26 protein-coding genes and 2 pseudogenes (1 of these 28 only partly in view) are annotated in these 57,671 nt (G+C 70.2%); 15 read left to right on the forward strand and 13 right to left on the reverse strand.

Going from position 1 to position 57,671, the window contains the following annotated elements; genetic code table 11:
- The first annotated feature begins 10 nt into the window (after positions 1–10).
- Both WME98_RS11815 and WME98_RS11820 read left to right on the forward strand, forming a co-directional pair.
- Positions 11–2,065, forward strand: a complete 2,055-nt coding sequence (locus WME98_RS11815; RefSeq protein ID WP_437951424.1) for a M3 family metallopeptidase — start codon at positions 11–13, stop codon at positions 2,063–2,065.
- A gap of 495 nt (positions 2,066–2,560) precedes the next feature.
- Entirely contained in the window at positions 2,561–4,438 is a 1,878-nt protein-coding gene (locus tag WME98_RS11820) for a PEGA domain-containing protein (RefSeq protein ID WP_437951425.1), read from the forward strand.
- A gap of 110 nt (positions 4,439–4,548) precedes the next feature.
- Here WME98_RS11820 and WME98_RS11825 read toward each other — a convergent pair whose 3' ends face one another.
- Entirely contained in the window at positions 4,549–6,447 is a 1,899-nt protein-coding gene (locus WME98_RS11825) for a right-handed parallel beta-helix repeat-containing protein (protein WP_437951426.1), read from the reverse strand.
- A 1,156-nt stretch (positions 6,448–7,603) separates the two neighbouring features.
- Entirely contained in the window at positions 7,604–7,780 is a 177-nt protein-coding gene (locus WME98_RS11830) for a hypothetical protein (RefSeq protein ID WP_159397796.1), read from the reverse strand.
- Between the two features lie 155 nt (positions 7,781–7,935).
- On the opposite strand from WME98_RS11830, the gene WME98_RS11835 reads away from it, so the two are divergent.
- Positions 7,936–8,265, forward strand: a complete 330-nt coding sequence (locus WME98_RS11835; protein WP_020740063.1) for a PilZ domain-containing protein — start codon at positions 7,936–7,938, stop codon at positions 8,263–8,265.
- A 692-nt stretch (positions 8,266–8,957) separates the two neighbouring features.
- Here the strand turns inward: WME98_RS11835 and WME98_RS11840 are convergent.
- Together WME98_RS11840 and WME98_RS11845 are read right to left on the reverse strand one after the other, a co-directional pair.
- On the reverse strand, positions 8,958–11,513 hold the full coding sequence (locus WME98_RS11840) for a hypothetical protein (protein WP_437951427.1): 2,556 nt from the start codon (positions 11,511–11,513) through the stop codon (positions 8,958–8,960).
- A gap of 1 nt (position 11,514) precedes the next feature.
- Complete coding sequence (locus tag WME98_RS11845; RefSeq protein ID WP_437951428.1) at positions 11,515–12,120, reverse strand: 5-formyltetrahydrofolate cyclo-ligase; 606 nt, start codon at positions 12,118–12,120, stop codon at positions 11,515–11,517.
- A gap of 497 nt (positions 12,121–12,617) precedes the next feature.
- Between WME98_RS11845 and mscL the strand changes: the two genes are divergently transcribed.
- Positions 12,618–13,067, forward strand: coding sequence for a large conductance mechanosensitive channel protein MscL (gene mscL / locus WME98_RS11850; protein WP_437951429.1), 450 nt, complete (start codon positions 12,618–12,620; stop codon positions 13,065–13,067).
- A gap of 73 nt (positions 13,068–13,140) precedes the next feature.
- Here mscL and WME98_RS11855 read toward each other — a convergent pair whose 3' ends face one another.
- The 6 genes from WME98_RS11855 to WME98_RS11880 form a co-directional block, all read right to left on the reverse strand.
- Entirely contained in the window at positions 13,141–13,554 is a 414-nt protein-coding gene (locus tag WME98_RS11855; RefSeq protein ID WP_437951430.1) for a hypothetical protein, read from the reverse strand.
- Positions 13,555–14,245: 691 nt separating this feature from the next.
- Positions 14,246–14,833, reverse strand: a complete 588-nt coding sequence (locus tag WME98_RS11860) for a hypothetical protein (protein WP_437951431.1) — start codon at positions 14,831–14,833, stop codon at positions 14,246–14,248.
- On the reverse strand, positions 14,817–16,664 hold the full coding sequence (locus WME98_RS11865) for an RHS repeat domain-containing protein (protein WP_437951432.1): 1,848 nt from the start codon (positions 16,662–16,664) through the stop codon (positions 14,817–14,819). The genes WME98_RS11860 and WME98_RS11865 overlap by 17 nt, the downstream gene beginning before the upstream one ends.
- 63 nt (positions 16,665–16,727) lie before the next feature.
- Positions 16,728–17,186 carry an SUKH-3 domain-containing protein gene (locus tag WME98_RS11870; protein ID WP_437951433.1) on the reverse strand — a complete coding sequence of 153 codons (459 nt, stop codon included), beginning with the start codon at positions 17,184–17,186 and terminating at the stop codon, positions 16,728–16,730.
- 8 nt (positions 17,187–17,194) lie between these two features.
- Complete coding sequence (locus WME98_RS11875; RefSeq protein WP_437953972.1) at positions 17,195–26,245, reverse strand: SpvB/TcaC N-terminal domain-containing protein; 9,051 nt, start codon at positions 26,243–26,245, stop codon at positions 17,195–17,197.
- Positions 26,152–27,765: a hypothetical protein gene (locus WME98_RS11880; RefSeq protein WP_437951434.1), complete on the reverse strand. Its 1,614-nt coding sequence runs from the start codon at positions 27,763–27,765 to the stop codon at positions 26,152–26,154. Before WME98_RS11880 ends, WME98_RS11875 begins: the two co-directional genes overlap by 94 nt.
- Positions 27,766–28,153: 388 nt before the next feature.
- On the opposite strand from WME98_RS11880, the gene WME98_RS11885 reads away from it, so the two are divergent.
- The 9 genes and pseudogenes from WME98_RS11885 (at position 28,154) to WME98_RS11925 (ending at position 47,180) form a co-directional block, all read left to right on the forward strand.
- Positions 28,154–28,948 carry a hypothetical protein gene (locus WME98_RS11885; protein WP_437951435.1) on the forward strand — a complete coding sequence of 265 codons (795 nt, stop codon included), beginning with the start codon at positions 28,154–28,156 and terminating at the stop codon, positions 28,946–28,948.
- A 351-nt stretch (positions 28,949–29,299) separates the two neighbouring features.
- The gene (gene drmD / locus WME98_RS11890; RefSeq protein ID WP_437951436.1) at positions 29,300–32,581 is read left to right on the forward strand and encodes a DISARM system SNF2-like helicase DrmD; all 3,282 of its coding nucleotides are present in this window, start codon (positions 29,300–29,302) and stop codon (positions 32,579–32,581) included.
- The gene (locus tag WME98_RS11895; protein WP_437951437.1) at positions 32,581–36,588 is read left to right on the forward strand and encodes an Eco57I restriction-modification methylase domain-containing protein; all 4,008 of its coding nucleotides are present in this window, start codon (positions 32,581–32,583) and stop codon (positions 36,586–36,588) included. Before drmD ends, WME98_RS11895 begins: the two co-directional genes overlap by 1 nt.
- 56 nt (positions 36,589–36,644) lie before the next feature.
- The gene (locus WME98_RS11900) at positions 36,645–37,910 is read left to right on the forward strand and encodes an AAA family ATPase (RefSeq protein ID WP_437951438.1); all 1,266 of its coding nucleotides are present in this window, start codon (positions 36,645–36,647) and stop codon (positions 37,908–37,910) included.
- Between the two features lie 292 nt (positions 37,911–38,202).
- Positions 38,203–38,466 carry a hypothetical protein gene (locus tag WME98_RS11905; protein WP_437951439.1) on the forward strand — a complete coding sequence of 88 codons (264 nt, stop codon included), beginning with the start codon at positions 38,203–38,205 and terminating at the stop codon, positions 38,464–38,466.
- Positions 38,467–38,955: 489 nt separating this feature from the next.
- Positions 38,956–44,939 (forward strand): annotated as a pseudogene (locus WME98_RS11910) (RHS repeat-associated core domain-containing protein); the annotation flags it as partial.
- A gap of 359 nt (positions 44,940–45,298) precedes the next feature.
- Entirely contained in the window at positions 45,299–45,649 is a 351-nt protein-coding gene (locus WME98_RS11915; RefSeq protein ID WP_437953973.1) for an HNH endonuclease, read from the forward strand.
- A gap of 16 nt (positions 45,650–45,665) precedes the next feature.
- Complete coding sequence (locus WME98_RS11920; RefSeq protein ID WP_437951440.1) at positions 45,666–46,151, forward strand: SMI1/KNR4 family protein; 486 nt, start codon at positions 45,666–45,668, stop codon at positions 46,149–46,151.
- Positions 46,152–46,313: 162 nt separating this feature from the next.
- The gene (locus WME98_RS11925) at positions 46,314–47,180 is read left to right on the forward strand and encodes an RHS repeat domain-containing protein (protein WP_437951441.1); all 867 of its coding nucleotides are present in this window, start codon (positions 46,314–46,316) and stop codon (positions 47,178–47,180) included.
- A 142-nt stretch (positions 47,181–47,322) separates the two neighbouring features.
- Here WME98_RS11925 and WME98_RS11930 read toward each other — a convergent pair.
- The 3 genes and pseudogenes from WME98_RS11930 to WME98_RS11940 form a co-directional block, all read right to left on the reverse strand.
- Positions 47,323–48,010 (reverse strand): annotated as a pseudogene (locus WME98_RS11930) (IS66 family transposase); the annotation flags it as partial.
- Between the two features lie 293 nt (positions 48,011–48,303).
- Positions 48,304–49,146, reverse strand: coding sequence for a hypothetical protein (locus WME98_RS11935; RefSeq protein ID WP_437951442.1), 843 nt, complete (start codon positions 49,144–49,146; stop codon positions 48,304–48,306).
- Entirely contained in the window at positions 49,143–52,973 is a 3,831-nt protein-coding gene (locus tag WME98_RS11940) for an RHS repeat-associated core domain-containing protein (protein ID WP_437951443.1), read from the reverse strand. Before WME98_RS11940 ends, WME98_RS11935 begins: the two co-directional genes overlap by 4 nt.
- Before the next feature lie 548 nt (positions 52,974–53,521).
- On the opposite strand from WME98_RS11940, the gene drmA reads away from it, so the two are divergent.
- Together drmA and drmB are read left to right on the forward strand one after the other, a co-directional pair.
- A complete protein-coding gene (gene drmA, locus WME98_RS11945; protein ID WP_437951444.1) occupies positions 53,522–56,896 on the forward strand; it encodes a DISARM system helicase DrmA in 3,375 nt (1,124 codons plus the stop codon).
- On the forward strand, positions 56,896–57,671 hold the 5' end (the start) of the coding sequence (gene drmB / locus WME98_RS11950; protein ID WP_437951445.1) for a DrmB family protein. The gene runs 1,099 nt beyond the window's last position; only the first 776 of its 1,875 coding nucleotides appear in the window; it begins with the start codon at positions 56,896–56,898; the stop codon falls past the right edge of the window. Before drmA ends, drmB begins: the two co-directional genes overlap by 1 nt.

The raw sequence follows: 57,671 nt of genomic DNA on the forward strand, positions 1-57,671 counted from the left end.
AGGAACGATCATGACCGAAGCGACCGACAATCCCCTGCTCTCTCTCGGCTTCGAGATCCCGTTCGATCGCATCCGGAGCGAGCACGTCGAGCCCGCGGTGCGCGCGCTGCTCGCGGACGCCCGCGCCCGGCTCGAGGCGCTCATCGCGGCGCCCGGCCCCCGCACCTACGAGAGCACCCTCGCCGCGCTCGAGGCCGTCACCGAGCGGCTCGACCGCGCCATGAACGTCGTCTCGCACCTCGAGTCGACGTCCACCACGCCCGAGCTGCGCGCCGCCTACAACGCCGTCCAGCCGGAGGTCAGCGAGTTCCTCAGCGGCATCGCCCTCAACGAGGGCGTCTACGGCGCGCTCAAGGCGTTCGCGGCCACGCCCGAGGCCGAGGCGCTCACCGGCCCGCGGCGCCGCTTCTTCAAGAAGACCCTCGACGACTTCCGCCGGAGCGGCGCCGAGCTCGCCCCCCCCGGCAAGAAGCGCCTGTCCGAGATCGACGTCGAGCTCGCGACGCTCACCCTGCGCTTCTCGCAGAACGTGCTCGACGCCACGAACGCCTTCGAGTTCGTGGTCGAGGACCCGGCCCGCCTCGCCGGCCTGCCGCCCAGCGCGATCGAGGCCGCCCGCCAGAGCGCCCAGGACAAGGGCCTCAAGGGCTACCGCTTCACGCTTCAGGCGCCGAGCTACATCCCGGTGCTCACGCACCTCGACGACGCCTCGATCCGCGAGCGCTTCTACCGCGCCTACAACACGCGGGCGACCGAGGGCGATCACGACAACCGCCCGCTCATCCGCCGCATCCTCGAGCTCCGCCGCGAGAAGGCGAAGCTGCTCGGCTACGCGACCTTCGCCGACCTCGTGCTCGAGGACCGCATGGCCAAGACGGGCGCCGAAGCGCGCCGCTTCGTCGCGACGCTGCGGGAGCGCACCGAGCCGGTGTTCGCCCGCGAGAAGGACGAGCTCACCGCCTTCCGCCGCGAGATCGAGGGCCCGGGCGCGCCGCCGCTCGAGCCGTGGGACGTCTCCTATTACGCCGAGAAGCTGCGCCGCGCCCGCTACGACTTCGACGACGAGGCGCTCCGCCCGTACTTCCCGCTGGATCGCGTCGTCTCCGGCCTGTTCGAGATCGCCCACCGCCTCTACGGCGTGCGCATCGTGCCCTGGCAGGACGCGCCCACGTGGCACCCGAGCGTCCGCGCCTACCGGCTCCTCGAGGCGGACGGCGCCCAGAGCGCCGCGTTCTACCTCGACTTCGCCCCGCGCGAGCAGAAGCGCGACGGCGCCTGGATGCACGGGCTCGTCACGGGCGCGCCGAGCGACGGCGGGCGCGCGGCCGGCGAGGACGCGCGGCACCTCGAGGTCCTGGCCGGCAGCTTCACCCCGCCGGTCGGCGGCCGCCCCGCGCTGCTCAACCACCGCGAGGTCGAGACGCTGTTCCACGAGTTCGGGCACATGATGCACCACGCCTCCAGCCGGGTGCCGATCCGGAGCCTCGCCGGCACCAACGTCGCCTGGGACTTCGTCGAGCTCCCCTCGCAGATCATGGAGAACTGGTGCTGGGAGCGGGAGGCGCTCGATCTCTTCGCGCGCCACCACGAGACGGGCGCGCCCGTCCCCGACGACCTGCTCCAGCGGATGCGCGCCGCCCGCACCTTCCGCGCCGGCGCCGTGACGATGCGGCAGCTCGGCTTCGCCGAGATCGACCTCGCGCTCCACGTGGACTGGACTCCCGAGCGCGGCGACGTCGTCGAGTTCGCGCGCGAGGTCCTCGCCCGCTACTCGCCGGTCCCGCTGCCCGAGGGCTACGCGATGATCGCCGGCTTCTCCCACCTCTTCTCGAGCCCGGTGGGCTACGCCGCCGGCTACTACTCGTACAAGTGGGCCGAGGTGCTGGACGCCGACGCCTTCTCCCGCTTCCAGGAGGAGGGCCTGTTCAGCCGGAAGGTGGGCGACGCGTTCCGGAGCCAGATCCTCGCGCTCGGCGACACGCAGGATCCGATGGATCTCTACAAGAGCTTCCGCGGCCGCGAGCCCACCCTCGACGCCCTGCTCCAGCGCAGCGGCCTCGCCTGAGCTCCGGGGCGGCCCCTCGCGGGGGCCCGCCCGGCGCCGCGCCCTTCACGGCCTCCTCCCAGAGCACGCGCGCTCGCCTTCTCGACCCTTAACCGGTTCACCTCAGCTTCCGTCTGCAGGCGCGGGGCGAGCGGTGCCTGCGGCTGTCGTCCTGGCGCGTCCGAGGCGCGGGCGTGCGGCGGGATGGCAATCCTTGCCGTGCCTCTGCTTTTCAGCGCTGGCAAACTTTGCCAGGGCGGCAACGCTTGCCTCTGCAGGCTGGATCCGTGGGCGAGCTCGATTGGCGCGGCAGCCGCTCGTGCGCCGCGCTCTGCGCGTCTCGCCGCCCATTGTCGCAGGAAATGCCCCTCGCGCGGCGGGGCGGCACGCCGGTTGCGATAGCGCCCTGCCAGCCGCGCTGCCACGGGCGCGGCTCGCCTCACGGAGGCGGGCCGCGCCGGGCCGGCGCGAGGCGGAGCGGGACTAGCGCTCCGCCGATCCAAAGGAGATCATCGAATGCGACGTTTACGTTTCATGATGACGACCTCGTGCGCGCTCGCGCTCGCCGCCTGCGCACAGGGGACCAGCACGGACGAGCAGTTCGTTGATGAGGTGGGGCAGGCCCTCGTGAACCCGGCGTCGGTGCTCGGGTTCGAGAGCACCGCAGACTGGACGGCCTCCGGCGGCGTGAAGAGCGCGAGCGCCGATCACTCCGAGGGCACCTCCGCGCTCGCCCTGCGGAACTTCAACTTCGTCGAGCTCCAGTCCGTGCCGCTGACCACCGTGTCGGGCGCGACCTCGACGATCGCCTTCGACCTGAAGCCGCCGGCGTCGCCCGGCTTCGGCAACGCGCAGCTGGTCGTGAACATCCCGTCTCAAGGCGTGCACAGCGTGTGGTTGGGTCAGGTGAACCTCGCCGGGCTGCCCGCGGGCACGTACAGCCCGATCTCGTTCAGCGTGCCGGCGAACGTCGTCAGCGCCCTGAGCAACACCTACAGCGATCTGACGTTCAAGATCGTCCTGAATGTCCCGCAGACGACGACCGATTACGTGGTCGACAACCTCCGCTTCGTGGGCGGCGCGCCGGCCGGTCCTTCCAAGGTGGAGCTGCGTGTCTCGAGCGCGGACGACCGGCTCGTCCTTTACGTGAACGGCCTGCAACGGAGGATGTTCAACAGCGCCGATCCGAGCATCGGCCAGCGCATCGACGTGAGCGACTGGTTCGGGAGCGGCGACAACGATCTCCGGATCCAGGCCCTCAACACCGAAGGATCGACGAGCTACGGCGTCGAGGTCTGGGTCGACAACCAGCGCGTCGTGAACGCGACGTGCCCCGCGACCCTGTGCAACGGCCAGGCGGTGCGGCAGGGGATCGTGGCGGATCTGACGTACTCCGTGGACACCCCGAACCGGCCCGCGTACCAGCCTGTCACCGTGACGGCGGCGAGCGCGCAGCCCGGCAAGGTGTACGTGAACGACGTTTACACGGGGCGCTCGACGCCGACCACGCTCTCGCTGCCGCCGGGCAACTACACCATCGGCGTCGGGCTCGGCACCCAGTCGCCGCCCTACGACTACACGGGCTCGTATCGGGAGCAGAGCGTGACCGTCGGCGCGTCGCCCATGACCGTCGACGTCACCGCGAACCCGCCGCTCGGGATCCAGGAGGACACCCGCATCGGGATCCTGCCCATCCGGACGAGCATCAACTACAGCGCGTCGCTCGGCGGAGCGGACCCGTCGAACGTCGGCGTGCTCTCCGAGGACGACATCGAGACGCTCTTGACGCAGGCGAGGGCGACCAGCGCCAGGTGGCTCGAGCCGCTGTCGTACGGGCTCGCCAAGTGGACCGTCGATGTCCTGCCCCCGGTCGAGGACGTGCCGATCTACGAGCCGAACCACGACGGGTGGGACACCGGGCGCTTCCAGAGCGAGCACCCGACCGCGCACCTGCTCTCGGACTACGACATGATCGTGTTCTTCATCCCGCAGCACCGGGCCGACGGTTCGCCGGTGGATGACGTGAGCAACCTCGCGTGGGCCTGGGACGACCGGTATCTCGCGATCCCCACCACCTACACCGGCGAAGGGATCGGCGTCCCGAACGCCGGGCTCCTCCACGAGGTGATCCATAACTACGAGGGGTACAACCGCAACGTGCTGCGCTCGTACAACGGGATCCATGGGCTGCACGGCGCCTCGAACCACGGTTATTACGACGGTTCCAACGGCGAGCACGACTTCGTGTACTTCTATCGCCACTTCCTCCGCGGTCAGGTCGCCGAGTTCGAGGCCATGCGGCCCGATCAGGACTGGCCCGCCATCGGGGCGACCTCGGGGAGCCTCTACCTCGGCGTCTTCCCGGTCCTGCGCCACGGCTTCAACGTGCGGTGACGTAGCAGCACGGTCTCTCGGGTCGGGCCCCCGGGCAGGCATCTAAGCGAAGTGTAAGGAGGAGGAGGGGGCCCCGGCGCTCATTCCGCCGGCCGCCCCCTCCGAGGCGCTCACTTCATCGAGAAGTTGCACGCCGAGAGCGACGCCGACCCCACGGTCTGGGTGATCGCCCAGTTGTTGAGCGACCGGATCTGCGCCTGCTCGGTCCTGAAGGCGTACCGGTACGCGAGCTGCACCTCGGCGCCGCCCTTCGGCTGGATGTACACCGAGTACCGCCGCGACGCCGTCTCGACCACCATCCGGACCGTGTACGTCTTCCCGGCCACGTACGGGAACACCGTCGCCGCCTCGTACCTCGATCCGTTCCGGACCCGGACGTTGCCCTGCTCGTCGAAGATCACGATCGCCGCGAGCTCGGTCCACTGATCCGCCGCCCCGCTCGACAGCCCGACCACCCCGTCGATCTTCGCCGCGCTCGGCGTCACGTCCCACGTCGCCGTGAAGGTGCCCCACTGCGTCGTCAGCGGCTTGTTCACCCACTCGCCAGCGTCCACGGTCGGGCACGACGGCGCCGGATCGGGTGTCGTCGGCTCCGGCTGCGTCGGCTCGCTCGGCGTCGTCGGCTCGCTCGGCGCCGTCGTCGTCCCCGAGCCGAACTCGAAGGCGCCGATGTCCATCGCGCCCACGGCCGTCCGCTGCCGCGCGGTGCCGACGGCCTCGATCGCCCCCTTCGGCGGGTGGAAGAGCGGGCTCGCCAGCGGCTTCGGGAACGGGTACCCCGAGATCCCCGAGATCTGGCTGACGCCCTTGTTCAGGAGCGGGCTCGACGACTTCAGCGTCACGTCGCGCCTGTCCAGGCTCGTGAAGCCCGGGTCGTCCACGAACTGCGTATTCGCGAAGGTGGAAGGCACGGCCGTGCCCTTGGGCGCCGCGTTGTTGACGCCCTTGATCACCGGGCTGCCGGTCGCCCACTTCGCGTCGTCGCGGAAGATCTGGACGCTGCCGCCGCCGACGCGGTGGAAGATGTTGTTGTGGAGCTCGATGCTCTCGATGCCGTCGAACAGGTGGATCGCCGCGTTCGACCCCTGCATCAGCAGGAAGGTGTTGTTGACGAACCGGTACCGCCCCTTCGTGTCGCCCGTGCCGTCGCCGCCGACGCGCACCACGTACTGCGTGTGCGTCTTGCGGAAGACGTTGCCGACCACATCGGAGTCCTCCCGCGCGAGCCCCGGATCCTGCCCGTCCGGACCGATCAGCTCGAGGTCCTTGTAGAGCCCGCCTTCGATCCAGTTATAGTAAATCTCGTTCCGCTCCGCGCGGGACTTCACCGCGTTGCCGCCGTTTGTGTCGTGGACGTAGCTGTGCTGCATCCGGAACACGGCGCCGGGATACGCGCTCTCATCCGTGGCCATGTAGATCGAGTGCTTCTGCGTCCCGTTCCCGCATTTGTAGACCTCGACGTACTCCAGCGTCAGCGAGCCCGAGTCGCTGTCGGCGCCGAGGATGCCGTGCGCAGGACAGTCGTGGACCACCGTGTCGCGAATGGTCACTTCGTGACCATGGTGGAAAACGCACCGGGTCGTGCCGCCGGTCACATCGAACCCCTCGAGCACGACGTGGTTCGCGTTGAGCTCGATGGTGTTGGTGCCGCCCTTGAGGATGGGGCGCTTCCCGGAGACGCGCTTTCCGCGGATGGTGATCTTCGCGCTGGCCGTGCCCCCCCTCGTGATCCGGATATTGCCCGGGTACGTCACGTTGCCGTCGACCTCCACGATGTCGCCCGGCTTCAGCAGGCTCGCGACGTCGTTGAGGGTCTTGTAGGTGCGCGTAGGGCCGACAAGGAACGTCGTGCCGGCGGCCTGCTCCCCCGCGCCCCAATCCTCCGCGGTCACGTCCTCGTCGTCGAGCGGCGCGCAGCCGGAGCCGACGATCGACATCGCCATCAGCGCGGCGATGAACTTACCGGCAGCAAACGACCGCGACCCAAAGCCTTGAGAAATCGAATGCATGGCTTTTTCTCCCCCGGCGTCGTCGAACCCCTGCGGTGAACAGGACCGTAACGGCCGAAGGCTACAGGGGGCAGAAGCGAAGCCTCCCGCTGTAGACCCTCGCGCCGCGAACCATCGGTGCAGACCATTCAGCACCAGAGGGGCGGATACCGGCGCTCTCGTGAGACAACTTATTCCTGGATTGGAGCAAAGGGTCAAGACGAAATGCTTTCGCAAATCAAACGATCGGCCAATTAGGTCGCACACCTCAGCCGCTTTTCACATCAAGGTTGCAAAAATTCGATGCAAAACTGCAATGCGCAGCTCGTCCGCTGATGTGAGGAATGTGTAGCGATGTGGCCGCTCGCTCGCTCTTTCATGGTCAAAATCCCGCATAATTGTTGGACAAAACGCACCTACACCGGAAACTCCGTTCGTCCCAACGACCTCTGCCTACCTCTCCCCGCATCGGTCGAGCTCGCGGGCGACGTCCACGCCGCGCCGAGGCGGCGTTCTTCGCCGGAGCGCGCACCGATTCGTCGTCAGCGATGGGCGGAGCGGTGTCGCGCCGATCGCGCCGCGCCCGCATGGGAGCAGCGCCTTTCACGCTTCGAGCCGCTGCCGCGGCGCCTCGAGCGCGCGCGGCGGTGCCACGCGCGCCGGGCGCTCCTCCGCGGTGACGCGGCTTTGCCCAGCGCGCCTCGGCGCGCGTGCAGCGGAGTCATTCGCCCATCGGATCTCCGGGGAGAGCTTCCATTGCGGCGCTCGCGACCTCGAGTGGGCCTCGGCCATTGCGATTCGACGAGGCGCCGTGCGTTCGGCCGGCAGCCGCGCCCGTTCCCAGGGGACCCGAGCGCGCTCGCCGATGCGTTCTCGCCGGCGAGATCGGGGCGATCGGGCCGGAGATCGCCGAGAGGCACGAATGAGCGGCGTTCGACGGCGGGATCCGGCGCGCCCGCGCGATCGTCGCGCGCGTCGCGCCGTTCATCGCGCCGCCAGCCACGGGATAGTAAGCCGCCGGCCCCGCGGGAAAACTGAACGGGTTGTCAGGAATACGGAAAAGGATGAATCGGGCTCAGGAGGAGATCTCGTGGCCTTTCAGGAATTCCCGTCTTCCTGCTGGATTTGGGCTCCTGGATTCGGGGCGTCTGGCGGGCCGAGCGGGGCCGGGGCGGGCTCAGCGCCTGCCTTTGAAGCCCATCATCTGCTGCACCACGGCCTCGCTCTCCTCGGCGATCGCGCCTTCCTGGGCCGCGCGATCGGCGCAGTCCTCACAGACCTTCTTCTTCTTGCTTCCGACCTTGATCGTCTTGAGCTCGTCGACCTCGCTGTCGCACTCGCGGCACGTGGGCATCGCCGTCCTTCCTTTCGCCCCGCCAGCATATCGCACCCGCGCCGGGATCGCGCCGCCGCGCTGCGGGGCGCCGGCGGGGCTCGCCCGCCCGATGTTTGGCCCGGACGAGCCGCGCGACCTACGCTCGGCGCCTCACGAGGACCCAGGAGGAACGCATGGATCGCAGGCAGGGCGCGCGCGCACAGGTCGACTTCCCCGTCTCGGCGCTCGTCGATGGCCACAGGCACCGGTGCCGCGCGATCGATCTCTCCCCGACCGGCATGGTCGTCGAGCGCACGCCCGGGCTCGCGGGCCGGGCGCTGCCGGCGGTCACCCCGTTCGAGCTCGACCTCGGGGTCGGCCGCCCCATCCGGCTGCGCGCCCGCCCGGTCTGGGATCGCGACAACCTGCTCGCCGTCCGCTTCGTGGTCATGAGCGACGCCGACCGGCTCACGATCGCCGAGCACCTCGACGAGAGAGCGCGGCGCCGCGAGCCGCTGCACTAGAGCGGGTTTCGCTCGGGTCGCTGCGGGCGTCGTCCGCACGTCGTAGCTCGTCCCCCGTCTCTCGTCCCCCGTCTCTCGTCCCCCGTCTCTCGTCCCCCGTCTCTCGTCCCCCGTCTCTCGTCCCCCGTCTCTCGTCCCCCGTCTCTCGTCCCCGTGCGCGTGCGCGTGCGCGCTGACTTCGGGGAATCGCGCACGCGCACGCGCACGAAGGACGAGCACGGAAGACGGAAGACGGAAGACGGAAGACGGAAGACGGAGACGAGACATGGGGACGAGAGACGACGCACGGCGTCGCAGCTGAAAACCGCGCTAGCTCCGTGCGCCAGAACGGAACTAGCCGCCCCGCCCCCGACGCAATGCGCGCCTGCAAGGGTGAAATCGCAGGAGTGCAACGCGAGGGAATGCGCCCGGGACATCTATGCGATTTCGCAGCGATTTTTGAGCTTCTCGCCGTGGCATACGAGCTGCTAATTCATAGGTCAGCGTTGCTGGTGCGGCCTCTCCCCCCCCGGGCCCCGGCGACGCTTTTTCTTTTTGTCGCTCGCCGGATCGACGCGCCGCTCGGCGCTCGGTGACGCCTCCGCCCGGCGCCGAGCGCGACGCTGCGCGAGGGAGCGCGACGCTGCGCGAGGGAGCGCGACGCTGCGCGAGGGAGCGTAGGGGAGCGTCGCGCGACGTGGGGAGCGCACGCGCTACGTGCGCGGCTCCCTGCGCCGGCGCGCGGCGGAGATCGACGTCCGCGGCCACTTGGCGGCGGACCGGCGCAGCTCGTCGAGCGCTTGCTCGGGCAGGCGCGCCACGCGCGGCTCGGCGGCGCGCGGCTCGCCAGGGCGGGGCTCGACGGCGCCCGGCGCCGCGGCGCCCGGCTCGCCGGCGCGGGGCTCGGCGGCGGTCAGCGGCTCGGCGGGGGCGGTCGGACGGGCGCCCAGGTACGGCCAGAGGCTCTCGCGGATGGGCGCCGGCAGCACGTTCTCCAGGTACTCGAGCGCGGTCCCGCGGAGGTGCGCGTCGTCGGCGTGGAGCGCCCGGTAGGCGATCTCGAGCGGCTCGCGCTCGAGGCAGAGCGAGAGCACGCGGAAGACGTGCTCCAGGCTGCGGCTCGTCCGCTCGACGAGCAGGCGCGCGGACAGGGGCGCCTCGGCCGGCGGGGACGCGTTCGGGGGCTGGGCGTCCCACACCCGGCGGTCGATCTCGATCTCCCGCGTCGCCGCCGCGATCACGTCGTCGCGGCGCAGGTGGATCGGCGCGCGCTGCTGGAGCAGGCGCGCGAGCGCCACGCCGGACTGGTAGCGCACCTCGAAGCGCTCGTCGGCGAGGCCGAGCATCAGCCCGTCGGCGGCGCGCTGGGTGGGGCAGGCCTGGAGCACGCGCGGGATGCGGCGCCGGACGGCGAGGCTCACGGCCGGGTCGAGCAGCGCGTCGAGGAGCTGGCCGGTCGCGCGGGGGGCGACGGCGCGGAGCGCGCGGATCGCCTCCGAGATGAGCCCGTCGCGCTCGAGGAGCGGGAGGAGGTGCGGGACCAGCGCGGGGTCGGGCTCGCGGGCGAGCGCCGCGAGCGCCCTGCGGATGCGCTCGGGCTCGCCCGAGCGGAGGTCGGCGACCGCCGCGAGCACCGGGTCGGACGAGAGCGCGGCCGACGCGGAGCGCGCCGAGAGCGGCCCCTCGGCGGTCTTGCGCTCGCCCGCCGGGGCGCGCGGGCCGTCGCCGGGGGCGCCGGCGGAGACCGGCGGCCGGGCGGAGATCGGCGGGCCGGCGAAGGAGATGCGCTCGCCGTCGCCGTGGGCGCGGCCGGCGTCGGCCCGGGCGGCCGTCCCCCTCCGGAGGGCGGCGAGCTCGGCGAGCACCTTGTCGCGGCTGAGCGCGTCGACGGTGCCGCTCAGGGTGCGGCGGGTGGTCGCGTCGACGACGTTCGCCGGGTCGAGCGAGACGGCGCCGGAGCGCAGGCTGCCCTCGAGCGCGGCGACGTAGCCCCGGTGGAGCCGCGGCGTGAAGAGCAGGGTGACGCCCGCGGCCGCCGTGCCGAGGCCGATGAGGAGCGGCAGCGACGCGTCCGGCGCGAGCGCGAGCAGGACCATGGCGAGGCCGCTGCCGGCCGCGGTGCCGATGCGGTCGAAGCCCACGTCGATGAGGGTCTTGATCGACCGCTTCTGGTCCGGGGGCAGCGGCGTGTAGAGCAGCTCGTAGCCCGACCGGAAGAGGGAGTTCCGGAGCACCGCCTCGGTGGCGCGGACGATGGAGGCGGACCAGAGGCGCGGCGCGACGACGATGGAGAGCGAGCTCGTGAGGACGGCGGCCGGGAGGATGCCGATGGTGGCGGCGAGCCCGAGGCGGTCGAGCGAGAAGGTGGCGGCGAGCGACTGCACGAGGAACGAGAGCAGGCTGACCGAGAGGTGGAAGAGCGCGAAGAACGAGAGCAGCTCGTTGCGGTCGCGCATCGCGTGGGCGGCCTCGGCGCTGAGGGCCACGTCGAAGAGCGCGCCGCTCACGGCGCCGAGCCCGACGAGCAGGGCGAGGTCGCGCAGGTGGGGGCTCTCGCGCAGGGCGCGGAGGCCGGAGGGGCTGGCGGCGGCGGAGGCGGCGCTGGAGCCGGAGGCGGCGGCGCCGGCGTGGTGTTCGGCGTGGCCCTCGGCGCCGGCGGCGGTCGCGCCCGGGAGGCCGGCGCCGAGGAGGTAGGTCGCCAGGGCGGCCAGCCCGCTCAGGCCGGCGAGGGCGAGGAGCATGGTCGGGGCGTCCACGAGGTGGCCGGCGCGCCAGGCGAAGGCGCCGCCGATGACGCCGCCGAGCGTGCCGCCGCCGGCGATGCGGCCCATGGAGCGGCGGGCGGTGTGGGGGTCGAAGCGCTCGTTGACGAGCGACCAGAAGGCGGAGATGAGGGTCGCGCCGAAGACGGCGACGTGCAGGTAGAAGACCAGGGCGGCGGCGCCGGGCGCGCGCAGGGCGAGGGCCCACTCCAGGCCGAGGAGGACGGAGCTCGCGGCGCAGGTGGCGGGGACGACGCGCGCGGGCGAGAGCTGCAGGAGGGCGCGCGAGAGCAGGAGGACCGCGGCGAACGAGAGCACCGCGCCGGCGGCCATGACCTTGGGGACGTCGGCGGCGCCGAAGGCGGAGAGGAAGAGGGCGTCGCGGGTGGCGCGGCCGGCGACCTGCTGGGCGATCATCGCGCCGGACGCGAGGGCGGCGATGAGGACGGGCCTTGCGCTGTCGGTCTCCCCTTCCACCGGGTTCTTGGGCAGCGGTCCGCTGGGCATCCTAGGCGGGCTCGGCGTCGAGCACGCGGGCGTCGGTCACGATGGTCCCGAGCGGGACGTCGCCGTCGGTGGCGGGCACCTCGGCGATGAGCTGGAAGTCGAAGGCGACGCCGACGGCGTGCGCCGGGGGGCAGAAGCGCGGCAGGGTGCTGTCGTAGTAGCCGGCGCCGTAGCCGATGCGGTGGCCGCGGGCGTCGATCTGGAGGGCGGGGACGACGATGACGTCGAGCGCGGCGGCCTCCTCGTCGGCGGGGTCGGGCTCGCGGAAGCCGAGGCCGCGCTCCTGCATGGCCTCGGGGTCGGCGACGAAGCGGAAGGTCATGGCGCGCGACTCGGGGTCGATGGCGGGGTACGCGACCTGGACGCCGCGGGCGCGCAGGAGCGGGTCGAGCTCGCGGAGGTCGACCTCGTTGCGGTCCTCGATCGGGTAGAAGAGCGCGACGCGCCGGGCGGCGACGACGGCCGGGAGCTCGGCGAGGGCGCGGACGATGCGGCGGGAGCGCTCGAGGATGGCGTCGCGGGGGATGGAGTTGCGGACCGCCCGGGCGCGCTTCCGCAGCTCGGCTTTCGCGCGGTAGCGCAGGGCGGCTTCGGTGTCGGGGTCCATGGCGGGGGTGGGTCCTCCGGGGCGCATCCTAGAGAGGCGGGGCGGGATCGGGGAACCGGTGTGTGAGAAATCGGCGGGGGGTGGAGCTGGGGGGCGAGGGGTGTGGCGGATTTGCGGGGGGAGCACGGGGGCGGGGCGAGACGACGGGCGCTGGAGGGGGCTGAGGGCGGGCTGTGGAGGCGGGCGGCGGGCTCTGGGGCGGGCGGCGGGCGCGGGGAGCGGGCGAGGTCGGGGGTGGAGCGGGAGGGGCGCGGGCAAGAGCGCGAGCGGACGCGGGCAAGAGCGCGAGCGGGCGCACGAGGCGGACCGAGCCGGTAGCGACCGGCGGGCCGGGATGAGTTCACGGAGGAGCTCGGTGGCACCGTTTGTGCTGGCGGCGCCGGCCGCGTGGGCGGCGTGGACAGGGTGGCTGTTGGCAGCGCCGAAGTTGCGATAAAGCGATGACCGAGCCGGAGTCGCCTGCGCGAGCCGCGGCCCTCGGCGATGGGAGGAGAGCGATGTTCTGGGACGATTTCAAGAAGTTTGCGATTCGTGGCAACGTCGTCGACATGGCGGTCGGCGTCGTGATCGGCGCGGCGTTCGGCAACATCGTCAAGTCCCTCGTCGATCACCTGATCATGCCGCCGATCGGCCTGGTGACGGGCGGCATCGACTTCAGCCGGCACTACATCGTCCTGAAGGCGCCGAGCGGGCCCGGCCCCTACGCCAACGCCGACGAGATGGTGAAGGCGGGCGCGGTCCTCCTTCAATATGGCCAGGTCATCAACAACCTGGTGAGCTTCTTCATCATCGCCTTCTGCGTGTTCCTGCTGATGCAGCTCATGGGGAAGCTCCAGAGAAAGCACGAGGAGGCCGCGACGACCAAGGACTGCCCCGAGTGCGCGATGAGCATCCCCATCAAGGCGGTGCGCTGCGGGCACTGCACGGCGGCGCTGAAGGCGGCGTAGGGCGGCGCAGGGGCCGGCGGGGGGAGAGCGCCTGCGCCCAGCTCCCTTGTCGGGAAGTGCTCGTCCCGCTGCGTCAGCGTCTGCTCGTTGTTCGACGCGAAGCTCGTGTGCGGTGCAGGTGCACCCGCCGCTCGCCGTCGCCGCCGTAGAGCACGCGCGACAGCTCCTGCCCGTTCTGGCTCACCCGCGAGACGCGGTTCTCCTCGTTCCAGTCCGTCGTGCGCCGCGTCGCGTCCCGGTAGACCCAGCCGATCTGGTTGCCGCTGGCGTCGCAGCTCATCACCCGCGGCCACGGCAGCGATTCCGCCACGAGGTGCTCGTCGATGTGCCTAGGCGCGTGCGGCTGCGGACCCGTGTACTGGTACACCGACCGGTACGTCTGCTCCCGGATCGCGTGATCCTCGCGCCGTACGCCGCTGCCATCGGGCTCGAACCGGTAGCTTGCCTGGTCCTTCGTCAGGACGTTGCCAATCTCGTCTTGCTCCAACGATAGCATATACCGGTGCCACGAACCCACACAACCAGACCCTTGCAGCACCAATCTGCACAACCCAACGCAACATCCTACCCAAACCAGACAACAAGCCTTACTCCGTCATCACCAAACCTCTCCGCGAGACAAGCCATGAGCTTCATCAGAAGATCGAAATTGGTGCCATCGATCGCGTCGGCTCTACGCAAGACAGGCCTACGGAATACACGATGGCCGCTTCTCGTCTCCTGCTGCGATTCCAGAGCCTCGCGCACCCAGTCATGCCCGATCTTATTTATCCATTTAGTAACAAATATCTCGCTCCCGTCGTCATTAACAACACACTCGCTAATCCTATAGTCTCTCGACAGCGCGCGCTCTTCCCAGTTGACACAAAGCAGTTCACTGTACAAAACCCAGCTCGGCCAGCTTTCGTCCTCGGAGCAACTGGAGATCCGTTGCATTAGATTGGCGCTACAGTCCGTGGGCACTCCTCGGTTTGCGAACAGGGGCGCAAACTCAGCGTAATTGTCCACACCAAAGAGGCACCCATTTAGATCGTAGTGCTGCAGAAGCAAACTGCTGACATTGACAATGTCACACCATTCGCCCTCGACCTGAAACTCGACCGCACCGTACATTTGAGCCATCGATCATCGCCCCGGGCCCCGTCCATCGGAGTGCGATCGATGGGCCGACATCGAAGTCAATCAGAATGAACGAACTCTACATTCAGCTCCTCCATCCAGCTACGAATCAGTCTCTGTGTCCCCTCGAACGAGGCATTAACACGAACCCGCTCGAAGTACCACAATATCCTCTCTCGAAGACTATGATCGGCCCCACATGAGAGACCCAAAAGATCAACACAAAACGCGCATTCATCAGCATTTGCCGTATGCTCAATTATATCGACATAGATTGGCAATCCCCTGGCGATTTCTCGCAAGCATCGCTGAACAAGATCTGCCTCACCAAGCTCGATCTCGCACGCCGCCACCTCTCCGCTGCCGATTTGGACGAGGAGCTCTAGCACATGCCGACGAGCAGCATCGGTGCATCGCAGAAGAACACCTAACAGGCATGGCACCGCGGCAAGGGCTGCCTGGTAAACCTGTCCCTGTACGACAATCGTATTATCGATCTTCCAGTATGCAGCCAGCGCCTCCGGTTCCGTGGCGGCAGCCTGAAGCTCTCGGATGGCATGCGGGATCTGAGATGCACTGCCTTCAGCACGTAGCTTTGACCAATCATGACGCTCAATCTCCCATATCATGTCATTTCCCTTGATCACTCTTGAATTGGGTTCCCTCTGGAAACGCTCCGCGACCGTATCGAGATTCACATTTTGTGCACACTGGAACCTGCTTGTACGGAGGTCCGTCAGCTCGTGGGCGCACGGCTTCTGTGAATTTTACTTTGCATGGATCTCCTCCGAGTGCCTCGACAACACGCTGTTCGGCGCAGAGGCCGCCGCCTGAGCATCCTGTTTCGACTTTTCCCGTTTCTTTGTTGTACCCGCCGGTGACTGTCGCCGGCCGGGCAGGTGAGCGCAAGCCCCCAACCTCCGCAGCCTTCGCGTCGCGCGCAGCTCTTGCCCGATCCACAAGCTTCGCGCTGGAGGCTTGCCGAGATCCTGTCGAAGCGCTGGGACCAGCGGGTTTCGTCGGTTCCGGCGGCTTCGCCGGCTGTGCCGCCTGCGGGGGCTTCGCCGGCTGCGCTGCCTGCGCCGGCTGCGCCGCCGTCTGCTGCTGGCCGGCAGGCCGCGGCGGCGGCACCGGCTGCTGGTTCGCGCCGCCCATGCGCACCGTCCGAGGAGGAGCCGCCGCCGGGCTTGTGGGCATCTTGCCCTGCGCCCGCTGCTCCGCCATGCGCTGCATCTGCATCATCTGATGAAAGCGAGCGCCCTCGGGCCCGGTCCAGCAGCTCGGGCTCCGGCAGCCCCCCATCCCGACGCCGCCGGGCGGGAAGTTCCGGTGTCCACCAAACGCCTGCCGCCCATCGGGATCGACAAGATTGACCGGGTTGTTCAGCGTGTAGCTGTACAGCCCCAGGTTCCCCGGGTTGAACACCCCCGCGCCCGACCCTCCCGCCATGTACTCGTCCAGGATCGGGTCCGGGCTCAGCCACACGTTGATCCGCGGGTCGTAGTACCGCGCCCCGAAGTAGTAGAGCCCCGTCGCCTGGTCGAGCTCCTTGCCGGTGAACACGTACGCCCGCCGCAGCTCGTACCGCGAGTCCGACGCGTCGATCCACAGCTCCCCGGTCGGGAAGTACTCGTCCCGCTGCGTCAGCGTCTGCTCGTTGTTCGACGCGAAGCTCGTGCTGCCCAGGTGGTCCGGGTGGTAGTAGATCGTCGGCGGATCCCGGAACCAGTCCGGATCCATCTTGCTCGCGATGCGCGTCTGCCCCGCGTAGATGTGCTTGGTGATGAACCGCCCGTCCCGCAGCGTCAGGTGCTGATCGTGGTAGGCCGTCTCCTCCTCGCCGCTGATGCGGTGCAGGTGCACCCGCCGCTCGCCGTCGCCGTCGTAGAGCACGCGCGACAGCTCCTGCCCGTTCTGGCTCACCCGCGAGACGCGGTTCTCCTCGTTCCATTCCGTCGTGCGCCGCGTCGCGTCCCGGTAGACCCAGCCGGTCTGGTTGCCGCTGGCGTCGTAGCTCATCACCCGCGGCCACGGCATCGATTCCGCCACGAGGTGCTCGTCGATGTGCCTGGGCGCGTGCGGCTGCGGACCCGTGTACTGGTAGACCGACCGGTACGTCTGCTCACGGATCGCGTGATCCTCGCCGGCCTCGTCGTCCGGCTCCCGCTGCTCGATCACGCGCGAGAGCACGTCGTACTCGAACACCGTCGCGTTCTTCAGCGGCACGTCCACGAACACCGTCGCCTCGCCCGTATCGAACACCGGCTGCCCCTGCAGCGCGACGCGCCCCCGCTCGTCGAGCACCACCCGCCCGCTCACGGTCATGCCCACGATCGGATCCGCCCCCGGGCCCTGATCCTTCTCGAGGTCCTTCTTCGTCTGGATCACCCGGTCGAGCCCGTTGATGAACGTCACCGTGTCGATCGGATCGCCCGGGTGCTGCACGTCCTTGTGCCGCGTGCGCGCCCACGCCGGCACAGGCGGGCTCGCGAGCGGCCCCGCTGGAAGGTGCCCCCCGAGAGTGGCTGCGGATTCTTGTATTCAATCGACATTCATTGGCAAACGACCCATCAATATAGAATCCAGCGCGCCGCGAATGCTACTACCCATGAGTTGAACCCTGTCGCCTATGAGGTAGACACGACCAGTACTGTCAATCGCAAGGAAGGCTTGGCCGTCGAATGCTTCACCCAGAGGGAACAGGTCGCTCCCGACTTGAGCCCGGAAGCGGTCGAACCGCTCCTCTTCGCCGCTCGCTAACTCCGGGTCCAAGTCGAAGCTGCCTCTGGCGCACTCGAGACCGGGCCCTTGGCAGTCCACACGAAGACCGCCGAACTCTTCCAGAGCTCTCTCAGCCGCAAGGGACATCTGAAACCCGTTCGGCGTTTCCAAATTTTGCCGCCACTCTGCAACACGCTGCGCGTTTCGTCTCCCTTTGTACCATCCGGCAGCAACTAGCCGTGACTCGGTTTCTTCCGACCATTCTAGAGACATGAACATAACATCTCCTATCGCCCCGTTTTGATCCTAAACGCCTCCTGAAGCTTGGCGCAGCTCGAGCACGGCGGAATTGCGGTACCGTGGTTTACATTCCCGGGGGCTCGCACGCGAGCCGCCGTCATTGTACCCCCTGCCGGATCAACGCCAGCTTCAAGGGCTCTCGAAATGCACTGCGGCTCAGCACAACGACCATGAAAGGGCGATCGTTGGGATTGAGGAATGCCATCAAGCTCACTCTGAACCTTGGGGTGCAACGACTTTGGTGACCCACTCACTCCAGAGAATGTCCCCTTGCTCGTTTCTAGGGCAGCCGCTGTGGTGGGCCGTGGACGGGCCGCCTGGGCAGCATTCGCCGCCTCCCTCGCGGCGCCTACAGCTGCTGCCGGCGGCTTCCCAGCCGGATGCCCCGTCTGTGCCGGCTCCGGCGGCTTCGCCGGCTGTGCCGCCTGCGGGGGCTTCGCCGGCTGCGCTGCCTGTGCCGGCTGCGCCGCGGCCTGCTGCTGGCCCGCAGGCCGCGGCGGCGGCACCGGCTGCTGGTTCGCGCCGCCCATGCGCACCGTCCGTGGAGGAGCCGCCGCCGGGCTTGTGGGCATCTTGCCCTGCGCCCGCTGCTCCGCCATGCGCTGCATCTGCATCATCTGATGAAAGCGAGCGCCCTCGGGCCCGGTCCAGCAGCTCGGGCTCCGGCAGCCCCCCATCCCGACGCCGCCGGGCGGGAAGTTCCGGTGTCCACCAAACGCCTGCCGCCCATCGGGATCGAGCAGATTGACCGGGTTGTTCAGCGTGTAGCTGTACAGCCCCAGGTTCCCCGGGTTGAACACCCCCGCGCCCGGCCCTCCCGCCATGTACTCGTCCAGGATCGGATCCGGGCTCAGCCACACATTGATCCGTGGGTCGTAGTACCGCGCCCCGAAGTAGTAGAGCCCCGTCGCCTGGTCGAGCTCCTTGCCGGTGAACACGTACGCCCGCCGCAGCTCGTACCGCGAGTCCGACGCGTCGATCCACAGCTCCCCGGTCGGGAAGTACTCGTCCCGCTGCGTCAGCATCTGCTCGTTGTTCGACGCGAAGCTCGTGCTGCCCAGGTGGTCCGGGTGGTAGTAGATCGTCGGCGGATCCCGGAACCAGTCCGGATCCATCTTGCTCGCGATGCGCGTCTGCCCCGCGTAGATGTGCTTGGTGATGAACCGCCCGTCCCGCAGCGTCAGGTGCTGATCGTGGTAGGCCGTCTCCTCCTCGCCGCTGATGCGGTGCAGGTGCACCCGCCGCTCGCCGTCGCCGTCGTAGAGCACACGCGACAGCTCCTGCCCGTTCTGGCTCACCCGCGAGACGCGGTTCTCCTCGTTCCATTCCGTCGTGCGCCGCGTCGCGTCCCGGTAGACCCAGCCGGTCTGGTTGCCGCTGGCGTCGTAGCTCATCACCCGCGGCCACGGCATCGATTCCGCCACGAGGTGCTCGTCGATGTGCCTGGGCGCGTGCGGCTGCGGACCCGTGTACTGGTACACCGACCGGTACGTCTGCTCCCGGATCGCGTGATCCTCGCGCCATCCGCCGCTGCCATCCGGCACGAACCGGTAGCTCGCCTGGTCCTTGGTCAGGATGTTGCCGATCTCGTCGAAATCGAACGACAGCCGGTACCGGTACTGCCAATCCCTCCGGTCCTGGTACGTCCCGCTCGCCGAGATCAGCTGGTAGAGGTCGTCGTACCCGTAATCGTGCGTCGTCGGCCCGACCAGCACCGAGCCCGGCATCTCCTGGTCGTACGGCGCCTCGTTCCGCACCTGCTCCAGGTTGCCCGCCGCGTCGTACGCATACCGCATCCGCTGGAACGGCCTCGCCGGCAACCCTCGTTCCACGAGGAACCGGTCGCGGTGATCGGCGTTGATCTCCTGAAGCCGCCGCGACTTCTCGAAGTACCTGTACGACGTCGCGATCCCGTTGCCGTGCACCACGCGCACCCGCTGCTCGAACTCGTCGTAGCCGATGTGCAGCAGGTACTGCGTCGTCGCCGGCTCGTCCGGGTGCTGCGGGTTCGGCTGGGTGTTCGTCCCAACCGCCGACCGGACCAGGCCGCCTCGGTCGTAGCCGTACGTCACCACCTCCGCGCCGGAGCCGGGGAACTTCATCGACAGCAGCCGCCCGAATGCGTCGAACGCGTACTCCATCGTCGCCTGGTACGGCCCCCGGTGCGGCTCGCGGATCCGGGGGAACTCGGTCGTCAGCTGCGCGACGTTCCCGAGCCGGTCGTACGCAAACGTCCTCTTCCCCGCCTCGCTCTGCTCCTCGACGAGCCGCCCGGCCCGGTTGCCGTGCTCGTCGCCCGCCGCGTCCGGCGCGCCGTACACGTACGTCACGTCCGTCGAGTCCGGATAATCCACCCGCGCGAGCCGGTTGAACGCGTACTCATACCGGATCAGCTTGCTCGCACCTTCCGCCGCCAGCTTCGCCGTCTGCCGCGCGCCGACGTTGCCCGACAGGTCGTAACGCCACTCCGCACGGCCCATGTCCGGGCTGGTCAGCGCCACCATCCGCCCCACCGTGTCGTACTCCGCGGTCGTGACATTCCCGCGCGCATCGGTCACCCGCACGAGCTCGTCCACCGCGTTGTACCCGTACCGCGTCACCAGCGTGGTCCACGCCTCCGCTCCGTGCAGCCGATTGCGCTCCTCGACCGCCACGATCGCGTTGTCCACGTCCTGGTACGCCCTGCGCATCTTCCCGTTCGGGTCGATCTCCGTCGCCACGAACATCGCCACGCCATCGAGCTCCTCGATGTCGTAGCTCGTCGTGGTCACCGCCTCGCCGGCCTCGTCGTCCGGCTCCCGCTGCTCGATCACGCGCGAGAGCACGTCGTGCTCGAACACCGTCGCGTTCTTCAGCGGCACGTCCACGAACACCGTCGCCTCGCCGGTATCGAACACCGGCTGCCCCTGCAGCGCGACGCGCCCCCGCTCGTCGAGCACCACCCGCCCGCTCACGGTCATGCCCACGATCGGATCCGCCCCCGGGCCCTGATCCTTCTCGAGGTCCTTCTTCGTCTGGATCACCCGGTCGAGCCCGTCGATGAACGTCACCGTGTCGATCGGATCGCCCGGGTGCTGCACGTCCTTGTGCCGCGTGCGCGCCCACGCCGGAACCAGCGGGCTCGCCCCCGGCTGGAGCGCATACTCGAACGCGATCGTCGCCTCCGCCGCCGTGGGCGCGTCGTTCGGGCCGAACACCTCGGTCAGCCGGCCGAACGCGTCGTAATCGTAGTGCACCTCGTGGCCGTTGACGTCCTGGACCGCGCTGATCGCGCCGTAGCGGTAATCCGGTGCTCTCTCCGAGGAATACCCGAACGAATCGCTCACCCGAACGAGGTACGTCTCCGCGACATCGTCGTACTCATACGTGAGCGTGAAGCCCCGCGGGTCGATCGCCTCCTCGAGATTGCCGTACGTGTCGTGCGAGAATTCCCATGTTGGATTCGTCGACGCGTCGCCCGTGTACGGCGCCCCCGTCGCCGGCTCCTTGCCGCCGATCACCGTGCTCGAGATCGACGCCACCGCGCCGGTCGTCTCGTCGTACACGGCGGTGCGCTTGCGCAGCAGCGTGCCCGCGCTGTCGCGCGCCTCGACGCTGTCCGCCCGCACGATGTGCGGCCCGTCGTACGTCACGTAGTGGATCGTGGTCGTGACATCGTCGTCCAGCGTGCCTGGCTCGCCGTACGCCGTCAGCTGGATCAGGTTGCCGCGGTCGTCCCAGTCGCGCTCCTCACTCGCCTGCTTGCCAGGCGCGCTCGGGTCCGTGGTCTTCCCCTCGTACCAGGCCGTCGTCCGCAGCTCTTCCTCGGGGAAGAACGAGCCGGTCAGCGTCGGCAACGCCCCGGGCGCGCGGTACGCGACCTGCTGCCGGCTGAACAGCCGCCCCTCGGAGTCCTGCTCGATCACCTCCCTCACCAGCCCGCGGCGGTAATAGTCCTGGTTGTGGTACCGCGTGACGATCTGCGAGCCGTCCTCGCGCGTCGCGGTCACCTGCGCGAAGCCGAAGTCCTCGCGCTCCGCGCGGTCGTAGAACCCGCTCTGGTGGTAATCGAACGTGTGGACATATGCCGGCGTGCCCATGCCGTCGTCCACCTCGACCCGCGACAGCACCCACTTGCTGCCGGGCATGTCCACGCTCAGCTCGTCCGGGCTGCTCGCATACGCCACCCTGTTGCCCTCGCGGGCATAGTCCAGCTGGAAGCTGCCGCCAAGCGGCCGGACCACGCGCCGCAGCCGGTTGGTCTTGCCCGTCAGGTTCAGCCGCGCCCGCAGCGCACCGTCGCTCTCGCGCAGCATCCCGTCGCTCAGCTTCAGCACGTGATCGACCGTCCCGTCGCCGTCCAGGTCGTCCCATCCGAGCTCCGTCCGACCGTCGTTCAACCCGAGCTGCGCCGCGATCTCGACGATGATGCACACGTACGGCGTCGTGATCTTGAGCGGCACGCCGTAGCCCGCGTTGAACGCCGTCGTCTCGGAGAACGACAGCGCGTCGTTGCTGCCGTTGATCTCCTTCGTGAAGTCCTTCTCCAGCGCAACGCCCCACGGCAGGCTGCCGCTCACCGCCGGCGCGCTCCACTTCTCCTCCGGTCCAAAGCCGTCCCCGAGGTTCAGCCGCACCCGGTAGTAGTCCTGTCCAGGCTGCTTGCTCACCCGGTCCGGCAGCCCATCGCCGTTCAGATCCACGAAGTCGGCCAGCGTCCGGCTCACCGTGTGCGCGATGCCGCCGCCGATCCCCGCGTAGCCGACCTGAAGGCTGTTCGTCGTGTTGTCCTGCACCCGCACCGACGCGAGCTGCGCCGCGGACCAGACCCGGCTCAGCGCGGTGAGCGGATCCCCTTCGACCTCCGGCAAGGGCTCGAACGGATCCCCGCCCGGATCGAGCACCGCCCAGGCGCGCTCGTCCGCGAAGCGGTAGCCCAGGTTCAGGCGCGCGTAGAGCACGCCGCCCTCGCTCCTCACCTTGTCCGGGAGCCCGTCGCCGTTGACGTCCAGGAGGTCGCGCGTCGTCTGCGACGTGCCCCAGCTCTTGCCGAGAGAGGGCAGCACGCTGAGCACCGCCGAGGTCTTCCCGCTCGCCTCGATCTTGTCCGCGAGCGACGATGCCGCGGACCCGAAGCCGAACCCGAACCGCGCGCTCGCGTTCTCGAGCTCCCGGAAGTCGCCCGGACCCTCGAGCGTCAGGTCGCCGTACTCCCCCGGCTGCTGCCCGTCACACCGGCCGCCGCCGCACGTCTGCACGCGCACGCTGCCCTGCGTGACCGCGTCCGGCCGCCGGTCGCCGTTGACGTCGATCAGCTCCAGCTTCGACTCGGTCGTCCCGGTCGTCACCTGGAACGACCCGATGAGCGCGACATCCTGCGACGTCGAGCTGCTATGGCTCTTGCGCAACCCCGGCACATTGGCCACGTCTTCCGGCCTGACCCCGCCGACGCGCGACGGCTTGAGCTCTCCGGCCGTGATGTACATGTCCGCGCCCGAGCCGCGGAACACCGGGCCGCTGATGCTGCCGACGAGCGGGAAGCCGGCGTCCTCCGGCGACCAGCCCGCGTGATAGCCCTCCCAGTGCGGCTCGACGCGCGTGAAATAAGGCGGCTTGTTCTCCTCGGGCCGCTTGTTGATCTGGTTGTCGTCGAACGGATACTCCGTCGTCCACTCGCCGTAGCTGAAGCCCCGGAACCCGCCCACCATGCGGGCGTCCAGCTGCCCGTCCGGCGTCAGCCGCGCATTCACCGTCGGCACGTCGAGCACGGTGCCCGTCTCGTCGAACACGAGCTGCGGCAGCCATGACACCGGCGACCCGGGCTCCGGCAGGCCAGGGCCCAGGTCCTCTTCGAGCTCGAAGAACTTCGTGAACGCGAGCTCGTCGCCCGCCTGCACCGGGAACACCACCGGATCGCTCGGATCAGGCACGCTCCGGGCCGGCGAGATCGCCGCCCCTCCGAGCAGCTCCCGGAACAGCCGCTCGCTCCCCCGATCCACCCGCAGGCTCACCGGCCCTTGCGTCTCGCCCTTGGAGACGGCGCCGATCAGGCGGACCGTCCCGCTCTCGGGCACGATCAGCCGCGCCAGGTCCAGCGGCGCCCCGCCGAGCCCGCTGTCGCTCAGCTGCACCGGCGCGACGATCGACGCCTCGGGCACCGAGATCGGCCCGCCATCGCCCGGCAACGCTTCGAGCCTGCACTCCCTCCTTCCGGAGGGCGCGCCGGGCCTCTCCGCGCACGCCTCGACCGCGCGGCACCTCCCCGGATCCGCGTCGTGGCCGCACACCTCGGTGTACCTGGAGAACCCCTGGTACTGGACGCGCGACGGGTCGACCGTGTTGTCGCTCAGCTCGGCGTACAGGAACAGGAGGTCTCCCTGGAGCACCGCGACAGGCCAGGCGATCTCGGTGCTCAGCTGCGCTCCCGAGACCGTCGTGCGGTGAAGCTCGACCCGCTCCCCCGAATCGACGTCCTGGCGCACGAGCCGCACGTCGAACGCATCGCCCGCGTCGGTCCTGACGAAGCTCGCCTGCACCGTGACCTGCCCGTCCGCGCCCGCGGCCCAGCCCGGCACGCTCCGGTCCAGCACCGAGAAGTCGTCCGCGAACGTGTAGACGTACAGCGGACGCCCGAGCGCGTCGCGGCGCCTCAGGTCGGGCCCGAAGATCGGCACGCAGGTCGCCGACGTGCAGCGCTCCGTGTAGCGGATGCGCGGGTTCCAGCGCGTGCTGTCACCCTCGATGTCGTCCTTCGGATCCACCCGGAAATAGAGTGCATCCATCGGACGGACGCGGACCTGGATGCCGTTCCCGCAACCTCCCTCGCCCTCGGGAACACACGCCGCATCGCTCGGCCCGATCTCTCGTTGCCAGAGCAGCTGGCGCTCGTGATGCCCCAGGTCGCCCGGCCGCGGCGCCCACATCGCCTTCGTGATCGACGCCGTCACCCCGTCTCCCACGCCGCCGCCGGCCAGCGACACGCCGCCGTCGATGACGACGATGCCATCCAATGGCGGCGTCCACTTCACCAGCGGGCTGGTCCGGTAGAACGCCTTGCCGAGCTGCGCGACCTGCTCACCATCGCTGAAATCCTCGTCGACGGTGAAGCCGGCGCCGCTTGCGCCCGACCCGAGCCGCGCGTTGTTCGGGTTCAGCGTCGCCCCGCTCCGACCGAACAGCTCCGGGAAGCCGTCCCCGTTGATATCGAGCAGCACGCGCTGCGCGGTGGCGGTGGTCCAGGACTGGTTGATCCCGGCGCCCCCGAGCTCCTGGAAGAAGTGGATCGCCCCCTGCAGGCTCGCCGTGATCTGGTGCGTGCTGCCGGCGCTCGCCGGGGAGAACGCGTTCGGGCTCGACCGATCCGGGAGCGCGTTCAGCCAGACCCCGTTGCTCCCCACGAAGTCCGGGAGCCCGTCGCCGTTGATGTCGGTGAAGGCGACCTCGTCCTCGTCCATGCCGAACGAGACGCCGACGCCCAGCCCGCCGTGCGGATCGCAGACCGGCGGTCCTGCCCCGACGAACGCGTTGAGCCCTCCTTCGATCGAGCTCGTCGCCCCGAGGCCGTCGCGCCCTTCCGCCGGACGGCTCCACTCGGTCGGGGCGGCGAAGACCTGAAGCCTGCCGTCCTGCTGCTCGAGACCGAAGTACTCGAACGTATGATCGTAGAGCTGCTCGGCGCCGCCATTCCCGTGGAGAGCGATGCTCTTGAGGAGCGACTTGGAATAATGCCGCGCGTCGGGCTCGTGGTAGGCGAAGTGGTAGCTCCGGATGATCTCCTCGGCGCCGGGCACCTCGCCCATGGTCACGTCGACGCGCTCCAGCCTTCGCGTCGTTCGCACCTCGAAGCCCGCGCGCGCCGAGCTGAGGATGTCCCTCCGCTGCGCGCCGTCGTCCAGGATGAAGAGCACGTGGTAGTGCGCGTCAGGGAAGCCGCTCGCGTGCTCCGTGTAGTCGATCCGCTGCGGATAGAGCTGCACCCACTCCTCGCTGTCGGGCGCGTCCTCGAAGTACGAGACGCGCATCCGGTTGCCGAAGGTGTCCTCCACCCGCTCGAGGTTCCAGCGGAAGATCCCGGCGTCGCCCGACGGGTCCGCAAGGCGCGCGCCCTCGCTCTCGCCATAGATGTACCGGGTGCCGTTCTTGTCCGTGACCACCCAGTGATAGCTTTGGGGATCGGCCCCGAGGCGTTCGATGCGATCGAACGCGCCCTCGACGCGCCGTTCATACCGGCCCGGCTGATCGGGGACGGCCCGGAGCATCTGGCCGTCGAGCGTGTAGAGCTCGTCGCCCGTGTAGCGCGGGACGCCGAAGCGCGTGTCGATCTCGATCGCGGAGAGGCGCAGGTCCCAGCCCACGCCGAGCCAGCCATTGCTCAGCTCGCTCTCGTACGTGACGGCGAGCTCCGGATCGAGGCCGTGCCGGCCCGGCGGCACCTCGATCGGGTACGCCAGCTGCGCCGTGCCCCGGCTGTTCGCCTCCGGCGGCTCGATGAACGACACGCCGGCCGACGGGCTCGCGAGCTCGATCCCCTTCATGGCGTTGGGATCGAACGACTGCGCCCCCGGCTGGTCCGGCATGGCGATCGTCGCGTTGACGAAGTCGGTGAAGTGGTCCGTCAGGCTCGTGAGCTCGCGGGTGTGGCCCTCGTCGGCGCGCCCGAGCTTGGTCCACTGCTTCGCCGTCTCATCGAAGTAGAAGCCGAAGACGTCCCTCGCGCCGGCGCCGTCCGGGAGGCGCTCGCCGTCGATGGGGAGCGTCAGCTTCACCGGCTTCTTGAACCTGAGGCCGTGCGGGCCGAAGCGGAACGCGCGCTCCTCGGGCGTCACGTTGCGCATCGCGCGCCCCATCGGCTGCACCTGGACGGGCATCAGCGGCCGGATCGTGATGCGCGTCGCCTCTTCCAGCGCTCCCGGCGGGACCTCGATCGTGGCGCCCGCGAACGAGAGCACGCCGCCCTGCTCCGGGCTCACCACCGCGCCGTATGGGGCGCCCTCATCCACGACGAGCCCGCCCGGCGCCGCGCTCGCCGCGGCGCTTTCGGCGCACGGGCCGAGCTCCACCGCTCGACCGAGGCGCGTGCCGTCCTCGAGCCGCGCCTCGAGGTGCGCCCTCCACGCCCGATGACGGGCGCCTTCGGGCTCCGGCAGGGTGAGCTCGAAGCTGCCGTCGTCTGCCAGCTCCACGGGCGTCGCATCGGCGAAGAGCCGCGCTCGCGGCGTGCCCTCGCCGGGGGGTCGAGGAACCCGCGCACGTACGCTCTCCCGTCGGTGCACTCGCTGTGCAGCGGCGTGCTCAGCGCGATCCGCGGGGCGCGGGACGGGATGAGGCTGGCCGCCACGGCGACGTCCGATACCTCGGCGCGGCTCCCCTTCGCTGGCCGGATTTGCACAGAGGCCGTCTCTGACCAGGTCGATTGGACCGGGAGGTCGAGGCGGTGCCAGCCCGGCGAGAGATCCTTCAGGTCGAAGCGCAACCCGTTCGCCCCCGCGCCGGGCGCGATCTCGATATCCCCGGCGCCCGCGGCGGTCAGCTGGAACAGGAGCGCGTGCGGGGCCGCGGGCGCGCCGAAATCGATGCTGAGCGGCTCATCGCGACGCGCGCGCTCGCCCCCGGCCGATCGCGAGGCGGCGCGCCCCTCGTACACGCCGGCATGCGGGATCCCGACCACCCGGAGCGCGCTCACGGTGAATCCGTGCTCGATGTCCGCCTGAGGGCGGAATCGCACGACGTTGTCGCCGCGCTTCAGCCACGCGGGCGCGATCTCCTCGACCTGAAGACCTCCCGTCGCTGGCGCCTCCGCCCGGAATCCGCCGCGCGGCGCTCCGCCGTTCAGCTGCCGGCTCACGCTCGACCAGTGCCCGCGGCCCTCGAGCTCATAGACGAGGAACGCGCGCGCGAGCGCCCGTGGATCGGTGTCCATGTGAAACGTCAGCGACTGCTCACCGCCCGTGCGCGTCACCGCCGCCCGATCGGATATCGCCGGGAACGCGTAGGCGCCCGCCAGCTTCCCCGCGAGCACGCGATCGGCCAGCTCCACCTCCGCCAGGCTGCGCGTGGGCGCGCCGGCGGTCCAGAACACGAGCTCCTGCGGCCCGCGCTCGCCCGAAGGGAGCCACTCGATCACGAGTCGCTGCGCCGTGATGGCGATGGGAAAGCGAGTCCAGCGCTCACCCGTGTCATGGAGCGGTACGTCGACGAGGCCGGACACCGCCTGAAGCCCGGTGCCATGCTCCGCATAGACCGTGAGCGCGCCATCGATGCGCCCGTACAGCGCGAGCGCGTCGAGCGCGGTCGGCTGCGGGAACGAGACCCGGACCCGCATCACCTCGCCGGTGTCGCTGTGGAGTCCGGTGTCAGCGCGGCCGTCGAACAGGACCCATGGGTCCGCACCCTGGCCGGCGCCGGTCGCGCGAACGTCCGCCGGAAGGGCGGCGATCGGTACCCCGGCGCGGTCCTCGGGGTTCTCGGAGGCCCCACCTGGCGTCGCGAGGGCGACGGTGGCAGCGTCGCCGGCGAGCGCAGCTGCCATCTCGGCGCCGGCGCGAGCGCCGCTGAGCCGCGCGCGAAGGGGCTCGCCCATCCGACGCAACGTCAGCGCCTGAGCCCACGCGTCGAGAGGCGCGCTCACCGCCACGAGCAAGACAACGCAGCTCGCGCACCACCGCCACACCCATTTCACCCACCCGGATGCCATTGCTTCCCTCCGCGGCGGCGAGGGAAACAATCGAGAATGTAAATAGCAATGACAAAATCTTGCAGGCGCGAGGCAGCGCCATGAACACGCCCTCATCGCCCGATCCGCAGCACGATTTCCGCGCCTCCTCCCTCGTGCCTCCACCGGGCGACCGGATTCGGTCTCCTCAACCGCTGGCAACTCGGATAGCGTGCCATGCTCCGGCAATAACCCGCAGCTCGCTTCTCTCGGCCGCCGGTGCCTCACGGGGCGAGCGAACCACGCCATTACGGAGGTGACCTTGCGCAATCTCACGATAGGAGACCTGAAGCTCGCGCTGCGCGACCTGCTCGACGAGAGGGTCGAGGAGCTGCGGCTCTCGGCCACGGGCAGGCTGTACGAGCCGCGGCTCCGGGCGAGGCAGAAGGAGATCGACGCGATCCCCGACGCCGCGGGCACGCAGGCGCCCCTCGCCCGGGAGCTCTCCGACGCCGACGTCCGGCACGACGGAATTGGGGCGGCCATCTTTTTCCTCTGCAGGGCCATCGAGGCGCACCCCTCGCTGGCGCCGGAGGTGAAGGCGGCGGCGGCCGGAGCGCAGCAGGCGTTCGTGCCGAGGCTCGACGTGCTCCGCGCGCCGTACGCGGACGAGGCGTCGGCGGCGCTCGACAACCGGCCCGAGCTGACCCGGCTCAAGGCGGAGCTGAAGGCCGTGGCCACGCCCGGCGGGGGGAGCCTGCACGAGTGGGTGAAGGCGTTCGTCGCGGCCGGGGACGAGATCGACAAGCTCCTGCGCAAGCGCGCGACGCTGCTCGCGACAGGGGAGAACGCGGCGGCCACGGGGCCGCTGCGGGGCGCCGCGGTGGGGCTGCTGGGGCGGTTCAGGGAGGCGCTCCGGGACGAGATCCAGGAAGAGGGCAGCAAGCTGCCGGCGGACCACGAGGCGCGGCTGTTCGCGTACGTCGACAAGCTGAACGCCGATCGGGAGCGGGCGGCGCGCGGGCGCGCGGCGCCGGCGGCGGGCGGTCCTGCGGCGCCGGGCGAGCCGGCGCCGGCGGAGCCGGTCGTGGTCGCCGACCCGGATTTGTAGCACACATCACACAGGCGACATGGGCGGGGGCCTGCGCAGCAGGCACCTGCCCATGTGCCGACATGCCCGCTGCCTGCTCGACCAGGTACCGGCCCATGTCTCGACATGCCCGCCGCCTGCTCGGCCAGGCACGTGCCCATGTCTCGACATGCCGGGCGCCTGCTCGGCCAGGCACCGGCCCATGTCTCGACATGCCGGGCGCCTGCTCGGCCAGGCACCGGCCCATGTCTCGACATGCCGGGCGCCTGCTCGGCCAGGCTCCCACCCATCTCGCGACATGGCCACCGCCTTCCCAGCGAGGCTGCCGTGACCACCTTCCTCCTCGGCGCCCCCGCGGCCTAGGATGCGCCGGTGCCGGTCACCCCGCAGCAGGGCAATTTCGTGCGCGTGCGCTCGCGCCTCTATCTCGTCGACCAGGTCGCGCAGGACGCGCCCGACGAGGCCGCCGTCGTCCACCTCTCGTGCCTCGACGACGACGCGCAGGGCGCGCGGCTCTCCGTGCTCTGGCAGAGCGAGGTCGACGCGCAGATCGTCGACGCGGCGAGCTGGCGCGAGGTCGCCGCCCGCGGGCTCGACGCGCCGCGCACGTTCGCCGCGTACCTGAACGCGCAGCGGTGGCACTGCGTCACCTCGACGCGCCCCCGGCTGTTCCAGGCGCCGCACCGCGCCGGAATCGAGCTGCACGCCTACCAGCTCGAGCCCCTCCGCAAGGCGCTGCTCCTCCCGCGGGTCAACCTCTTCATCGCCGACGACGTCGGGCTCGGCAAGACCATCGAGGCCGGGCTCATCCTCCGCGAGCTCCTCATGCGCCAGCGCGTGCGCCGCGTCGTCGTCGCGGCGCCGCCCTCGGTCGTCGTCCAGTGGCGCGAGGAGCTCGAGTCCCGCTTCGGCCTCTCCTTCGTGATCCTCGACCGCGAGTTCGTCGCGAAGAAGCGCCGGGAGCGCGGCTACTCCGTCAATCCGTGGCTGACCCACAACCTGTTCATCGTCTCCCACGCACTCGCGCGCGACGAGGCGTACGTCGCGCCGCTCCGCGCCTGTCTGCAGAAAGACGGCGGCGGCTCGATGATGATCCTCGACGAGGCCCACAACGCGGCGCCCGCGAGCGGCGCGAAGTACGCCGTCGACTCCAAGCTCACCGGCGCGGTGCGCGAGCTGGCGGAGCTCTTCGAGCACCGCCTCTTCCTCTCGGCGACGCCGCACAACGGACACTCGAACAGCTTCACCGCCCTGCTCGAGATCCTCGACCCGCAGCGCTTCACCCGCGGGATCCCGCTCGAGGAGCCGCAGCGGCAGCTCGATCCCATCATGGTGCGCCGCCTCAAGTCCGACCTCCGCGAGGTGAAGGTCGCGTTCCCGCGGCGCGAGGTGAAGCAGATCACCATCGACGGCCTGCCCGACGACGCGCCCGAGCTCGTGCTGTCGCGCATGCTCGAGCAGTACCGCGAGCTGCGCGCGCGGCGGCTCGAGCGCGCGTCGCGGAGCGCGCAGGCGGCGGCCGGGCTCCTCGACATCTCGCTGCAGAAGCGGCTCCTCTCGTCGATCGAGGCGCTCCGCTGCACGCTGCTCACCCACCGCGATTCGCTCCGCAAGGCGCGCGAGAAGAAGCAGAAGGAGCAGGGCGCCCGGCCCCCCGCGCCGCCCGCGCCGGTCCGCGAGGAGCGGCTCGACCTCCTGCGCGAGGCCCCGGGCGCCGACGACGAGCGGGCCGGCGTCGGCGAGGACGAGCTGCGGCGCGAGGAGAGCGCGCAGGTCGAGGCCGCGACGCGCGCGTCCAGCGAGGCGACCGAGGCCGAGGAGCTCGCGCTGCTCGACCGCATGATCGAGGTCGCCGAGGCGCACGCGAACGCGCCCGACGCGCGGATCGAGCGGCTCCTCGCCTGGATCCGGGAGAACCTCTGCCCGGACCTCCCCCCGCGCGGGGTCCAGCCCGCGAGGCCCGCCCGCTGGCTCGACCGCTGCAAGGGGCGGGCGCACGCCGCGCGCGTCCTGATCTTCACCGAGTACACCGACACCAAGCGCTACCTGGAACAGCAGCTCCAGGCCGCGCTCGCCTTCACCGACCGCGGCGAGGAGCGCGTCGAGGTCTTCCACGGCGAGATCGCCGACGAGGCGAAGCGCGAGGAGATCAAGCGGGCCTTCAACGGCGATCCGGCCGAGCACCCGGTGCGCGTCCTCATCGCCACCGACGCGGCGCGGGAGGGCGTCAACCTCCAGAGCCACTGCGCGGACCTCTTCCACTTCGACGTCCCGTGGAACCCGAGCCGGATGGAGCAGCGCAACGGGCGCATCGACCGCAAGCTGCAGCGCGAGGAGGCGGTGACCTGCCACTACTTCCTGTTCGCGCAGCGCGCCGAGGACCGCGTGCTCGAGGTGCTCGTCCAGAAGACGAGCACGATCCAGAAGGAGCTCGGCAGCCTGGGGGCGGTCGTCGAGGGGGAGCTCCTGCGCCTGCTCTCGCGGGGCATCCCGCTGCAGCAGGCGGCGGCGCTCTGCGGGAAGATCGGCGCGGTGCAGGGGGCGCCCGCCCCCGACGAGCTCGAGGCCTCGCGCGAGCGGCGCGCGCCGCTCGAGAAGCAGCTCGCCACGCTCCGCGCGCTCCTCGAGGAGTCGCGCGTGCACCTCGGCCTCCGCGGCGGGGACCTGGAGCGCGCCCTCTCCGAGGCGCTCCGGCTGCTCGGCGCCGAGCCGCTGCGGGCCCTCGACCCCGCGCGCGACCGGCTCCCGTCGGGCAAGCCGGCGCCGCCCGGCGCGTACGCGTTCCCGGCGCTGGACCGGCTGCCCGGCGCCGACCCGGGCTGGGCCGAGCTCCTCGACGCGCTGCGCGCGCCCGAGCGGCCGCGCGACGTCGACCTCCGGGCGTGGCGCCGGGAGGCGACGCTCCGGCCCGTCGTCTTCGCGGACACCGGCACGCTCGGCGCCGAGGTCGTCCACCTCCACCTGGAGCACCGGATCGTCCAGCGCCTGCTCGGCCGGTTCCGGTCCCAGGGGTTCCTCCACCACGATCTCTCGCGCGCGACCGCCGTCATCACCGACGAGGCCGAGCCGAAGGTCGTGCTGCTCGGGCGCCTCGGCCTGTACGGGGACCACGCCTCCCGCCTGCACGAGGAGGTCATCCTGGCGGCCGCGCCCTGGGTCGCGCCCGTGGTGCGCAAGACCAGGCTCCGCGGGATGGGGCTCGACCACCACGACGCGATCCTGCGGCAGATGGACGACGCGCTCGCGCGCGGGGAGCGGCCGCACGACAAGGTGAGGGAGGACCTGGCGGCCGCCGCCGAGCGCGACGTCGAGGAGCTGCTGCCGCTGCTCGTCCAGCGCGGCGAGTCCGCGGGCAAGCGCGCCGAGGAGGAGCTCGGCAAGCGGGCGGCGAAGGAGGCGGCGGACATCCACAAGGTGCTCGAGGCGCAGCGCGCGCGCATCCGGAAGCACCACGACGAGCCCCAGCAGGAGCTCCAGTTCACCGAGATCGAGCGGCGCCAGATCGCGTCGGAGCGCGCCTTCTGGGAGGCGCGCCTGCGCACCATCGAGGCCGAGATCACGTCGGAGCCGCAGCGCATCGAGCGCGCCTACCAGGTGCGGGCGCGCCGGCTCGATCCGCTCGGGCTCGTCTACCTCTGGCCGAGGACAGGCTGATGGCAAGCAGCACGACCGCCGCCCACAACCGCGATCTCCAGGCCCACAAGGCGTGGCTCGGCCTCCTCGAGGGCCAGCGCGTGGGCGTCGTCGTCACGCCGCCCGCCCTCGTCGCGGCGCAGGCGTACGCGAACGCCGACGTCATCCCCGCGCAGGACGCGCTGCTCGCGCTCCTGACCGACAAGCCGCGCGACCTCCGCGACGCCATCGCCGACCGGTGGGGGGAGAGCGGCGACGTGGTCCTCAGGCGGCTCGGCCCCTTCTGCGAGGCGGTGCTCGGTTGGCGGCCGGGCGACCTCTGCCCGGTGGCGCCGGACGACGCGCGCTGGTCGGTGTACCTCCGCGAGCAGCGCGAGACGCTCTCGCCGACGCACGTCCTGAGGGATCCCGACGCGCGCGATCCGTCAGCCGCGCCGCTGCTCCTCGTGCGGGAGGAGCCGACGAACACCGACCTCGACGCGGTGCCGCCCGAGCGCGAGGACGGCGGCGGCTGGCGCGCGAGCCCCGAGACGCGCTTCGAGCGGCTGCTGCGCGACACGGGGGTCTCCCTCGGGATCCTCTTCAACGGGGCCAGCATCCGGCTGGTCTACGCGCCGCGCGCGGAGACCCCCGGGTACATCACCTTCCCGGTGCGGGCGATGTGCGAGGTCGGCGGGCGCCCCATCCTCGCCGGCCTGGTGATGCTGCTGCACGAGAGCCGGCTCTTCACCGGCCCGAAGGCGCAGCGGCTCCCGGCGATCGTGGCCGAGAGCCGCAGGTACCAGAGCACCGTCTCGACCCAGCTCGCCGGGCAGGTGCTCGACGCGCTCCACGCCCTGGTGCGCGGGTTCCAGGCGGCGAACGAGGTCGATCCGCGCGGGCGCGGCGAGCTCCTGCGCGAGGTGATGGTCGAGGACCGCGCCCAGGTGTACGGCGGGCTGCTCACCACGCTGATGCGGCTGGTCTTCGTGCTCTACGCCGAGGATCGCGAGCTCTTGCCCGCGGGCGGGATCTACCCCGGGAGCTACTCGGTCACGGGGCTGTTCGAGCGGCTGCGCGAGGACGCGGGCCGGCACCCCGACACGATGCACGCGCGATACGGGGCGTGGGCGCAGCTCCTCACGCTGTTCCGGGTGCTGCACGACGGCGCGCGCGCCCGGGACATGCAGCTCCCCGCGCGCGCGGGGCGCCTCTTCGACCCCGACGTGTACCCGTTCCTCGAGGGGCGCCCCCACGGGACGCGCCGGGCGAAGGGCGAGCGGATCGCGCCGCCGCTCGTGTCGGACGGGGTGATCTACGAGGTGCTCGGGCTCCTGCTGTACCTCGACGGGGACCGGCTCTCGTACCGGTCGCTCGAGGTCGAGCAGATCGGGTCGGTCTACGAGGCGATGATGGGGTTCACGCTCGAGCAGGCCACGGGGCGCTCGATCGCGGTCCTGCCGCACCACGTGGTGATCGACCTGGAGGAGGCGCTCGCGCTGCCCGAGGCGGCGCGGGACAAGCTCCTCGCCGAGGCCGGCTGCAAGCTCGCCGACGCCGCGCAGAAGGCGTGGAGGTCCGCGAAGACCGAGGCCGCGCTGCTGGCGGCGCTCGGCCGCAAGGTCTCGCCGCGGACGCCGGACGTGCTGCCGCAGGGGGCGCTCTACCTGCAGCCCACCGAGGAGCGGCGGCGGTCGGGGAGCCACTACACGCCGCGCGAGCTCACCGAGCCGATCGTGCGGACCACCCTTCAGCCGCAGCTCGACGGGCTCGCCGGGGGGAAGACGCCGCGGGCCGAGCAGATCCTCGCCCTCAAGGTGTGCGACCCCGCGATGGGCTCGGGCGCGTTCCTCGTCGAGTCGTGCCGCTTCCTCGCCGCCGCGCTCGACGCCGCGTGGGGCGAGCACGGCGATGCTCCGGTGATCCCCCCGGACGAGGACCGCGAGCTCCATGCGCGCCGGCTGGTCGCGCAGCGGTGCCTGTACGGCGTCGACAAGAACCCGTTCGCGGTCGACCTGGCCAAGCTGTCGCTGTGGCTGTTCACGCTCGCCAAGGACCACCCGTTCACCTTCCTCGACCACGCCCTCCGGCAGGGGGACTCGCTGGTCGGGCTGTCGAAGGAGCAGATCGCGTGCTTCGACTGGAAGAACACGGGCAAGCCGTCGCTCCTGCTCCGGCCGCGGCTCGCGACGGCGCTGAAGGCGGTCGAGCAGAAGCGCGCGGAGATCCACGCGCTCGGCGACTCGACGGACGTGGCGGAGAAGTCGCGGCTGCTGGGCGATGCGGAGGACCTTGTCGCCGACGTGCGGGCGATCGCCGATCTGGCGGTGCTGGCGTTCTTCTCGGAGAAGAAGGACGCGGCGCGCGAGAAGCACCGGAAGCGGCTGGCCGACACCGTGGTGGAGCCGTTCCTGTCCGGAAGGCTCGCGGGGCATACGCTCCGCGAGCAGGCGGATGGGCTGCGGACGCTTGTGCCGCCGGTGACGCCGTTCCACTGGGAGCTGGAGTTCCCGGAGGTGTTCGCGCGGGAGAACCCGGGGTTCGATGCGTTCGTGGGGAATCCGCCGTTCGCGGGGAAGAACGTGATTTTTGCTGCATCTGGCGAAGCCTATGTTTATCTTCTTATCGAGACTTATGAGGCTGCACACGGAAGCAGCGATCTCGTCGCATACTTCTTTCGTCGCGCTTTCGCCCTCTGTCGTCACCAAGGCACCATGGGGCTCATCGCGACCAACACGATCGCACAGGGCGACACGAGAACGACCGGATTGACCTGGATCTGCACGCACGGCGGCACCATCTACGAGGCAAGGCGGCGTATGCGATGGCCAGGCGCTGCTGCGGTCATCGTGAGCGTGGTATGGATCGAAAAAGGCAACGCAGTTAGCCGACGCTCCCGCTGCAAACTCGACGGTCGCCCAGTCAACCAAATCACTGCGTTCCTCTTCCACCAAGGAGGACACAACAACCCGGAACGACTTCACAGCAACAAGGGAAAGAGCTTCATTGGAAGCTACATTCTTGGCAGCGGCTTCCTGTTTGAAGACGGAAACGCGAAGGCGACACCAATCATTCAAATGGAAGAAGCAATCAGATCCAATGAAAGGAATAGAGACCGAATTTTCCCATTACAGGGCGGCGAGCACCTCAACACGAACCCACACCTAAGGGCAACACGATATGTAATCAACTTCGCAGACATGGACGAACACGAAGCTCGTCGATGGCCAGACCTGTTCGCAATCGTAGAAGCCAAGGTCCGGCCCGAGCGAATGAGACTTGGAGACAATGGCGACGCACGGCGCCGGAAGGCGAACTGGTGGAGATGGGGCCAATATTCGCACGCTCTATTTGGAGCTATTCGAAACCTCCCCTGCGTATTGGCAAATTCTCAAGTCAGCACCCATCTTGCATTCGCGCGCCAACCAAGTGGCTACGTATTTGGACACACGCTTAACGTCATTGCAACGAGTTCATTCGCAGCCTTCGCCAGTGTCCAAGCACGCCCTCACGAAGTCTGGGCTCGCTTCTTCGCCTCGTCGATGAAGGACGACCTCCGCTATACACCTTCGGACTGCTTCGAGACCTTCCCCTTCCCCGAGGACTGGCAGTCCAATCCCGTGCTCGAGGCGATCGGCAAAGCCTACTACGAGTTCCGCGCCGCCCTCATGGTGGAGATCGACGAAGGCCTGACCAAGACCTACAACCGCTTCCACGACCCCGACGAGCGCTCCCCCGGCATCCTGAAGCTCCGCGCGCTGCACGCCGAGATGGACCGCGCCGTGCTCGACGCCTACGGCTGGCATGACGTGCCGACCGCCTGCGAGTTCCTCCTCGATCACGACGACGAGGACGACGACGAGGGCGGCAAGAAGCGGAAGCGAAAGCCCTACCGCTACCGCTGGCCCGACGAGGTGCGCGACGAGGTCCTGGCCCGGCTGATCGAGCTCAACCGCGTCCGCGCCGAGGACGAGCGCAGGCGCGGGGTGGCGGTGGCGCGCTCCGCGCGCACACTGGACGAGGAGGAGGACGGCGATGGCGACGGCTGAAGCAGGCGCGCTCGGCGCGCTCGGGAGCTCGCCCCCGCCGCCCCCCCGAGAACACCATGCTTAGACGGCTGGAGCTCGACGGCATCGGGCCGGCCGACAAGCTCACCTTCGGGCCGCTCGCCCCCCGGCTGAACCTCATCACCGGCGACAACGGCCTCGGCAAGTCGTTCCTCCTCGATCTCGCCTGGTGGGCGCTCACGCGGACCTGGCCGCAGTACCCGGCCGTCCCCAGGCGGCCCGACGCGTCCATCGGGTTCGCCTTCGACGGCCTCAAGGGGCTCACCGAGGACGTGTCCCCCTGGATCCCGAAGGCCCAGGACTGGAAGCGCAAGCGAGGGCGGCCGTCGAACCCCGGCCTCGTCCTCTACGCGCGCTCCGACGGGGCGTTCTCGGTCTGGGACCCCGCGAAGAACTACCGTCTCTACCGCGGCGCGGACGGCAGCGAGCGGGAGATGCTCCCCGCCTACCACTTCACGCCGGGTCAGGTCTTCGACGAGCTCCGCGCCGGCGACAACCAGGTGGTCTGCCGGGGATTGCTCGACGACTGGACGCGCTGGCAGCAGTCCCACGACCCCCGCTTCGCGATGCTCTCCCGGATGCTCGAGGCGCTGTCCGAGGATCCGGAGCGGCCCATGGAGGCCGGCAAGCCCACACGGCCCTTCCTGGAGGACGTCCGCGACGTCCCCACCATCAAGATGCCTTACGGCGACGAGGTCCCGGTGATCTTCGCCGCGGCCGGGATGCAGCGCATGCTCAAGCTGGCGTACCTGCTCACCTGGGCGTTCTCGGAGCACGAGGAGGCGGCGCGGCGGCAGGCGCTCCCGCTCTCGGAGCAGGTCATCCTGCTCATCGACGAGCCCGAGACCCACCTCCACCCCAGGTGGCAGCGTGCGGTGCTCCCGGGGCTGCTCAAGACGATCGGCGCGTGGGGCGCGCATGCGCCGCGCGTCCAGGTGATCGCCGCCACGCACTCTCCGCTGGTGCTCGCGTCGGTGGAGCCGCTGTTCGATCCCGAGAGCGACGCGCTCTGGAAGCTCGATCTCGTGGACGGCGCCGTGCAGATCGCGCAGGACGCGTGGCACAAGCGGGGGGACGTCAACCGCTGGCTGATGTCCGACGTGTTCGATCTCGACGCCGCCACGTCCACCGAGGCCGAGGCCGTGCTCCGCCAGGCGCGAGCGTTGCTCCGGGATTCGAGCCCCGATGCGGCCGAGGTCAGGCAGGTCAACGAGGCCCTCCTCCGCACGCTCCCCGAGATGGATCCCTTCCTGGTGCGCTGGCGGTACTACGTCCAGCAGCACGCCGGCGGGAAATCTGCGTGATCCGCGTCCAGCCAACCGCCGAGCCCCCCGACTTCGACGCGAAGGTCCGGCAGAGGGGGAAAGCGGCGCTCCAGGAGCTGGACGGCTCGGCCGAAGCGCCCAGACGACGCGGACCCCCGCGGAAGAAGCTCGCCGGCCGGTCCGGGCGCACAGGACGGGTCCGAGGCCGGCGGCCGCCTGCACGGCGGCGACCCGCGTGCGGCCATCCGCCTCCGCCGTACGGCGCGATTCGGGCTCACTGGCCATCGCTTGGAGGTAGGTCACGAACGCCTCGCGGTGGACCAGGCGCAGCTTGCCGAGCTTCGTGATCGGCAGCGGGAAGCCCGGCGCGCGGATCGTATCGAGGACGACGCGCGCCGAGATCCCGGTGACCGACTCGACGTTCTTCTGCGAGAGCATCGCCGGCTGCGGCGCCGTGATGGTGAGGCCATCCAGCGGGATCGCGAGCGTCACGGTGGCCGTGGCCTCGGGGCGATTCTCCCTGGGGGTGTGCCACCCGCCGACGGGCGCCTCCGGGATCGTCCGGTCGATCGGGCGCATGCCGCTTTCGGCCTGACGAAGAGCAAGTTGTCCCGAACCACGCGCGAGAGCCGCGGATGCCATGCCGTTCCTCCGTCCGTCTCGATTCGTGAGTAACCGTGACCGACGCCGCCGGAAGGTGCCCGAAAAGGTAGTTCTGCCCCCAGGGTAGTTCGACACGAACTACCCTGGTACGTGCCTGGGGAAGATGTGACGTTGTTTTGCGGGGTTAGGTGCTCCGGGAAGGGCCGCTGAGGCGCCGAAATTGGGGGGAGCGAAGGGCGCGATTCGGTAGTTCTGAGCGCCCCTCGGCGCCGCGCGCGGAGGCGACACCCAGGGGTGCGTCGGGGTCGGCGCGGCGCGTAGGATGCGACCGGCGCGCACCTGCGTTCGGGCTCGCTTCACTTCAGCGGCGGCCTACCACACGAATGCCTCGATACTGGCATGGATGGGTCGATTCCGCATGAGGTCAGCGCTTGACCCGCGAAGCAGCGTCGTGGCACTTCTGTGCGTCAGGGAGGCTGCGATGGCGCCAGTTCCGCGATGTGTGCTCCGGGCGTTGATCCCGCTCTGGATGTTTCTCGCTTGCATGCTCTCGCAGGGCGGGTGCCAGTGCATCTTCAGCGACCCGATCCCGGAGCCGCATGGCTTCATCGCCTGCCGGACCGAGCGCGCGCACCGTCCTGCCACGCCCCGCCCCGCGCCGGAGGTCGAGACCGTCGCGGCCGGCACCATTCCGGGGACGTTCTCCATCTCGAGCACCGGGGAGGCCGTGTACACGATGGACTTGACCACGGTGCCCTCCCGCGCGGGCATGGGACCAAGGCTCCAGCTCGTCTATCGCAGCGATGGCGGCGACGGCGTGCTCGGCGCCGGCTTCTCCATCGCAGGGCTCTCCGCGATCACGCCGTGTCCCAAGAACCTCGCGCAAGACGCGGAAATCCGCGCCGTGAGGTACGACGGCGACGACGCGCTCTGCCTCGACGGCCAGCGCCTCGTGCCCGTGCGAGAGGGGCCCGGGATCATCGAGTACCGGACGTTCCCGGATACCTTCGTCAAGGTGGTCGGGCACTATCCTCCAGAAGGTGCTTCGCCCGCCGAGGCGCTCTTCTTCGAGGCGCACCTGCCCAACGGCCGTGTCGTCGAGTACGGGCGCACCGAGGGCAGCAAGCCGCTCGCGCGGGGCGGCGCCCCGCGCGCGTGGCTCGCGAACAAGGCCCGCGACGGCCGCGGCAACGCCGTGACGTACGCGTACTGCGTCGCAGAGGCGGAGGACGGCCATGCCGCCGAGTACGCGGTGGACGAGATCCGCTACACGGGCTTCGAGGGGGCGCCGTCGCTCGAGCCTTCGCGGGCGGTGCGCTTCGTGTATGGGACGAAGGACCCGGCTGCGATTCGCACCGGCTATTCGGGCGGCATGGCGCTCCAGCGCGCGCTTCGCCTGGACGAGGTCCAGATGCTCGGCCCGGACGATACCCTCGTCCGGCGCTACGGGTTCGGCTACGAGCTCGGCCCGGCGACGCGCCGCACGCTCCTGACGCAGGTCGAGGAGTGCGCGAGCGACGGGGTTTGCAAGCCCGCCACGCGGTTTCGCTACAACCGCGCCACGCCCGGGTTCAAGCGGATCACGACGGGCATCGACAGGCCGGTCTCCGAGAGGGCGAGCCCGATGCTGTTCGACGTCGACGGCGATGGGCGCGACGACCTCGTGATTCCGGACATGGTCGCGGAGCTCAGCACACCGAGCAATCCGATCACCGCGTGGTGGGCGGCGCGAAACCTCGGGCCCCGCGCCCCGCCGTCCTTCCTCGCACCGGCGGAGCTCGCCCTCCTCGAAGAGTGGCCCACGGTCGCCGATCCGATGGGACCCTCCGACCCGACCCTTCTTCAGCCCGAGCTCGGGACGGTCCTGGACTACGACGACGACGGGCGGGCGGACGTGCTGCTCCACGACGTCTACGGTGCGAAGGTCACGTGGCATGTGCTCCTGTCCCGGCCGGATTGGACCTTCGCGCTCCATGACACGGGCATCCGCAGGCCCTTGCCGCTCGGGGTCACGCCCGCGCCGCCCAGCTTGAGCAGCCCCGGCGCATCGATGCACCTGGCCGATCTGGACGGCGATGGCGTGCCGGATCTGATCCAGTGCGAGGACCATGCCCGCGAGGGACAGGCGCCGCTCCCGCTCGCAGCCGTGTGGGCCGTCCATCTCTGGCGGCCCGCACGCGGCGGGGCGCCCGCGGGATTCGCCCCAATGGGCGAATCGATCGAGCTGCTCACCGGCTATCCCTGCGATACGGAGCTCCACACGCTCGATCTCGACGCCGACAGCAAGATTGATCTCATCGTGCCGTCGATGCGGCGGTTCGGTGACGGGACGGTCGTCCTCGGATCGAGCTACGACGCGATCATGCGCCGGGGCGAGGGGCGCTGGGAGGTGATCGACACCGAGCTACCCGTCGTGTGGGGCGGAGGCCGCGTCGTCTTTCTCGACGTGAACGGAGACGGCCTGCCCGATGCCGTCGAATCCGGCCCGGGTGACCACCAGCTCTATACTTACGTCAACACGGGGCCGACCTTCGTGGCCTCGCCGTTCCGGACCGTCGATGCGTTCAGCTTCGGCGATCTGTTCGGTCTTCCCGATCAGGACGCGTTCTTCCGGTTCGCCGTGCCCCTCGACTTCAACGGCGACGGGCGGCAAGATCTCCTGATGCCCGTCCCTCCAGGCATGCTGCTGGGCGGCTCCGACGCGCTCCCGTCATGGGCCGTCCTGCTCGCGACGGGCGACCGTGCGGGCCCGCCCTTCAGGCTCGTCGACGCAGGGGTGCCGTTCGAGCCCAGCCTCGGCGATGCGGTCACCCTGGCCGATCCGCGCGGGCCGCGCACCGGCGACGTCGACGGGGATGGGGCGCAGGACGTGATCCTCTCGCTCGGCGGCGTGTTCAACGTCTTCCAGAACCTCTCGGCCGACCAGGATCTCCTGGTCGCGGTCTCCGATGGGATGAACGCGCACGATTCGATTGAGCCGGGCTTCGTTCCCAACGTGAGCATCTCGTACGGCCACCTGACCGATACGCCGGTCACGAGCGAAGGCGCTGCGGAGGACCCGATGCGGCGGAGCGCGCTCTACCTCGCGCGTTCTGGCGCGGCGGACGACTGCGGCTACCCGCGTCGCTGCGTCGTGGGCCCTCGCCGGGTGGTCAGCGCGTATGCGCTCAACAACGGCGCGGACCGACAGCGGCGCTTCGAGGTCGGCTACCGCGACGGGCGCTACCACCGGCTGGGCCGCGGATTTCTCGGGTTCGGGGAGCGGATCGTCTCCGACCTGGATACGGGCGCCGTGGCGATCGACGTCTACGACCACGTCACCTTCGACGACGAGCTGCATCGCCGGGAGCGTCCAGCGGACGTTGCGCGGGGCTCCTGGGCTGGCGAGCCAGCCCAGGCCGGAGCAGATCGAGCTCGCCTTCGTCGACGTACAGCGGACGCTCGTCCCGACGAACGACGGCGCGACGTACTTCACGCTGCCCACCGAGCGCCGGGTGAGGCGAGCGCAAGGGGTCTATCCGCCCCCGGGCGGCGCGGCGCCGTCCATCGAGGCGTACGTACGGGAGATCGAGCGCAGAGGAGGCGACGGCGCGACGCTGCTGCGCGATTCGGTATCGAAGGTGACGGACTTCGACGAGTTCGGCAACGTGCGCGCCGAGGAGGTCTCGACCGATGGCGTCGACCTGACGCTCAAGGTCACGCGGACGTTCAGGAACGACACCGAGCGCTGGGTCCTCGGCCAGCTCGAGACGCAGGAGGAGTGCAGCGCGGCGGCGGGGATGTCGCCGTGCCGGAGCCTCACGCGAACGACCACGATCTACGGCGAGGTGGAGACCGAGTCCACGGAGAGCGACGACGGCCTGCGGGACACGAAGCTGAAGCTCACCTATGCGCGCGACGACTTCGGGAACATCACCGGCGTCACAGCGGAGGACGCCTTCGGGCACAAGCGCACATCCAGCACGGACTTCGACGAAGAGGGCCTCTTCCCCGAGAAGTACGTGAACGCGGCCGGGCACACAATGCTCGTGGAGTTCGACGGCGCGCTCGGCGTGCTTCTCGAGCAGGTCGATCCGAATCAGCGCGTCACGGCGTGGCTGTACGACGGCTTCGGCCGCCTCGGCGTCGAGAAGCGTCCGGACGGCACGACGACGACGGTGGCGCTCTCGCGCACCAAGGACGGTGGGCCGAACCAGGACGCCTGGCGCGTGATGGAGCGGAGCACAACGGCCGGCGGCGCCGACGACACGGTCGAATTCGACAGCCTTGGCCGCCCGATCCGGTGGTGGTGGTACGGGCCCGACCCGGAGGCTGCGCAGGGCTCGAGCAAGGCAAAGCGCATCCTGCAAGAGATCGGGTATGACGCGCTGGGCGAGCGCATCGCGCGGCGCTCGGTGCCGGTCCGCGAAGATACCCCCGAGCGTGAGCGGCTGTACGAGCGCTACGAGCACGACGCCGTGGGCCGCGAGGTGCGGCATACGACGCCGTGGAACGCGGTCACGACGACGGCGTACGATGGCCTGCTCGTGCGCGTCACCGACCCGCTCGATCACGTGACGGTGACCGAGCAGGACCCGCTGGGGCGCATCAAGACCATCATCGATGCGGCCGACGGGATCACTCGCTACAGTTACGGCCCGTTCGGCATGCTCCACACGGTCACCGATCCAGGCGGTGCGGTGACGCGCACGAGGCGCGACGCGTTCGGCCGTGTCCGGCAGCTCGACGACCCCGATCGGGGCACGACGGTCTCGATCCATGACGGCTTTGGCGAGCTGATCTCCTCGACCGATGCGCTCGAGCGAAAGGTCACGTGGACGTACGACGCGCTCGGTCGACCCCGCTCGCGCGTGGACCAGGACGGCGCGGAGAGCCTGACGACCTCGTGGACCTGGGACACCGCGGCGCACGGGATCGGCAAGCTCCACGCGCTCGCGAGCCGCGACGGGGAGAAGACATTCGGGTACACCGACCGTGGCCAGCTCGACACGATCTCGCTCCGCATCGACGGAGAGCGCTCTCCCCTGGAGGCCAGGCTGGGCTACGACGAGCTCGGTCGCGTCGAGACGGTCGCGTATCCGGCGCCTGCCGGCGCGGCGCCGTTCGTCGTGGCCCACGATCGCGACGCGCACGGCCATGTGCTCGCCGTGCGCGACAGCGGAACGAAGCTCGCCTACTGGCGCCTTTCGGACGTGGACGACGCGGGGCGCTTCGGGGAGGAGGTGTTCGGCAATGGCGCCGTCACGGAGCGGAGCTACTTCGCCGACAAGCAGCGCCTGAGGCACATGGCGACGCAGAGCGCCGCGGGCGAGGTGCAAGACCTGGACTACGGCTATGACGATCTCCTCAATCTCACGCGCCGCACCGACGCGCTCCAGCCCGAGAACACGACGGAGCGCTTCCGCTACGATCCGCTCCAGCGGCTGACCTGCGCGTACTTCGGCGACGTCGAGCGCGCCTCGGCGCCCTGCGCGCTCCGCTACGACTACCACCCGAACGGCAATCTCACCTTCAAGTCGGACGTCGGAACGCTCTCCTACGATGACCCGCTGCACCCGCACGCGGTCACCGGCGCGGGCACGGGCAGCTTCGCGTACGACGCCGTTGGCAATCAGATCGCGCGGCCAGGTGGCACGACGGTGCGCTATACGCCGTTCGATCTGCCGGAGCGCATCACGCAGGGCGCGACCACCATCACGTTCGGGTACGACGGCGACCAGCGGCGGATCCGCAAGACCACCCCGGAGAAGGAGACGCTCTACTTCGGCGACCTGGTCGAGCGGGTCACCGATCGGGCGTCGGGCACCGTGAAGCATCGGTACCACGTCCACTCGCCGGAGCGGGTCGTGGCGATCGTGACCCGGGGAGGCTCGGACGGCGGCACCCGTTACGTGCACGTCGATCACCTCGGCTCGATCGATGCGCTCACCGATGAGGACGGCGACGTGATCGAGCGGCGGAGCTACGACCCGTTCGGGCAGCGCAGGAACCCCGTATGGGGAGAGCGCCCGCCGGCGTCGTTCCCGAGCGAGACGACGCAGGGGTTCACCGGGCACGAGGGCGACGACGAGCTCGGGCTCGTGAACATGAAGGGCAGGATCTACGATCCCAGGATCGGGCGATTCTTGACGACGGACCCGATCGTGTCGATTCCGTCCTTCGGGCAGAGCTGGAACCCGTACAGCTACGTGCTGAACAACCCGCTCGCCTACGTCGACCCGGGCGGCTTTCAGCAAGCGCCCCCGGAAGACGGGGCTCGCCCACCGCCGCCGCCTGGCGCGGAGCTCAGGTTGGAAGTACACGACCTGGCGCCGCTCGGACTCGATCTGCGCGTCGTCCCGTCCCCGAAGCACGAGGCGCGCCCCGACACCGATACCAACACCGTGGCTGCCGAGACGGGCGGCGCCATGCCGCCGATCGACGTCAGCACGACCGGCAGCGCGTCCGGGCATGTGCCCCAGCCGGTGACCACGGCGCCGATCGACTGGTCGCAGAACCCCTATGTACAGCTCGAGGGCGGTTTCGTCGCCGGGCTGTTGCTCGGGGCGGTCCCTTTCGCCGGCGTCGGGCATGGGCTGCTGGACGCCGCGGGCGTGCTGGCCCATGGGACGCCGGAAGCCAGGATGGGGCTGGCCATCGGGCAGATCGTGGGTGGGATCGCCCTCACCATCGGGGGCTTGACGGGGGAGGTCTTCGGGGGCATCACGAGCGCCACCGGCGTCGGCGCGGCGGTCGGTGTGCCTGCGATCGTCGTGTCGACCGGGCTCGTCGTCGGTGGGGTCGGCAACATCGCGGCGGGGATTCAGGGGCTGTCGCAGGCGCTGATGTCGCAGGGGTCGGGGAGCAATGGACCGCGGGGGACGGTGCCCGCCGGAGGGTTGATAAGTCCAATTCGCAATGTGCATCTGGCCGGCAAAACACACCCAAAGACTGGGGTTCCATTCGACAAGAGCGGATACCCAGACTTCTCATCATATCGGCATCCGAATGTTGCCGACGTTCGGATCGAGCTTTCCGGATCGCGATCGACGGACTTCGCGCGAGCAAACGCCGCGGCTGGCCTGAAGGAAACTCCCGTTGGGTACACATGGCACCACCACCAGGACAAGGGCCTCATGCAGCTGGTCGAGGCGAACGTACACAAATACACAGGGCACACCGGCGGTTTCAGATAACGCGGAGGAGGCAGATGTGAAATTCTTTGATGACAATTCCATGTACTCAGGCCCGATTCTCAGTGGTGAAATGGTTGGTCGTGCACAGGCGAATCTTGGAGTCCGGTTGCCTGACGCCTATATCGAAGTGCTTCAAGAAAGAAACGGCGGAGTTCCGGTTCGAAGGTGTTTCCGAACAACCAGGCGCACATCATGGGCGGAGGATCATGTCGAGGTTTCCGCTCTCCTCGGACTCGGCTTCGACCGAGGGATAGATGGCGAGCTTGGTAGTGCATACCTGATCCAGGAGTGGGGGTATCCCGACATTGGCGTCGTCATTTGTGACACACCATCCGGAGGTCACGATACCGTGATGCTCGACTACCGTGAATGCGGCCCGGAGGGCGAGCCTCGGGTGGTGTACGTCGACGAGGACCGCAGCATCCTGCTCTTGGCACAGAATTTTGCTGAGTTCATCGCGGGCTTGCTCGACTGCGACGAGTTGCAGAGCTCGAAAGGCTGACACGCGAGCGACACGGCAACGGCAAGCTGCTCGCGCCGCGGGTCGCGGCGATCGTCGTGACCCGGGGAGGCTCGGACGACGGCACGCGCCATGTGCACGCCGACCACCTCGGCTCGGTCGACGCGCTCACCGACGAGGATGGCGACGTGATCGAACGGGGTCGTGGCGATCGTCACCCGGGGAGGCTCGGGCGCCGGCACGCGGTACGTGCACGTCGACCACCTCGGCTCGGTCGACGCGCTCACCGACGAGAACGGCGACGTGATCGAGCGGCGGAGCTACGACCCGTTCGGGCAGCGCAGGAACCCCGTGTGGGGGGAGCGCCCGCCTGCGTCTTTCCCGAGCGAGACGACGCAGGGGTTCACCGGGCACGAGAGCGACGATGAGCTCGGCCTCGTGAACATGAAGGGCAGGATCTACGATCCAAGGATCGGGCGGTTCTTGACCACGGACCCGATCATCTCCCTCCCGTTCTTTGGGCAGAGCTGGAACCCGTACAGCTACGTGCTGAACAACCCGCTCGCATCCTGCTCCGTGCTCGACGTCCCCCGACCGAGTTCATCCTTGCCGCTTTGCGTCGTGCCCCTACGGGCGCGGATCGCAGGAGGAGGGGTCAACGTCATCATGGCAAAGCAAGCAGCGGACTTCGACGAGCGCCACCGGCATTGGCGCGGCGATCGGCGTGCCTGCGATGGCCGTGTCGACCGGGCTCGTGGTCGGTGGAGTCGGAAACATCGCGCCGGGGATTCAGGGGCTGTCGCAGGCGTTGATGTCGAGCGGGTCGGGGAGCACGGGGCCAAAGGGGACGGCTCCGGCCGCAGGTACGCGTTCGGTAGAGCCCATCCTGACGCCGAGCAGGCCCGGGACATAGGCTTGCCTTGCGATGCGAGAGCGACGGCAGGGCGCCGGCACCAGCGGCGAGACCGGACTGAGCAGACCGGAGGCGAAGGCCGAAGAGCGCGCCGCGCGCGACGTCGGCGCGCGGAGGCGGCGCGCCGGCAGATCGAGCGCCTCGGCTGTCGAGCCTGAGCAGCAGAAGAAGGGCCGCTCGCGGCGCGCCGCCGCGGATGGCGGAGATGCGTCGCCGCCGCGGCAACGCCGGCGAGCAGTGCCCACGGCGAGCGCGACGCCGCCGGAGGTCACCCGTAGCGCAGAGCAGGCGCTGCAGCGTTCAGGCGGCCAGCGTGGCCGGCGCCCAGGTCCACGGGCTGGAAGCGAGCCGCTGCCGAGCGTCGGTGTTCTCGAGGGTCTGCTTCCAGGACTTGGGAGCGAGCTCGAGGACCCGATCGCGCGGCCAGCCCGGCAGCAGGGTCAGCACGTCGCGCAGGTAGGCCCAGGGGTCGAGCTGGTGCAAGGCGCAGGAGGCGATCAGCGACACGATGGTGGCGTTCCACTCCGCCCCGTCGTCACTGCCCACGAAAATCCAGTTCTTACGGCCGAGTGCCTCCCTGCGGAGCTCGAGCTCGCTGCGGTTGTTATCCAGGCGAAGCCGCCCGTCCTCGAGGAAGCGGGTGAGCGCAGTCCACTGGTTGCGCGCATACCCGATGGCTCCGGCGATGGGGCTCCTGGGCAGCACGAGCAGTTCCTCGCGGTCGAGCCATGCGCGGAAGGCATCGAGTACGGGCTGGGCGCTGCTGCGGGAGCACCCCGGTGGCGTCGATGGCGATGCAATGCGCGGAGAGCGCATCCTTGGCCATAGCGCCGACCAGATGGCCCAGCACCTCGGCGCACGAGCTGACCCAGCCGCAGAGCGTCGAGCGCGCCAGGTGCACCCCTTGGCGCTCGAAGATCTTCTCCTGCCGATGCAGCGGCAGGTGATCGCCGTATTTGCTCACCAGCACGTGCGCGAGCAGCCCTGGTCCGGCGAGCGACCGGGGGACGGGACTGTCGGCCACCTCCGCGATGACCACGCCCGCTCCCGGCTCGCCCTGTTTGGCAAACTTGGGTCGTACGATCTGCAGCCGCACGAAGCTCGCGGGCCGCCACTCCAGCGTCCTCGGATGCTCTAGCATCCACCACGGCGGCGGCAGCGTCGCCCCGGGACGGCGCGTGACGGGACGGCGCCCAGGCGAGGGTGAGAGCGAAGAGCGGTGCTCCGGCGCGTTCACGGACCAGCTGCCGGGATGAGGCGCGCGACCCGGGCGCGGCCGGCTCACTCGAACGGATCCCCGTCCTCGTCCATGGCGACGGCGAAGGGCCCCTCGCTCGGCCCCGCCGGCATCACCCACCGGCCGGCCACGGCGTCGGGCGCGACGCCCGCGAGCTCCGCGATACGCTCCTGCCAGTGCTCGGACGCCTCGGTGGCGCAGCGAATCACCGTGGACGCCGTCTTCCCCACCGCCGGCTCGGCCTCCAGCGCCACGGCGACCTCCGCCGCGAGCGCCGCGTCCGCCTCGACGATCGCGGCGTCCGGATCGAACCGGCGGATCAGATCCGCGACACGCGTGGCATACGAGGAGCCGAGCACATACGTCCCCACCTGCGCGCGCTGCGCTTCCACGAGCCGGCCCAGCGCGTCCTTGCCCGCCTCGCCCAGCGCGGCCAGATCGAGCGGCACCGGCCGCGTGCGGGCCGGGAGCCCCGCCTCGGCGAGCGCCTCGGCGACGGCGCGCTCGTCCACGATCTCCCCTCCGAGCACGGCGACGTCGCCGAAGCGGTGCCGGCGGACCACCTCCCTCGCGGCCAGCGACGCGCCCTCGTGGAGCGCGACCCCCGCGCGCGCGCACCCGATCCGCACGGCCGGGAGCGCCGCGCGGGCCGCCGCCGCGCTGGCCAGGAGCACCGCGGAGATGCCGTACCCCCGCACCAGGTCGAGGCAGAGGAGCACGAGGCGGGCCGCCGACACCCGCGACAGCGTGCTGTAGGGGGCGTGGCGCGTGTCGGAGAGGTGGATGATGCGGTAGCCCTGCACGAGCGACGCGATCTGCGACGGGAGACGCGCGGCGGCGCCGCGCTCGTCAAGGACGACGAGGGTTCTCTGGCTGGATGAGCTCATGACTGGCGGGGGGCAAAATGTAGCAGGTGGAGCTGACCGTTCGGAAGGCGGCCGATCGAGTAGGTGACGCGATTGACGCACGCGCGCTGCGCCGGCTGCCCTGACGTGGACTCCAGCCCTTCGAGCGTCTCCCTGGGCGTGTAGGAGCCCGAATGCACCTGCCCCGGCGCGAGGGAGCGGAGGGCCGCGTCGTCGCGGGTCATGATGTCCCGCAGCGAGCGCAGCGCCTGGTTGCGCGAGCGGAAGACCGTGTTCGTCTGCTTGGTCGGTCGCGAGGTCGCGAGCGCAGCCGGATCCTGCCCCGGGCCCGGCACGTGCGCGCGCGCGTGCCCCACGTTGTTCCCGAAGCTACGGTTCTCGGAGTCCTCCAGCAGCCGCTCGGCCTCGCGCAGCGACGCGAGGCCGAAGGGATCGATCCACGCAAACGGGTTGACCGCATAACCGTAGTACCCGGACCCTCCGGCCACGCCGAGCGGGTCCGGAGAAACGAACATGCCGTCGGCCGGGTCGTAATAGCGATAGCGATTGTAGTAGAGGCCGGTCTCGGCATCCTCGTACTGCCCCGGGAACCGCAGCGGGGTGCTGGCGCCGCCGTCGTGCGGCGCCTCGAGCCCGAAGGCCCGCCGCTCCAGCGAGCCCACGATCGCGCCCGCGTCGTCGAGGAGCTGCTCCGGCGTGCCGACAGGATCGTTGACGTAGTGGACCCATCGCCCGTCGGCCTCGCGGTGCGCCGCCGGGACGAACGAGTCGTCCATGAAGCAGTAGGTCCGCACCGAGGCCGCGGCGCCCACGGGCGCGGCCGCGCTCTGCGCCGGAGAACGCGTGATCTCGTGCACCAGGACGTCACCGTCCCACACGAACCGGGTCTCTCGCGCGAGCCGCAGCGCGCCTGCCGCCTCGTCCCACGCGAGGACTCGCTTCCGCACACGCCTCGCCAGCGGATCGTACTCGAACTCGACGCGGGCGCCGTCCGGCGCCTCGACGTGGTCGAGCAGCCCGGCTCCGCTCCAGCCGTAGCGGTAGACGCGCGGCTTGTCCCCTCCTGCGTCCTCGCGCCGCTCGACGAGCCGTCCCTCGGCGTCCCAGCGGTACTCCGTGCCTCCCTTCCGGAGGAGCTTGCCGCCCCTGCCGTACCTGCGCTCCGGAGCGCCGTCTCCTTCGTGCAGGTTGCCCGCCGGATCGTACCGGAACACCTCGCGCCGCCCCACCTCGGGCGTCATCGCGATCAGCTGGCCCACGGGGTCGTAGCGGAGCTCCGTCGCCCCGCGCGCGCCGCCGCTCCGCGCCACGAGCTCGCCGGTCGGGTCGTGGCGGTAGCTCATCACCGCCACCACGGCGTCGGGCAGCTCGCCCACCCACGCCGGGTGGCCCGGCGCGGTCGGTGCGCGCTCCGCCGGGCGCGTGACGCGCTGCTGCGACAGGCGGCCCAGCGGGTCGTACGAGGTTCCGATCGCACCGCCGCCCGGGAGGCGCCGGAAGACCTCGCGTCCGAGCGGATCCAGCCCGTGCTCAATCGGCGCCGCGCCGTCCAGCACCGTGCGCACCCGCGAGCCCATCGCGTCGCGCGCGATCGCCTCGCTGTGCCCGAGCGTGGTGCGCCGCGAGATCCGGTTGCCCAGCGCGTCGTACCGCGCCTCGATTGCGTGCGCCTCGCCCCCCAGGACCTGGGTCTCCTTGACGATCCGGCCGAGCGGATCCCTCGCGAGCTCAATGCGCCCGCCGGGCCAGCGCGCCTCGACCAGGTTGCCGAGCATGTCATACTCGAAATGCTCGTCGCCCGCCTCGGTCGTCCGCTGAACGAGGCGCCCCGCCAGGTCGTACGTGAGATCGGTATGCACGGCCGGCCCCGCCGCCTCGGCCGCCATCGACTCGCCCGTCGTGACACGCGTCGGGCGCCCCGCCGCCTCGAGGCGATAGCGCAGCACGCGCCCGTCGAACGTGCGCTCCTCGATCAACCGACCATAGATATCGTAAAGAAGCTGGTGCTTCTCCCCGAGCTCGTTCACGACCGTGGTGAGCTCGCCCTCGCGGTTGTAGAGCAGGCGGGCCGCGTGCCCGTTCGCGTCCTTGCGCCAACAGAGCCGGTGATACCCGCCCCACCCCCACTCGGTGACATGCCCGCTCGGGTTCTGGGCCCGCACGAGGTGCCGCTCCCCGTCGTACTGATACCTAGAGACGCCTCCCTGGGCGTCGATCACCTCGATGAGGTCGCCGCGATCGGAGTAGACGAAGCGCGTCTCTGCGCCCGCAGGGTCGGTGCGCCCCGTGACGCGGCCGAGCGCGTCGTACCGGAAACGCCATACCGCGCCGTTCGGCGGCGCGACCGCGGTCAGGTTGCCCTGCGCGTCATACTGGTACGATGTCCTGGCGCCGTTCGGATCGATCCGCTCGCGCAGCAAGCCCCGCTCGTCGTGGCGGTAGGTGGTGGTCTGCCTCAGCGGATTCGCGATGTGCTCCGGGTTGCCCCGCGCGTCGCGGAAGATCTGGGTCATCCCGCCGAGCGGATCGGTGATCTCGACGGGGGAGCCCGCCGCATCCCGGACGATCGACGTGCGGGCGCCGAGCTGGTTCGTGTAGCCGAGCAGGTTCCCGCGCCCGTCGCGCTCGAAGCGCTCGAAGCCGCCGTCCGGATGTTCGAGGGCGGCGAGGAACCCTCGCGCGTCGTACACGGCGCGCACGGGCGACGGCCCGGCGTCGTGCGCCATGGTGAGCAGGCCGAGCGCGTTGTGCGCGAAATGCCCGACGTGCGTCGAGTCGATGACGTGCGTGTATTCCTCGTCGAGGTATTCGAAGACGCAGTGGTGGACGCCCCTTGCGGGGTGGCGGCCCGACGCGAGCACCGAGGGCACGTCCGGGTCCAGGCTCGGATCGGGGCTGGACAGGTAGTCGCCCCAGGACTCGACGCACCGCCCCTGGGCGTCGTACACGAAATGGAAGCAGAGGCCGGCCCGATCGAGGTCGGCGGTAAGCCGGGCCTCGTCGTCGTACTCGTAGCGCGCGGAGAAGCCGTCGGCGTCGGTCGCCCCGACGAGCCGCCCGCGCGGGTCGTAATCGTATTTCTCCAGGGCGATCCACCGCCCCTGCTCCAGCGCGTTCTTCACCTCGATCGAGGCGATGTGCCCAGCGCCGTCCCTGCGCACGCGGAGCTTCCGGCCGGCGCTGTCCGTCACCTCGACGAGCTGGCCGTCCTCGTACACGAGCGAGATACGGTTCTTGTTCCTGTCCTCGATCGCCGTGAGCAGGTAGAGGTGCTCGCCGAGCTTCTCCGAGAAGGCGTAGAGTCGCCCGTCGTTCGGGTCGACGACATAGCCCCACGGCTCGCGGCGGAGGCGGAAGCCGAATGAGGAGACCACGTCGTCGCCCGCACGCAGCGACTTCGGGAAGGAGACGCGCGTGCCCTGGTCCGTCCAGACGTCGACGGAGCGGCGGCATTCCTCGACGCGCCAGCCGAGGCTGTGGGCCCATCCCCACCCGAGGCCGACGTCGCGGCGGTGCGCGTGGGAGCTGTAGCTGCGCGTCAACTGCAGCGGCAAGGGGCCGGGCAGCTCGACAATGAGGATCGGGTGGGTGAACGCGCGCCCCGTGGCGACGTCGACCGGGTGCGACTTCGTGCCGCAGAGCGGATAGCGCTGCGGATCCGGGGCGCCCTTGCCGCCGCCCTGCGCCTGGTTCCCGCCGCTCCCGCCTCCCGCACCCTGCCGGCCCGCTCCAGCGCCGCCGCCAGGTCCTCCCGCTCCTCCCCCGCCGCCACCGCCGCCCATCACGAAGACGCCGGGGTTCATGCCGGGAATGGCCGGGATGTTCGGGACCGGGGCCGTGCGTGCCATACCCTGAGGTTCGCTTGAACGTCCCCCCGGAGACAAGCCACCAGGGTGGACCAGTTGCGATAACCGCTATGGGTCTCCTCGAGCCGGATGGGCCACTCGCCGGGGGTGGCATGGGCCCGAGGCCACGTCGAGCCGGATGCCGTCGCGCACCGCCGTGCGCACGGCGTGCGACTTCCCCGTACCCATCGGCCCGAAGATCCAGCCCCCGCGCTTCTGGTCGAGGCGTTCTCCGAACCACCGGGTCGTGGGGACCGGCACGACGCGCGTTTCGAACCTGAAAATCAACGGGACCTCGCCCCGGGCTTCAACGTCGTTCGAGCCCGCGCTCCGGACCGCGGGCGGCGGCGCCGGGGCGCGGGCTTTCCGGTGGACATAACTCGGGTGAATCCCCTACTACTTCCTATTCTGCGGATCCTGGCTCCATTCCGTGGGTTCGCGAGGAGGGCTCGAACCGAGCTCGACCGCGTACGCACCGGGGGACGAGCGGGAGCGCGGGTCGGCGGTGGCGCGCCGCGCGATCGCGCCGGGGGACGACGAGGAGGACGCCGATGGCGACGACGGAAGGGACGAAGCGCACCGAGCCGGTGCAGGTCCGCGATCATCTCGTGGAGGTCCTCGGGCGCGACCTCGTGGGGGCCGCGCCGCACGAGGTGCTCTCGGTGGCGCCGTCCCGCTGGTACCTGACCGGGTTCCTGGTGCCGCGGGAGGCGCCCATCGAGGTGCGCGAGGATCCGGAGCCGGACGAGTACCTCGCGAGCGTGGACGGCGAGGACGGGGACGACGCGGCGCCCCCGGAGGTGGCTTCGGCGCGCAAGGCGTTCTTCCCGTCGTCGATCGGGCTGAGCGTGCTCGTCCCGGCGGCGACCCGCGCCCTGTCGGTGCGCGCCACGTGGGGCGAGTACGCGCGCGAGGACGGGTCGGTCCGTCCCATGCCGCAGGGAGAAGGCGCGGAGCCGCAGACGGCCGCTCGCCCGCCGGAGCGCTGGCGGCGGTCGCCCAGGGAGGTCGCGCAGACGCTCGCGATCCCGGCGACCGGGAAGGTGGCGTACCCGCTCGCCGACGGCGTGAACCTCGTCGTCTCGGTGCGGCGCGTGCCGGAGGGCACCGGTGTCGAGAAGGGGGCGCGCGCGGTCTCGGCGTTCCTCGTGAACGACAAGGAGCTCTCCGAGCGCGCGCACAAGGACCAGGCGTTCCTCTTCCAGGCGAGGCTCGAGCTCCACACCGAGGAGCAGTTCCTCCCGCGCCCGAACGTCCGAGGGCAGGACGGGGACGATCCCGACGAGCAGATCGCGGAGCTCCAGTACCGCAACGTCTACGAGCACGCCGTCGGGCACGGCGTCGCAGCCGAGGCCGACGTCGTCGAGGGGCAGGCGTGCAGGCGCGTGGGGACCACCTGGCTGCCGACCGCGGAGGTCGAGAAGGTCGTGCCCGGCGACGTCCCCGGGGTCCAGCTCGGGATGGATGCGCTCGCCGACGCCCGGTCGGCAGCCGACGTGCGGGCGATGCTCGAGGAGCTCCCGGCCAGGTACGCGGCGTGGATCGCGGACCAGGCGAGGACGCCGGTCGGCGAGCACCAGCGCGAGGTGCTGGCCGGGCTGCTCGACGCGGCCGAGACGGTGCGGCGCCGGATGATCGACGGCCTGGCCGCGCTGGACGACGACGACGTCTTCCTGGCCTTCCGCCTCGCGAACCGGGCGATGGCGCGGGCCGCGCGGGCGCGCGACACCGAGAAGAAGAACGGTCCGCCCACGTGGCGGCCGTTTCAGCTCGCGTTCTTGCTGATCAACCTCCGCGCGATGCACGAGCCGGCGCACCACGACCGCGCCGTCATCGACCTGCTCTTCTTCCCGACCGGCGGCGGCAAGACCGAGGCCTACCTCGGGCTCGCGGCGTTCACCCTGGTCCTGCGCCGGCTGCGGAACGGCGGGGTCGCGGGGGCGGGCGTCAGCGTGGTGATGCGCTACACGCTGCGGCTGCTGACGCTCGACCAGCTCGGCCGCGCCGCGGCGCTGGTGTGCGCCCTCGAGCTCGAGCGACAGGAGCGCGCCAAGCAGGGAGACACGCGGCTCGGCGCGTGGCCGTTCGAGATCGGCCTCTGGGTCGGCAAGGGCGCGACCCCGAACCGGATGGGCTCCGAGAAGGATTACGATCCGACGACGGCGCGGATGAAGGTCAATGCGTACCAGCAGGCCTCGGACAGGAACCCTTCGCCGATCCCGATCGAGAAGTGCCCCTGGTGCGACAGGAAGTTCGTCCCGAGCTCGTTCCGGCTGACGCCGACCCCGACCCGCCCGCAGAACCTCGAGGTCTACTGCGCGAACCGCGACTGCGCGTTCTCGGGCGAGCGCGCGCTCCCGATGCTGACCGTCGATGAGCCCATCTATCGGCGGCTGCCGTGCTTCCTCATCGCGACCGTCGACAAGTTCGCGCAGCTGCCGTGGGTCGGCCGGACGGGCGCGCTCTTCGGCAGGGTCGACCGGCACGACAAGGCCGGGTTCTACGGCCCCTGCGATCCCGGGATCGGGCGCCCGATCGAGGGGGGTCAGCTCACGCCGCCGGACCTCGTGATCCAGGACGAGCTCCACCTCATCTCGGGCCCGCTCGGCACCATGGTCGGGCTCTACGAGACGGCGATCGACGTGCTCTGCGAGCGCCCGACGGCCGGCAAGGCGTTCGGCCCGAAGATCGTCGCCTCGACCGCGACCGTGCGGCGCGCGGAGGCGCAGATCAAGGCCCTCTTCGGCCGCTCCGCGGTCACGATCTTCCCGCCCCCCGGCCCGGATCGCCGCGACTCGTTCTTCGCGCGCACGGTGGCCGCGACCGAGCGGCACGCGCGGAAGTACGTGGGGGTCGCCGCCCCCGGCCGGAGCGTGAAGGTGGCCCTGCTGCGCGTCTACCTCGCGCTCCTCGCGGCCGGGAAGAGGGCGTACGACGAGTCCGGGCTCGCCGCCGACCCGTACACGACGCTGGTCGGATACTTCAACAGCCTGCGCGAGCTCGGCGGGAGCCGCCGGATCGTGGAGGACGAGGTCACCTCCCGCGTCCGCGGCTACGACACGCGCCGGCGCGTCGGAGAGGAGGCCGGCGACTTCGCGGCGCGCTCGCTCGGCGAGCCGGTCGAGCTCACCAGCCGCGAGCCGACGCACCGCGTCGCGAACGCGAAGGACCGCCTCGCGTGCACGATGGACAGGCCCGAGCACGTCGATGTGGCGCTCGCGACGAACATGATCTCGGTCGGCCTCGACATCCAGCGATTGGGCCTGATGGTCGTGTTCGGACAGCCCAAGACGACCGCCGAGTACATCCAGGCGACTAGCCGCGTCGGCCGCGATGACAGGAGGCCGGGGCTCGTCGTCACGCTGCTCAACTGCCACAAGCCGCGGGACCGCTCACACTTCGAGCGGTTCAACGCGTATCACGCGTCGTTCTACCGCGCGGTCGAGGCGACGAGCGTCACGCCGTTCTCGCCGCGCGCGATCGACCGCGGGATCGCGGCTGTCACCGTGGCGCTCGCGCGCCTGAGCGTCTCCGAGCTGACACCGCCCCGCGGCGCCGAGGAGATCGGCAAGGGCGCGCTGCGCGACCACGTGAGCCGCATCCCGCGGCGCCTGGGCGCGCGTGCGGAGCAGGCGCACGTCGACGTGGACGAGGCCCCCGAGATCGGGCGCAGGGTGGAGAAGCGGACGAGCGATCTCCTCGACTCCTGGCAGCGCACCGTCGAGAAGAACCACGCCGTGAGCGCCGGTCTCCAGTACCAGCGCGAGGAGCCCGCCCACCCGAACCTGCTGCGCGATCCGCTCGAACCCGAGCCGGACGATCGCGATCTGCGGAAGTTCAAGGCGCAGCGCTCGCTGCGCGACGTCGAGCCCAGCGTGGATGTGTACCTGAGAAAGCCCGGCGGACGCCGGCAGGAGGACGGCTGATGGCAGCGCGCAAGCCGCGTTCGAGCGGCTCCCCCAAGGCGAGGATCCGCCCCGAGGGCCAGGTACGCCGGAGCCAGGTGCTGACGACCTTCGGGCCCGGCGCGCTCGTCGATTTCCCGAAGCACGCCGCCATCATGGGTGGGCTCGAGTCGTGGGGGGATCCGGACAAGGAGGGTTTTCAGCAGGTCTTCGAGGAGCGGCTCGAGGCCGCCCTCCGGGCCCGCGAGCAGAACCCCCGCTTGCGGCTCTTCGCGCCGCCGTCGAGCCCGGACGCGCTCGACGCGCCGGCGCGCGGCATCACGGCCTTCGAGTTTCCGGAGTGGTTCATCGAGCAGCCGCCGGAGGGCCGGGCCGGCGAGGGCGGCTTCCGATCGCGCCGCCTGCTCCATCGGAGGGCGATCGAGCGCGGCAGCTACGGCAAGGTCGTCCCGATCCGGTTCGTCCGGGCATGCCCGAACGGTCACATCGGCGACATCGACTGGCGTGGCTTTGCCCACGGAGGCCGCACCGACTGCACGCGCGAGCTCTTCCTGGACGAGCGCGGCACGAGCGGCGATCTCGCCGACATCATGGTGCGCTGCGCCTGCAAGGCGAGCCGCTCGCTCGTCGACGCGACGCTGAAGGGCGATCAATCGCCCCTCGGGCCTTGCTGGGGGGAAACGCCCTGGCTCGCCGACGCGGCGCCGGGGGACGCGGAAAAGCCCGCTTGCGTCGACGAGCAAGGGAAGCCGGTCCGGAACAAGCTCCTCGTCCGCTCGGCGACCAACGCGTATTT

It is taken from the genome of Sorangium sp. So ce296 (assembly GCF_051529605.1).
GTDB classification, from domain to species: domain Bacteria; phylum Myxococcota_A; class Polyangia; order Polyangiales; family Polyangiaceae; genus Sorangium; species Sorangium cellulosum_D.

Bases quoted from the DNA above. Each gene is read 5' to 3' on its own strand.
- WME98_RS11935 (WP_437951442.1), bottom strand. From the start codon at position 49,146: ATGAGCTCATCCAGCCAGAGAACCCTCGTCGTCCTTGACGAGCGCGGC.
- WME98_RS11830 (WP_159397796.1), bottom strand. From the start codon at position 7,780: ATGCCCACGTGCCGCGAGTGCGACAGCGAGGTCGACGAGCTCAAGACG.
- WME98_RS11825 (WP_437951426.1), bottom strand. From the start codon at position 6,447: ATGCATTCGATTTCTCAAGGCTTTGGGTCGCGGTCGTTTGCTGCCGGT.
- WME98_RS11900 (WP_437951438.1), top strand. From the start codon at position 36,645: ATGCTTAGACGGCTGGAGCTCGACGGCATCGGGCCGGCCGACAAGCTC.
- WME98_RS11915 (WP_437953973.1), top strand. From the start codon at position 45,299: ATGTCGCAGGGGTCGGGGAGCAATGGACCGCGGGGGACGGTGCCCGCC.
- WME98_RS11820 (WP_437951425.1), top strand. From the start codon at position 2,561: ATGCGACGTTTACGTTTCATGATGACGACCTCGTGCGCGCTCGCGCTC.
- mscL (WP_437951429.1), top strand. From the start codon at position 12,618: ATGTTCTGGGACGATTTCAAGAAGTTTGCGATTCGTGGCAACGTCGTC.
- WME98_RS11840 (WP_437951427.1), bottom strand. From the start codon at position 11,513: ATGCCCAGCGGACCGCTGCCCAAGAACCCGGTGGAAGGGGAGACCGAC.
- WME98_RS11845 (WP_437951428.1), bottom strand. From the start codon at position 12,120: ATGGACCCCGACACCGAAGCCGCCCTGCGCTACCGCGCGAAAGCCGAG.
- WME98_RS11870 (WP_437951433.1), bottom strand. From the start codon at position 17,186: ATGTTCATGTCTCTAGAATGGTCGGAAGAAACCGAGTCACGGCTAGTT.
- WME98_RS11895 (WP_437951437.1), top strand. From the start codon at position 32,581: ATGGCAAGCAGCACGACCGCCGCCCACAACCGCGATCTCCAGGCCCAC.
- drmA (WP_437951444.1), top strand. From the start codon at position 53,522: ATGGCGACGACGGAAGGGACGAAGCGCACCGAGCCGGTGCAGGTCCGC.
- WME98_RS11880 (WP_437951434.1), bottom strand. From the start codon at position 27,765: ATGGGCGAGCCCCTTCGCGCGCGGCTCAGCGGCGCTCGCGCCGGCGCC.
- WME98_RS11835 (WP_020740063.1), top strand. From the start codon at position 7,936: ATGGATCGCAGGCAGGGCGCGCGCGCACAGGTCGACTTCCCCGTCTCG.
- WME98_RS11940 (WP_437951443.1), bottom strand. From the start codon at position 52,973: ATGGCACGCACGGCCCCGGTCCCGAACATCCCGGCCATTCCCGGCATG.
- WME98_RS11815 (WP_437951424.1), top strand. From the start codon at position 11: ATGACCGAAGCGACCGACAATCCCCTGCTCTCTCTCGGCTTCGAGATC.